General features: G+C 37.0%; 37 protein-coding genes (1 of these 37 running past the window's edge). 16 read left to right on the top strand and 21 right to left on the bottom strand.

All coding sequences use genetic code 11. The features are described from left to right. From MP477_RS16975 to MP477_RS16920, 12 genes are all read right to left on the bottom strand, one after another. Positions 1 to 421, bottom strand: the 5' end (the start) of a protein-coding gene (locus MP477_RS16975; protein WP_257191306.1) for a TIM barrel protein. 860 nt of this gene lie to the left of the window's left edge; only the first 421 of its 1,281 coding nucleotides appear in the window; its start codon is at positions 419 to 421; the stop codon falls past the left edge of the window. A 185-nt stretch (positions 422 to 606) separates the two neighbouring features. Further along, the gene (locus MP477_RS16970) at positions 607 to 2,709 is read right to left on the bottom strand and encodes a bifunctional aldolase/short-chain dehydrogenase (protein WP_257191305.1); all 2,103 of its coding nucleotides are present in this window, start codon (positions 2,707 to 2,709) and stop codon (positions 607 to 609) included. A gap of 309 nt (positions 2,710 to 3,018) precedes the next feature. Then, a complete protein-coding gene (locus MP477_RS16965; RefSeq protein WP_257191304.1) occupies positions 3,019 to 5,097 on the bottom strand; it encodes a RagB/SusD family nutrient uptake outer membrane protein in 2,079 nt (692 codons plus the stop codon). Between the two features lie 13 nt (positions 5,098 to 5,110). Continuing rightward, on the bottom strand, positions 5,111 to 8,149 hold the full coding sequence (locus tag MP477_RS16960; RefSeq protein ID WP_257191303.1) for a TonB-dependent receptor: 3,039 nt from the start codon (positions 8,147 to 8,149) through the stop codon (positions 5,111 to 5,113). Between the two features lie 339 nt (positions 8,150 to 8,488). Continuing rightward, entirely contained in the window at positions 8,489 to 9,577 is a 1,089-nt protein-coding gene (gene rhaT, locus MP477_RS16955; RefSeq protein WP_257191302.1) for an L-rhamnose/proton symporter RhaT, read from the bottom strand. Positions 9,578 to 9,960: 383 nt separating this feature from the next. Next, complete coding sequence (locus MP477_RS16950; protein ID WP_257191301.1) at positions 9,961 to 11,124, bottom strand: glycoside hydrolase family 88 protein; 1,164 nt, start codon at positions 11,122 to 11,124, stop codon at positions 9,961 to 9,963. A gap of 218 nt (positions 11,125 to 11,342) precedes the next feature. Continuing rightward, entirely contained in the window at positions 11,343 to 13,217 is a 1,875-nt protein-coding gene (locus MP477_RS16945) for a rhamnogalacturonan lyase (RefSeq protein WP_257191300.1), read from the bottom strand. Between the two features lie 303 nt (positions 13,218 to 13,520). Further along, on the bottom strand, positions 13,521 to 14,324 hold the full coding sequence (locus MP477_RS16940; RefSeq protein WP_230038341.1) for a hypothetical protein: 804 nt from the start codon (positions 14,322 to 14,324) through the stop codon (positions 13,521 to 13,523). Between the two features lie 11 nt (positions 14,325 to 14,335). Further along, the gene (locus MP477_RS16935) at positions 14,336 to 17,113 is read right to left on the bottom strand and encodes a glycosyl hydrolase (protein ID WP_257191299.1); all 2,778 of its coding nucleotides are present in this window, start codon (positions 17,111 to 17,113) and stop codon (positions 14,336 to 14,338) included. 110 nt (positions 17,114 to 17,223) lie between these two features. Further along, on the bottom strand, positions 17,224 to 18,546 hold the full coding sequence (locus tag MP477_RS16930; RefSeq protein ID WP_257191298.1) for a rhamnogalacturonan acetylesterase: 1,323 nt from the start codon (positions 18,544 to 18,546) through the stop codon (positions 17,224 to 17,226). Between the two features lie 2 nt (positions 18,547 to 18,548). Further along, entirely contained in the window at positions 18,549 to 21,404 is a 2,856-nt protein-coding gene (locus MP477_RS16925) for a glycoside hydrolase family 2 TIM barrel-domain containing protein (RefSeq protein ID WP_257191297.1), read from the bottom strand. Next, a complete protein-coding gene (locus MP477_RS16920) occupies positions 21,401 to 22,780 on the bottom strand; it encodes a glycoside hydrolase family 28 protein (protein ID WP_257191296.1) in 1,380 nt (459 codons plus the stop codon). Before MP477_RS16920 ends, MP477_RS16925 begins: the two co-directional genes overlap by 4 nt. Positions 22,781 to 23,284: 504 nt before the next feature. Here MP477_RS16920 and MP477_RS16915 point away from each other — a divergent pair. From MP477_RS16915 to MP477_RS16900, 4 genes are all read left to right on the top strand, one after another. Beyond that, entirely contained in the window at positions 23,285 to 24,772 is a 1,488-nt protein-coding gene (locus MP477_RS16915) for a xylulokinase (RefSeq protein WP_257191295.1), read from the top strand. Between the two features lie 67 nt (positions 24,773 to 24,839). After that, the gene (gene xylA / locus MP477_RS16910; protein ID WP_257191294.1) at positions 24,840 to 26,168 is read left to right on the top strand and encodes a xylose isomerase; all 1,329 of its coding nucleotides are present in this window, start codon (positions 24,840 to 24,842) and stop codon (positions 26,166 to 26,168) included. A 188-nt stretch (positions 26,169 to 26,356) separates the two neighbouring features. Continuing rightward, positions 26,357 to 27,778 carry a D-xylose transporter XylE gene (gene xylE / locus MP477_RS16905; RefSeq protein ID WP_257191293.1) on the top strand — a complete coding sequence of 474 codons (1,422 nt, stop codon included), beginning with the start codon at positions 26,357 to 26,359 and terminating at the stop codon, positions 27,776 to 27,778. 311 nt (positions 27,779 to 28,089) lie between these two features. Next, positions 28,090 to 29,118 carry a LacI family DNA-binding transcriptional regulator gene (locus tag MP477_RS16900; RefSeq protein ID WP_257191292.1) on the top strand — a complete coding sequence of 343 codons (1,029 nt, stop codon included), beginning with the start codon at positions 28,090 to 28,092 and terminating at the stop codon, positions 29,116 to 29,118. 321 nt (positions 29,119 to 29,439) lie between these two features. On the opposite strand, the gene MP477_RS16895 is transcribed toward MP477_RS16900, so the two are convergent. The 8 genes from MP477_RS16895 to kduI all read right to left on the bottom strand — a co-directional run bounded on the left by MP477_RS16895 (position 29,440) and on the right by kduI (position 39,537). Then, a complete protein-coding gene (locus MP477_RS16895) occupies positions 29,440 to 31,053 on the bottom strand; it encodes a UxaA family hydrolase (protein ID WP_257191416.1) in 1,614 nt (537 codons plus the stop codon). Between the two features lie 5 nt (positions 31,054 to 31,058). After that, positions 31,059 to 32,522 (bottom strand): tagaturonate reductase, encoded by a 1,464-nt coding sequence (locus tag MP477_RS16890; RefSeq protein WP_257191291.1) that lies wholly within the window; start codon positions 32,520 to 32,522, stop codon positions 31,059 to 31,061. Between the two features lie 192 nt (positions 32,523 to 32,714). Then, positions 32,715 to 34,244, bottom strand: a complete 1,530-nt coding sequence (locus MP477_RS16885) for an MFS transporter (protein ID WP_257191290.1) — start codon at positions 34,242 to 34,244, stop codon at positions 32,715 to 32,717. Positions 34,245 to 34,410: 166 nt separating this feature from the next. After that, complete coding sequence (locus MP477_RS16880) at positions 34,411 to 35,070, bottom strand: bifunctional 4-hydroxy-2-oxoglutarate aldolase/2-dehydro-3-deoxy-phosphogluconate aldolase (protein ID WP_257191289.1); 660 nt, start codon at positions 35,068 to 35,070, stop codon at positions 34,411 to 34,413. A 236-nt stretch (positions 35,071 to 35,306) separates the two neighbouring features. Next, a complete protein-coding gene (locus MP477_RS16875; protein WP_257191288.1) occupies positions 35,307 to 36,314 on the bottom strand; it encodes a sugar kinase in 1,008 nt (335 codons plus the stop codon). 179 nt (positions 36,315 to 36,493) lie between these two features. Beyond that, positions 36,494 to 37,891 (bottom strand): glucuronate isomerase, encoded by a 1,398-nt coding sequence (uxaC, locus tag MP477_RS16870; protein WP_257191287.1) that lies wholly within the window; start codon positions 37,889 to 37,891, stop codon positions 36,494 to 36,496. An 18-nt stretch (positions 37,892 to 37,909) separates the two neighbouring features. After that, positions 37,910 to 38,692, bottom strand: a complete 783-nt coding sequence (locus tag MP477_RS16865; RefSeq protein ID WP_257191286.1) for a gluconate 5-dehydrogenase — start codon at positions 38,690 to 38,692, stop codon at positions 37,910 to 37,912. An 8-nt stretch (positions 38,693 to 38,700) separates the two neighbouring features. Beyond that, positions 38,701 to 39,537 carry a 5-dehydro-4-deoxy-D-glucuronate isomerase gene (gene kduI, locus MP477_RS16860; RefSeq protein WP_257191285.1) on the bottom strand — a complete coding sequence of 279 codons (837 nt, stop codon included), beginning with the start codon at positions 39,535 to 39,537 and terminating at the stop codon, positions 38,701 to 38,703. Positions 39,538 to 40,423: 886 nt separating this feature from the next. Between kduI and MP477_RS16855 the strand changes: the two genes are divergently transcribed. The 12 genes from MP477_RS16855 to MP477_RS16800 all read left to right on the top strand — a co-directional run bounded on the left by MP477_RS16855 (position 40,424) and on the right by MP477_RS16800 (position 57,439). Continuing rightward, positions 40,424 to 43,438 carry a TonB-dependent receptor gene (locus tag MP477_RS16855; protein WP_230041309.1) on the top strand — a complete coding sequence of 1,005 codons (3,015 nt, stop codon included), beginning with the start codon at positions 40,424 to 40,426 and terminating at the stop codon, positions 43,436 to 43,438. Between the two features lie 10 nt (positions 43,439 to 43,448). After that, the gene (locus tag MP477_RS16850) at positions 43,449 to 45,272 is read left to right on the top strand and encodes a RagB/SusD family nutrient uptake outer membrane protein (RefSeq protein ID WP_257191284.1); all 1,824 of its coding nucleotides are present in this window, start codon (positions 43,449 to 43,451) and stop codon (positions 45,270 to 45,272) included. An 83-nt stretch (positions 45,273 to 45,355) separates the two neighbouring features. Further along, the gene (locus tag MP477_RS16845; RefSeq protein WP_257191283.1) at positions 45,356 to 46,378 is read left to right on the top strand and encodes a pectinesterase family protein; all 1,023 of its coding nucleotides are present in this window, start codon (positions 45,356 to 45,358) and stop codon (positions 46,376 to 46,378) included. Between the two features lie 39 nt (positions 46,379 to 46,417). Beyond that, positions 46,418 to 47,830 (top strand): polysaccharide lyase family 1 protein, encoded by a 1,413-nt coding sequence (locus MP477_RS16840; protein ID WP_257191282.1) that lies wholly within the window; start codon positions 46,418 to 46,420, stop codon positions 47,828 to 47,830. A gap of 103 nt (positions 47,831 to 47,933) precedes the next feature. Continuing rightward, a complete protein-coding gene (locus MP477_RS16835) occupies positions 47,934 to 49,193 on the top strand; it encodes a glycoside hydrolase family 105 protein (protein WP_257191281.1) in 1,260 nt (419 codons plus the stop codon). A gap of 131 nt (positions 49,194 to 49,324) precedes the next feature. Further along, positions 49,325 to 50,968, top strand: a complete 1,644-nt coding sequence (locus MP477_RS16830; protein ID WP_257191280.1) for a glycoside hydrolase 43 family protein — start codon at positions 49,325 to 49,327, stop codon at positions 50,966 to 50,968. A gap of 189 nt (positions 50,969 to 51,157) precedes the next feature. Beyond that, positions 51,158 to 51,997: a rhamnogalacturonan acetylesterase gene (locus MP477_RS16825; RefSeq protein WP_257191279.1), complete on the top strand. Its 840-nt coding sequence runs from the start codon at positions 51,158 to 51,160 to the stop codon at positions 51,995 to 51,997. 1 nt (position 51,998) lies between these two features. Beyond that, complete coding sequence (locus MP477_RS16820) at positions 51,999 to 53,666, top strand: glycoside hydrolase family 28 protein (protein WP_257191278.1); 1,668 nt, start codon at positions 51,999 to 52,001, stop codon at positions 53,664 to 53,666. A 210-nt stretch (positions 53,667 to 53,876) separates the two neighbouring features. After that, complete coding sequence (locus MP477_RS16815) at positions 53,877 to 54,788, top strand: alpha/beta hydrolase (protein WP_257191277.1); 912 nt, start codon at positions 53,877 to 53,879, stop codon at positions 54,786 to 54,788. A gap of 195 nt (positions 54,789 to 54,983) precedes the next feature. After that, complete coding sequence (locus tag MP477_RS16810; RefSeq protein WP_257191276.1) at positions 54,984 to 55,952, top strand: pectinesterase family protein; 969 nt, start codon at positions 54,984 to 54,986, stop codon at positions 55,950 to 55,952. A 262-nt stretch (positions 55,953 to 56,214) separates the two neighbouring features. Further along, a complete protein-coding gene (locus tag MP477_RS16805) occupies positions 56,215 to 56,949 on the top strand; it encodes a rhamnogalacturonan acetylesterase (RefSeq protein ID WP_257191275.1) in 735 nt (244 codons plus the stop codon). A 148-nt stretch (positions 56,950 to 57,097) separates the two neighbouring features. Next, positions 57,098 to 57,439 carry a cupin domain-containing protein gene (locus tag MP477_RS16800; RefSeq protein ID WP_257191274.1) on the top strand — a complete coding sequence of 114 codons (342 nt, stop codon included), beginning with the start codon at positions 57,098 to 57,100 and terminating at the stop codon, positions 57,437 to 57,439. A gap of 13 nt (positions 57,440 to 57,452) precedes the next feature. Here MP477_RS16800 and MP477_RS16795 read toward each other — a convergent pair. Beyond that, positions 57,453 to 57,671, bottom strand: a 219-nt coding sequence (locus MP477_RS16795) for a hypothetical protein (RefSeq protein WP_257191273.1), incomplete at its 5' end; no start/stop codon positions are given.

Below are 57,671 nucleotides of genomic sequence, written 5' to 3'. Positions count from 1 at the left end.
ATTTATATGAATGTTTTGCCCCCGCCTGATCTTGGAATGTGTTAGAATTCATGGCATCAAAAGTAAGCCCGTGAGAAGCAGCTTTTTCTTTAATGGCTTTCACATCACCCGGAATATCCCAAGGAATATGTAATGAAACAGCTCCCGCAGAATGTGTTAATGCATGAATTAAACCTACATCATCTAATTTTTGTTCTAAAGAAGAAGGTTCGCCACCGTAAGAAAATCTTCCAAAACGGGTTCCTCCCGCTCCTAAAGCCCAGCTCGGAATTGCTACCTGAAAATCAGCAATTTTGTTAACAATTTCAGCAACATTGGCACCTGATTTTGTTAGTTTATTTTGTAGAAAATCGAAATCTGTCGTAAAGTTTTCAATTTCGCTTTTATTGTATTGTTCAATGATATCTTTTCCTATAATCATGATTTGATTTTTAAATTTATTTTACCACAAAAGTCACAAAAGCTTTTATCTAATTTTTAAATACTACGTACAAAAGTTATAAAAAGAACTAGAAAAATAAAATATTACCTAAGCTTTTTGGTCTTTTCTAAAATTCCTTTCAATTACTTATAAACTTTTGTGATTTTTGTGGTTAAATTTTTATATTATCTTGGAAATGCGTTGGCCATTCCTCCATCTACATTGATGATATTTCCAGTTGTTTTATCTAAGATTGCGACACAGGCGAAAACTCCGTTGGCGATGTCTTCAGGAAGAATAATTTCATTTAATAAATTTCTTTTTGCGTAAAATGCTGGGAGTTCTTCAACAGAAATTCCGTTTGCTTTTGCGCGGCCTTCTGCCCAGGCGCCTTCCCAGATTTTGCTTCCAACGATCACTCCGTCAGGATTTACTACATTAACACGGATTTTATCTGCGGCCAATTCAGCGGCCAATAATCTTGTCATGTGCTGTTGAGCTGCTTTTGCAGTTCCATAAGCAACATTGTTTGGTCCGGCAACCAAGCCGTTTTTACTGGCTATATTTACGATATCTCCGCCTAAATTTTGCTTTTTCATGATCTCCACTCCATTTTTCGCGATCAAAAACTGACCTTTTACCAAAACATCCTCTAATAAATCCCAGTCTTTTGTTGTGGTGTCTTCCAATGATTTAGAAATCGCCAAACCTGCAGAATGAACCAGAATATCTACTCCACCAAATGCTAAAACAGTTTCTTTAAAAGCATTTGCAATGGCATCTTCACTGGTCACGTCACAAGTAACGGCTACCGCCTGATCTTTGCTGTATTCTTCCGTGACAGCATCTAAAGCTTCCTGATTTAAATCTGTAAAAACAACAACTGCCCCTTCCTGAACCATTTTATCAGCAATGGCCTGTCCGATTCCACCTCCTGCACCGGTTACAATCGCGATTTTTCTTGAAAGCGGTTTTTCTTTCGGCATTCTCTGCAGCTTTGCTTCTTCAAGCAGCCAATATTCGATGTCAAAAGCTTCCTGTCTTGGTAAAGAAGTGTATTCAGAAATGGCTTCTGCTCCACGCATTACGTTGATTGCATTCACATAAAATTCACTTGCAACACGCGTTGTCTGCTTATCTTTTGAAAAACTGAACATTCCTACCCCCGGATAAATGATGATTACCGGATTCGGATCACGCATTGCGGGACTGTTCGGGTGCTTACAAGTTTCGTAATATTCTCTGTATTCTTGTCTGTACTGTTCGAAAAGAGGGTTTAATTTATCTAAAATAGCTTTAGAATCGTTTAAATCTTCATTTTTATCTAAAGTTAAAACCAAAGGTTGAATCTTAGTTCTTAAAAAGTGATCCGGACAAGAAGTTCCTAATGGCGCTAAACGCTCCAGATCATTGCTGTTGATGTATTCCATCACAACATCGCTATCGGTAAAATGACCGACCATTCTGTTTTCAGAAGATGCTAAACCTCTCAACAAAGGCATCAATTGTGCTGCTTTGTTTTTACGTTCTTCAGCAGGAAGAGATTCCACTTTTTGTCCTCCGAAAACCTGTCCGTTTTCTTCGATTTTTTTTGCGATATATTCAGAGGCTGTTTCGATAACTTCCAAACTGTTGATGTAACATTCGTAAGAAGTATCTCCCCAGGTAAATAGTCCGTGGCTTCCTAAAACAATTCCTCTGATTCCAGGATTATCGTTTAAACATTTTTCCAATTGTAATCCTAAATCAAAGCCCGGACGCTGCCAGGGAACCCAACCCATTGTGTCGCCCCAGATTTCTTTGGTAATTTTTTCACTGTCTTTTGCCGCAGCTACCGCAATTAAGGCATCGGGATGAAGATGATCGATATGTTTGAATGGAAGTAAACCATGTAAAGGCGTATCAATAGAAGGCGCTTTGCTGTCCAGATCAAAAATACAGTGATTGAATAAGCCTACCATTCTGTCTTCATCTGCTAAGCCTTGGTACACATTTTTCAGGTTTCTTAATCTTTGTGTGTATAATCCGGCAATTCCTTTTCTTGTCAGAGTTCCGATGTCGCCACCTGAACCTTTTACCCACATCACCTCAACTTCTTCGTTGGTTAGCGGATCTTTTTCGATGGTTTTGCAACTTGTATTACCTCCTCCATAATTGGTAATTCTTAAATCTGCCCCTAATATATTTGAGCGGTATAGAAATAAGGCCACCTGGTCATTTCCTAAAGATGCCGCTTTGTTTTCGTCCCATAAATAGTCTACGTATTTGAATGTTTTAACTTTTTCCATTTGTTTACTTATATTTCTGAATTTCTATCCAAAATTAGACTGTAATATCTTTTACAGCATCCCGTACTATACTGGTAAATACTGTATTTAAAGATAAATTAACGTTTAAGTATAATTATCTTATATCAATCTGATTCAGATTATTTTGATTAATAATTTTGTGCTAATAGTTGTTTTTATTTTAAACATTAAGAAATTTAAAAGGTTCAGATTTATTAAGGAACATCCAAGATGTTTTTGAAGCATACTATTTTAGCTTAACCTTTAAATCATATCTATTAAATTTCTTAATGGTAAATTTTATTTGAATTAATATCCGGGTAATTGACTCAGATTTGGGTTATCTACTAACGGATGACCTGCTGACTGCGCAGCAAAAGGCAACAATTCTGTTTTATTTGGTACGAATCCATAGAAAAGACCGTCTCCTCCCCCTTCTATCCAATTCGGATATGTTCCTCCGTTTTCTGCTGAACCTGTTGGCTTGGTATAGATGATACTGCCGATCTGAAGCTGGCCTGCAGCACCTCCTAAAAATCCGGCTGTCTTTTTCGCATTGCTGTTAAATGTACTGTTGTAAGCCTGGAACATATTCGTAGGATACCATTTATCATCTATTGCTGTGGCTTGCCCGTGTGCTGCTACAATAGCTCTTAATGCAATCTGATAATTGTCGAAATCTGCAGAACCCGTTGGAACATTAGTAATGACTGCAATTTCTGCGGGGCTCGTTATATCAATATATTTTAATGCCAAAAACGGATCACCATAGATCTGTGCATTTTTTTCGAGTTTATAGAGTCGGTAAACAGGTGTATTTGCATAGGCTCCCGTTTTGTTTGACAAGTTTTTCATCGCCTGTTTTGTTGCCTCAATTTCGCTTGCCAAACGATTCATTCTGATCAAATCTGTACGAAGGTTAAACTCTCCCGCAAATTCCCATTTACGCTCCTGAACAATAGCGGCTTCAAATGCCTGCTGGCCGGAAGGAACCGGTACACTTCCGATTCCGGCACGGTTTCTTACCTGCATAAAAGCAGAAGTTCCCGCAGCAGTAGGGCCTCCGTTTAAGTAATTTTGAGTTTCTGCATACATTAATAAAACATCTGCATATCTTAAAACAGGAATATTTAAATTTCGTGCATCTGCCGCCTGAGGCGCAATACACCATCCCATCCTGAATTTACCTGACAGGATGCAGGAATAGGTAGTTCCGGCATTCACCCAGGTATCACCTGCATTACCATTATTTAAGAAATAGACACTGTACGAAGTACAAGAAACGTCTCTACGGCTATCTCCCTGATTAAAAGATAAATAATAACTTGGAAGAATGAATTGTAATGTCTTTCTCGATCCATATGCTCCTCCACGGGAACCTTCATTGGCATATACTCCAAAAGATGAATTTGTATTTGCTCCGTATTCAGCAACCTGCCAAAGGATTTCTGAGTTTGTCACTGAAAATTTTCTCTGGCAGAAATTGAACCATAACGCTTCGAAACCACTTTTGCCGCCCTGAGCCTGTACCAAAGAGTTTGTTCCTCCGTTAATAATAGCAGCACACGCATTATCCGCAATCTGGTATAACTGCTGAATCCTGCTGTTATCACTGCGGCGCGACATCATCGCCCCACTTCCGGTATTCAGGTCCCAACGAAGGGAATACCCTGCGGCATAGAGAGCGATTCTCGCCAATAAGGCATTAGCTCCCTGTTTTGTTAAACGCTCTGTTGTTGCATAGCCACTTTGACCAAAATTTGGAATGTTACCTACAGATTCCTGAAGATCAGTAATGATGCGATCGTAAATTTCGTCTCTTGAAGTACGTTTTGGATATAATGTATTCGGATCATTAGGATCCATCTCATCCAAAGGTTTAAAAACGGAAGGAACATCTCCGTACACCCGAATTAAATTATAATAACAAAATGCACGAATAGCCTTAACCTCAGCCAGTAAAGCATCACGTTTTGTGCTGGCTTCCATTTTGCTTAACCCGCTCACGGCAATATTTGTTCTTTCAATAACGGCATACATCGCAGCGTAAATTCCTGTTACCGTATTCGGAGTATAGGCATCATACTTGTAGTTGGCAATATTATACTTGGAATTATTGGTAGAGCCATCTTCTGAAGAGTGGGTTACGGTGTCTCCCGCTCCCAGCTGATAATACATTTCAGTTGGAACTATACCTCTGTAACAACCCAGAACAAACATCTCTGCAGTATCTATATTCTTAAATACAGATTCTGTATCCAATGAATTGTAGGCCGGCTGATCCAGAAAATCGTCACTGCATGAATTCATCGCTAAAACGGCGACGAAAATTGAGGGAAGAATGACCAGTTTTCTTAGCAATACGGGAGTTTTATGTATATTTTTCATGATTTAAATAGTATTAGAAAGTTAAGTTAAGACCAAGAACATAGCTTCGTGAACGAGGATATGTAGAGCTGTCATATCCAGGTGTCACAGTCACCCCGCTTGCCGCCGAAACTTCAGGATCATACCCTGAGTACCCTGTAATTGTCGCCAGATTATTAACGGTAAAATAGATACGGGCATTGGTTAGCATCACTTTATTTAAAAATTCTCTAGGAAAAGAGTATCCTAATGTTACCTGGGCAATTCTCAGGTAGGAGCCGTCTTCTACATAATACGATGATGGATAAGCGATATTTGCAGTATTTGTATTGCTTAAGCTCCACAGTCTTGAGCCTTCATCAGGATTCAGCTCTTTAAGCCTAATCAAATTTGTCGTTGCCTGTCCGGTATTAGGATCAATCAAATGATAATAATTGTTCCCGAATTCTGAAGGAGCATTCTGGAACATGGCGTATGGACTTAAACTTTGCTTGGTTGCGTTATAAATATCATTACCAACGCTGAATTTCATAAACACAGCCAGGTCAAAGCCTTTGTAGGAGAAGTTATTGCTGATTCCCCCGATAAAATCCGGAGTACCGTTTCCTATCTTCTGCATTTTTCTTGTAAACTGATCACCCGCCTCATTATCAGCAGCAAACTTCATATCTCCCGGTTTAGGAGTTCCGTTGGCAGGCTTTACAACACCCGGGTTTAAGGTTAATGATCCATCTGGATTTTGGGTAAAATCATCAGTCGTGTAAACTCCCTGATAAACATATCCGTACATATCACCCAATTCTTCTCCCACAGTTGCATAATAGGTTACCATTCCCGTTCTGCTTCCTCCGACACTGAACGTTTTATTCAGTTGTCCGTTTTCAAGAGAAAGAACTTTAGATTTATTGAAAGAAATATTAAGGTCTGTTGTCCATCTGAAATTTTCTGATTTTAAATTGATGGTATTTAATGTGAATTCCATTCCTCTGTTTCTCATAGAACCAATATTCTGATATTGTCTTGAATAGCCTGAGGAAACGGGAAGTACACTTTCAAAAAGCATTTTGCTGACGTTATTATTATACCATTCGGAGGTTAATTTAATTCTGCTATTGAAAAAAGCTAAATCTACCCCAATATTGGTTGTTCTCAGTTCTTCCCACTGAAGATATGGATTTCCCCAGTTTGTGCTTGTAACATAGGCAGGATATCCCTGGGTATTGTTCATCGGATAATCTGTAAGCAGAACATTGGTTCTCCATAAATGATTAGCAACCCCGTTATTACCAGTGGCCCCGTATTCAATTCTTAATTTAAAATCATTAACAAAATTATTAATCTTATGCTCTTTCCAGAAGCTTTCCTGAGAAACGCGCCAAGCACCTGCTATTGATGGAAAATATCCCCAACGAATATCCTTCGCAAATTTTGAAGAACCGTCCGCACGTATTGTCCCTGTAATTAAGTAACGATTATCATAATTGTAATTCACACGGGCAAAATAAGAAAGTAAGCTCATACTTGATCTGTCTGTATTTTTATCAGCTACCGTTGCGTTGGCAATATCATCCAACCCGAAATTAGGATACGGGAATTTCGTAAGTTTCATGCTGCTTCCTTCGGATTCTTCATACCAGATTTCGTTCCCGATTAAAGCACTTACTTTATGTTTTTCACCAAAAGTTTTATTATAATTTAAAGTATTGGTAATCTGATAACGGAATGTTTCCGCATTGGCGATATTTCCGTTAATTCCTGTGTTGATAGGGTCTGTAAGAAAGGCGCGTGAATTCTGATCTGAAAAAGATGTTGATTTACTGTTTGTCCAGCTATATTGTCCGGCAGTTCTCCATGTGAAGTTTTTCAGGAAATCAAATTCGACACCTGCATTGGCTACGAATGTTCTTGTACGTTTGTTGGAAGTAGATGCCTGATTTTCTATGAATGGATTTTCTGTATCGAAACCGGAATCTAACGCTGAAAAATCCGGAAAAGTCTGATTGTTGAACAACTGATCCTGAGTAAACAATGTACCTCCGGTGATAGGCTGAAGAAGAATTTTTTTCATCCCGGAATAGGCTCCTCCCCCATTTACAGAATTGTTCGTAAACATAGTGTTGAAATCTACTCTTACTCCTTTATACAATTCCGAAGTGATATTGGCACGTAATGAATTTCTTGTTTCGTTAAAATTTTGAAGCAGACCCTCCTGCTTATTATAATTATAACTAATGAATGCCTGTGTTTTATCATTTCCTGCAGAAATATTTATGTTGTGGTTCTGAGTTACTCCCGTTCCGCCCAACATTTTCTCCTGCCAGTCTAATGCAGAAGCAGACCCGTAGCGATTGGCAATTCTCTGATAGGCTCCGGAATAAAACCCTGGTGAATCTGTCCCCAAATTATTATCAAAAACATTACTCCACGCTGATGGCTTAGACTGAAGCATTCCTAATTCGTACTGATACTTTACATATTGTTCCGGATTTGAGAGCATATCCAGTTTCTTTGAAAGCATATCAAATGACATGAACGTATTATAGTTGATAACCGTTCTTCCTTTTTTACCACCTTTAGTTTTAATAACAATAATACCATTGGAACCACGGGCTCCGTAAATGGCAATCGCAGAAGCTCCTTTTAGTACGTCGATACTTTCAATATCATTAGGATTAATCACATTCAAAGCGTTATCCATTTGGAAACCGTCTACAATATAAAGTGGATCAGAACTTTGGGTAATGGAAGAACCTCCCCTGATCGTAACATTGGCGCTGGCTCCCGGGGCACCGCCTGCAGTCACAATATTCAGACCTGCAGCTCTTCCCTGCAGTGCCTGTAAAGCGTTCATTGCCGGTGTAGCTGCTAAATCTTTTGCAGAAACTGAAGAAACAGATCCTGTTAAGTCTGACTTCTTAACTTTACCATAACCGATAACAACTACTTCCTCAATATCTTTTGTGTTTTTCACAGTATCGTTTACCGCCTTTTGCCCCCAGACAAAACTTGTTGAAAGCATAAATGCCGGAAAGACTATTCGCTTTATATTTTTGTGTTTAACTATCAAAGACATATGTTAATTTTTATGTTACCAAAATACACCGTTACAAAAATCCAGGCATCCTGCAATATCCTGTATTGCAATATTCATAATTTACCACAATTAACTGCAAATATTTAAGTTATATTTTAAAATACTCAACAAATCACGTGTAAATTATCAATCATTCAATAAAATACTTAACTAAACCGTGAATTATAAATTCCTATTTCAAACAGATCCCCTTTTTTTAGAGTTAATTGCTTTTAAATAAAAAAGACACTGAAACAATCAGTGCCTTATTGAGTTATTTTTTAACTCTGAAACTATATGAATAGATATTGTGAAACCGTCAATGAAACAGGGGGAAGGCTATCTTAAGGAATTGCCATACCCTACCATCAAAATAGAAATAAACATGACGATCATTCCAACAGCAATGGTAGTAATGGTTCTTTTGGAAACTCCTTTCCACTCTTTAATAATGACTCCCCACAAATTAGCAATGAAGATAATAAATGCCATGTGTAAAATCCACGAGCTCGCCCCATTTCCCATTTTACTTTCACCCATACCATAAAAGAAAAACTGTAAAAACCACATGGTTCCGGCAAGCGCACAGAAGATGATATTTTTTGCAACAGGTACATTTCTCTTAGTATAGTCGGTGTAAGATTTATTTTTAAAAGCCAAATACAGACAGCCGATCAGATTGACTGCCATCCCGCCCCAAAGAACAACCACATAGGTTACATTATTTTGAAAAAGAAATTCTCCCTGTCCCGGATTTGCTAGTTTCCAGGCTTCATTGGCTACAATGGCCATTGGCTTTCCTGCCTCCAGTCCGAAATTGAAACATGCACTTAAAACACCGGAAATGATGGAAACTATTATTCCCAACCCGAATTTATATTCCGTTTTTACTTCTACACCATGAGGATCTATTGAACCGGTTTGCAGCTCTTTTTCCTTCATCATCCCTGCTTTTCCGCTGATGACGATTCCAATAACACAAACCAGAAGTCCCAATAACACAAACTGTCCCCAATTGCTGGAAAACAGTAAACCGATATTGTCTTTTCCTGTTTGCGGAGAAAATTCATAATAAATAGAAGGAACCAATGATCCGAATATCATACAAAGTCCCAAAATAATGCTGCTCCCAAGCGCAACACCCAAATATCTGACTCCTAAACCATAAGTAAAACCGCCAATTCCCCACAAAGCACCAAACAAAAACGTCAGTCCCAATATGGAAGAACTTTCACTCTGAATGATTTCCCAAAAATCAGGAATGGTCATAAAAGCAGCCAATGGCGGAACGATGATCCAGGAAAAAACACCTCCTATTAACCAATACGTCTCCCAGGACCAGCCTTTTACTTTTTTATAAGGCAGGTAAAAACTTCCTGAAGAAAAGCCTCCTAAGAAATGAAAAAAAACTCCTAATAATGCATTCATAATTTTATCTTATGGATTGAATTTGAAAATTAATACTATGAAATCGATTGCGCATCTTGTAGTGTCATGTTTACAATAATAATTCTTTTTTTTTAAATCAATGATTCGATGTAGCCAAACAAAGAATTAAAAGTTCAATACTTGAAATCATCTATTAAAATTAATTCAGTTCTCTAAAAAACATCAATAGAAATGGGCTAAAGCCCATTTACTAAGGTACATTCTATTGTTGGTTCTTATTTATAGTCAGCTAAAGTCCGACTTTATTGATTTTCCCACAGATTTCTCAAATCTACACAGATGTTTATGCTATACTTTATTTAAGTTGTCAAATTAGACGCAATCAGTTGTGCAAATCTGCGAAATTTATGGTAATAAAAACGTTACTTCAATTTATACACTTCACTGGCAGCAAGCAACAGGCAGCCTAAACCATAATCTTCAAAATCAGGTTCTTTGTCAACAGCAAGTGGCTGACCGTCTTTAGGTTCTTTTCCTGTTCCCTGTACCCAGCCCAGAAATCCATTAGGCTGAACGGAATCTTTTGCAATTGCATTCCAGGCCTTCACAACAATGGGTAAATACGTTTTCTTATCAATTAAACCTTTATTGATTCCATACGCCATTCCATATACAAACAGAGCGGTTCCCGTCATTTCCTTGCCCCCAAAATTGTTTGGGTCATGTAAACTTGCATTCCAGAAGCCATCTTCTCTTTGGATGGGCAGCAAAGCTGATAACAAATCTTTATAATCCTGCAAATATTCCTGATAATGTGGGTCGGATTTTGGCGTGTCCTCCAGCGTACGTACCAAAGCAGCAACTACCCAACCGTTTCCGCGGCTCCAGTAGCAATCTTCACCGTTAGGTTCTTTATAAGGCGGAACAAAACTCTTGTCTCGCCACCAAAGTTTATCTTTTGGGTTGTACAAACCATTTCCGCCATGCTTATATTTGGTAAAAGCATACATCTCGTAGTTTTTATCGAAATACTTTTGCTCACCCGTAATTCTGCCCAGTTTTGTAAAAATTGGCATTCCCATCTGAAGTGCATCAATCCACCACCAGTCATCTGATTTTTTGGAGGTGATCATACTGTCCATCGAGGCTTTCACTAATTTTATTCTTTCCGGATTTTTCCTTCCGTCAATTTCGTAAAGATCAAGATACGTTTGTCCACAAGCCTGATTGTCGGCATTTCGGGTGTAGGTTCCGCGCATCATGTCCCAATTGTGCTTTTGAGACCAGTCGATGGCGTAATCGTAATATTCTTTTTTAGGATCTACTTTATATAATGCTATTAATCCCTCGTAATAAACAGCCCGCGTCCAAAGATTGCTCGGCCATACTTTTTTGCCGACAACTTCCTTTCCCGGATCCGGCCATTTGTTCATGAAATATTGATTTGCTCTTCGTGAAACTTCCAACACTTCTTTTTTATCCGGGAGATTAACGTTCTTTGCCCTTGTTTCTTTCTGAACTGAACAAGAAGATAAAACTCCAATAATCAACGCATAAAAAGCGCCTTTCATTAATACTTTCTTCATAATTATATATATTTTTTATTGTACAATGTATTAGTTTTAAAAACTTCAACATTAAGAAAATTAAAGGATTAAGATTAATTAAGGAAACATCAAGATATTTTTTAAGCATAACACTTATTATTTTGACTTCGTCAAATCTCTTAATCTTTCTTTTAATTATTAATTATCTATTTTTCTAAACTTCTTAATGTTTAAAATAAATTTAAATTCTATAAATATTAAGGTTTAACGGTATAAATATTTGGCGCAGGAACCTTTGAAACAGATTCATCCAAATAATAATCGGTATGGGGAGGCTGATTGTACCCTACATTTTGCCAGACGATGCTCAACCGGTATTGTGGATTATGCATCAACGTGTACAAACGGTGCTTCGTCGGAATTGTCGAACTGAAAATCCGAAGTTCCTTATTATCTGAGGTTCTGTACATCACTTCTTCCCGCCAATCCCCGAATAAATCGGCGACCAAAGAAGGGTTTTTCTTGGTCCCGTTATTGGATTCACACTGAAAATCTTTAGCATCAAAAATCAAATCCGATTTTTCTTTATTCCAATCCCATTTTGATACGGAGGTCCCGTCTAGAATTTCGCTTAAAAAATCTCCATCCCAATAAATCCCCATATTAACTGACGGATTTTTTTCACTGATTTTTTTTCCTTTCGCATCGTAAATACCTTTAACTCCCGCTCCTGCAGCCCAACATTCTGAACCTTCATACCTTGGGTCTATATTTAAAGATAATCCTCGTCCCGGCCCCTGAAATTTGCCTTGTTTACTATAAATTAAAGATGGTAATTTCCATAAAACTTTCCCGGTAGCTCCATCTCTGAAATGTGCACCTGCATCATCAAATCTTTCCTGAATATCAAAAATCTCCAATCCCGGATTAGATGGGTCTAAATCTCCAACGTGCAGCGCATCACCATGACCAAAGCCTGTACTGTTCAGCACTTTCCCATTGTCATCAACCGTCATAGCACCGAAGATAATTTCATCTTTTCCGTCATTATCAACATCCGCAATACTCAGATTATGGTTTCCCTGACCACGGAATTTCTTATTTTCTTCCGAACTTTCGGTATCAAAAAGCCATCGCAAACTGAGTTTTTTATCTTTATAATCCCATGCCGCGATTGCCGTTCTGGTGTAATATCCCCTCGACATAATTACACTTGGAGTTTTACCGTCCAGGTAAGCAATAGCACCTAAAAATCGGTCTAATCGGTTCCCTTTTGCATCGCCCCACGTTTCTGTCATTTGCTCGTCGGTTGGATTCAGACTGCCTGCAAATCTTGGAACTTCATAGTTCACAGTATTAATTTCTTCTCCGGTTTGTCCGTTAAAAACTGTCAGATATTCCGGTCCGGAAAGGATCATTCCATTTTCATTGACGTAATTTTTTGTTGGGTCTCCAATAAATTTTCCTTTGCTGTCTTTGCTTCCGTCGGCGGTTTTCATTACGATTTCGGCTTTACCGTCCTGATCGAGATCGTATACCAAAAACTGTGTATAATGCGCTCCTTCTCTGATATTTTTTCCCAGATTGATTTCCCATAAAAATGTACCATTCATTTTGTAAGCCTGGATGATGGGTGGATCAGTAATACCTTTCTGACTGTTGTCTTTTGATCTTCCGGTTTGATGCAGAATGATTTCATATTCACCATCACCATCCAAATCTGCCACAGAAGCATCATTCGGGGTATAACCTTGTGGTGTTTTTAAGGGAATGGAAAAATAAGGTTTTTGATTGGCTACATATTTTGCAGAATCATTGTCAACTGATTTATCCTGAGTATTTGACTTAACGAAATAGGTATAATTCTTCGCTTTATCAGCAGTTTTATCTAAGAAATTAGTTCCGTTTAAAAGGAGTTTTTCATTCAGTTTTATGGTTGAATTATTTTCAGTCCGATACAAATCAAAATGGGTATTTTGCTCCTCTGTTCCTAGCAGACGCCAACTCACGAAAACCCCTGATTCTACAGGAATGGCAACAATTCCTCGTTTGAGGTATTCCATTTGTCTCTGTGCAGAAAATAGCTGCGATAGAAAAATGGCAGATGTGATGAGTATATATTTGATTTTCATAAATCTTTGCTTCATAAGTTTCGGCTAAAGCCAATCTATATTTTCACTATTCGTAAACGGCTTCAGCCTGTTCCATTGAATTTTATCCTTGTCAAGGTTTAGAACCTTGACAAGGATGTTAAGTTGAATCGCTTGCAGCCTGACCTGAGCTGAGCTCTTTTTGTCGGAGCAAAGCGGAGGCAAAAAGCAGGAACGAAGGGCATAAGTGAGAAAAAAGTGGATGCTTTTAGCTAAATTTACGAACGAAGTTCAAAGCTGCCCAATTATTCCAATACTCAATTTCAATCGATTGCGCTATTGAAATTATTTTTTAGAAGTCTGCCTCAATAACCACTTTACCCACTCCTCAGTTCCCTGATAATTGGTAAAATCTGCGGGTAGTTTTTTGCCGTCAATGTATTCATTATAACACCACGGATCGCCCAATGCAAAGACAGTTCCTTTGCCAATTTTTGCGATGGCGGCGATGTTTTTGCCTTCCGCAGACAGCAATTCTTTCGCCGGACTTTTCACTGAAATCGTCGCCACTTCTTTCATATATAATTTCTGCTCAGAAAAAACTTCATTTCCTGCCGGAACCATCACTTTTCCCTGCTCGAATTCTCTTTTCTGAACACGGTTGTAACTGTCATCGTTGAAATGAATTCCAAATTCTCCCGCCAGTTTGTTGAAATGTTCAAATTCAGAATTACCACTGTCGTTGCTCATTAAAACCAAAACACCACCATTGTTCACCCATTCCACCAAATTTTTGATGCTTGCTGCATCAATCAGATTTGCCTTTCCACCGTAAGCTTCTTTGTCAGTATCCGCATCGACAATGATATAAATACCGGCATTTTTCAAATCTTTTTTGGTCGGAGCAGTTGTCAGCATACTGATTTCTGCGCCTTGTTTTGTGAAAATTTCTCCCAACAAAGAAAACCCGCCGTTGCTGGTGTCATTCCATGTATAATGCCAGGATTCCAGGACTTTGGTTTCTTTATTTTCCTTTTTTTCGTTGTTGAAAAAATTGTCTAAAACGACTTTTGGTTTCTGCTGAGCATTAGAAAAGCTGAATGTCAGCAAAGTTCCTAATGCGAATGTTTTTACTATTTTGTTATTCATTTCTTTTAATTTTATTTTGAATAATGTATTGGAATCAATTTAATTTCGCCATCCAGACCGGAAGGCTGCACTTTCCAGTTAGATGCATCAAAAGGCTTATAGTTGATATTCACAAAATTGATTTCGTGGTAATTACGCCACTGAATTTTATTTTGATCCATATAACGGATTCTGTTCGCCATTAAACTACAAACTTCAATCTGAATGGTATTTTTTCCTTTTTTAAGGTATTTTCCAATGTTGATTTCAAAAGGAATGCTCCATACAATTCCCGCTTCCTGACCGTTGACAATTACTTTTGCACTTTCATACAGCTTATCAAATTTCAACAGATAATCGTCTGCATTTTTTTTATTCAAATTTAAAGTGGTCGTATACACTCCCGTTCCTGAAAAGCTCTGTGTTGCAATATCTTCTGAGAAATTGGTCCAGGGTTCCAATTTCTTTAATTTTCTTGATTTTGGAAGTTCGGGACCGCCTTCTTTGAAAGTTAATTGCCAGTTTTGATTTAAATTGATAGGAGAATCTGTCTTTTCAACATATTTCCATTTTGAAATTGAACTGTTTATGTTTTCAGAAGCTTTTATAATTAAAGATTCTCCCGATTTCAGTTGTACTCTAACCGAATTATTCTGAATTTCAGCAAGTCCAAAATCTCCGTTTTCAGGATTCATTAGGACAACTTGTTTTCCGACAAAATTTAAAGGAATATTTTGATTAATTTCCTTTGAAGTGTGATTCACGATGTAATAATATTTTCCACCGTCAAACTGTCTTCTCACGAATTTCAATCCGGTGTCAGTCAGTTTTTCTCTTTCTATTTTTAAATATTCCAACGCTTTCGCAATATCCGAACTTAAAATGATTTTACCCTTTCCAAAGCTCGCCGTTTTCAAATTTACAGCCTGGTTTTGAAACTGGATTTGGTTCCATAAAGATTTTAATTGCGCTCTTCTTTTCTCCACTTCAAAATTTCCGGGAATATCTTTCGGCTCATTTTGAAAAATTATTGAAGCTCCGTTTTGAGCCAAATCCAAAATATTTTTTAAAGTAGATTCGGGCAGATAAGTTAATTCGGGAATAATCAAAACCTGATATGTAGAGCCATCTTCCGACACCTGAATCTTCTGGTTTTCAGGCTTCGATTCGCCAATCATTGTGTCCGAAATCATATCTAAGGAATACCCCATTTTACTGAGTTTATTCAGATTTTCATACATCGGAGTGGGCTGTAACCATTTTTCAACATTATGAACTTTGAATGTCACCTCCTTCCCTTTCGGATTGGCCCATTGGTCGTAAATAGGCCAGTACATCAGCAATTCGTTATCCGATTTTCCGCTCTGCAAAACAGATTGCGTACGTTCGATATAAGAATTTAAACCCTTCAAATGGGGCCACAAACTGTTTTCAGGAACAAAATTTACCGAAGCATAAAACAGCCATCCCGGAAACGGAACATCCGCCGGTGTATACGTTGTACCATGATAAAAAACATGATTAATTCCCGATAAAAACACTTGTTCCACTTCTGGTTTTGTCTGTGACCAGGAGGTTTTGAAATGTTCTGTCAGCCATGTAAAAGTTTCGTTTGAAGTTAACTTTTTCCCTGTCACATTCGCTGCCGAAGAAGCAAATTTCAACATATTAAAATCCGGCATATCTGATTTCTGAATATCCGCAGTATCTCTTTTTAATCCAGGGATTCCAAAAATTGAACTTCCGAAAGTTTCAGATTCAGGAATATCAACTGCTGCATACAAATCCAGCAAATTTCCCGGCGAACCGTGCGCCTGATTAGTATTTTTTGAGTTTTTTGAATGCGCCCAATGGGTGAAATCTTTGGTAAAATTGTTTAAAATCAATTCACTCAGCGTTTCTCTGTAATCTGATTTTACCCGTCCTGCAATTTCATTCTCCTCATTGCTGACCAAATATTTAATGTATGGACTTAGATTGTACCCTCTTCTCTTCTTAAATTCATTTAAAAAATCCGGCGTCCAATCCGCGTTGTAAACCTCATAACTGTCATTGAAAAAAGAACGGATTCCGTAGTTTGAATTTCCAAAAGCTTTATCGAAAGTTTTCAGATAATCTTTGGTTGCCTCCGGTGAAAAATGGTCCAACGTATAGCCTTCTCCACCCGGAGCAGCACGTTTTACTTTTTGCAAAGTTTTACCAGCGAAAACTGCGTAGATTATCCATTTTCCTGACGTTGGTTTCCAATTTAAAGCCCCATCAGCATTAACTTTATCTGTTAAAACCACCGGTTCATTTTTTTCATTGTAAGCCGTTACAATATCCAGTTTTATAGTTTTTAAATTCTTCTTTTTTTCATTTTTCAAAATGATTTTTTCTGCAAATTTTTCACCCGATGAAATCATGTACGTCTGAACAATCATTTTTGTGGCCGCATCCTGTTCGTTAACTTGCGGTCCGCCAATTGGCCAACCTGTTCCGACCGACATATCGACGCCCATATTCAGGCTTTTTGCTTTGTTTGTAGTGAACTGAAGCATTTTCATCCACTCCGGAGAAAGATAATTGATATACTGATTTTCAAAGCCTTTTGCTCCATAAATCGGGACGATTTCTACCCCTCCAAAACCCGCTTGATTAAGTGTTATCAGTTGTTTATCTAATCCTTTTTCATCAACTGCATTTCCCATCCACCACCAGCGTGTCCATGGTTTTGCAGTCTCCGTGGGTTTTGGCCACGGATTTTGTGCGGAAAGATTTCCGAACACAAAACAGATGAGACTAAGACTGACTATATTTTTAATTTTCATTTTTAACTTTTAAATTTAGTCACAAAAGATTTTAAACACTTTAGTTACTTTAAGTATGTGATTCTGCTTTTGAGAAGAACACATTAGTTTTAAAAATCATAGATTTTTAATTAATTCCCATCCGGTTTTAAAGCTTCCATAAAGATACTTTCCGTCCAATGGAATTTTCCAACAGGATCAGGTTTATTTAAATCAAAACCTTTATAATTTTTTGAAATAAATTGACTCAAAGGCAGCTTTTGATCAACAATACTTTTAACGACACATTTCGCCAATTCATAAGCACCATACGTATTAAAATGAGTGTCATCTGCCAAAGCATCCGGTTGATTGGGATAAGAATTTGCAGGATAATAGACAAATGCCTTTTTAGAATTTCCCGGTCCCATGGCTTCAAACAGGGTTTTACTCATCACATTTAAATCAATTAAGAAGATATTTTCTTCTTTTGCAATCTCCCGCATCGCATCAGGAAAATCATCCAATGTGTTGACGATTTTATTGTTCTCATCAAAAACACGACGATTCATGGAAGTAATTAAAACAGGAGTTGCTTCCAGTTCTTTGGCTTTTAAAATCCATTCTTTCAACCTTTTCCTGTAACCGGATTTGATGCTGTTCCCTGACTTCTGGTCATTATGTCCAAACTGGATAAACAGATAATCTCCAGGTCTGATTTTATTCCATATTTTATCGATTCTATGGCGGTCTTCAAAGGCTTTCAGCGTTTCCCCGCTTTCGGCGTAATTGGCAATTACAACTTCGTTCGGAACAAAAAAATACGGCAACATTTGTCCCCACGATGCCCAAGGTTCATACTGCGCATCTACAACCGTAGAATCTCCGGTCAGGTAGATTGTTTTGGCGCTTTTATTCGGCTGAATGATTATTGAAGAAACTCCGGGAGCTTTACCATTAAATTCAATCGTCAGCAAGTTGTCCCAATGCAGGTATTTTCTTTCTCTTGGTTTTAATTTTACAATCCCGATTTGAGTTCCGTCCTGATTTCTGATGATGCTGTCTTTTACGTGTACCGTGATGCGTTTCTCAACGATTTCGCCTTGTTTTGTTTTGATTTCATTCAGCATCAGACGGCGGTTTTCGACACGAACTGTTGTTTCAGAAGTTCCTTTAGAATCGCCTAGACTAAACTTAATATCATAATTTCCTTCCGGAATTGCCACAGAAAAATAGAAAGGTTTATCGCTGGTGATATAATCTCCCGTCAAAGCATTTTCTCCATTTTCAACGGATTTCAAGTTGGAAATATCCATAAATCCGTACCCTGTTTTCTTGTCAAACTTTGAAGTTGAAGTAACAGGAATAAAACCATTCTCGGTTCTGCTTCCTCCAAAATCAAATTTGAAAGAGATTTGTTGCGCAAACAAAAACGAACCTAAAAAAAGCGTTAAAATTTTTATCCAGTTTTTCATCTTTAATCCGTTAAAATGTTTTCTTTCGGCATTGTAAATTGTTTATTTTCATCACCCAAATTCGGTAAGCCGAAATAGAAATACAATGTCCTTTTAAAAGTTCCATGGAGATGATTTAATTCACTTTCCGGTCCTAAAGTTTCGGTTTTATCATTAATATTAAACGCCAAAACAGTTCCCAACGGCGGAATTGCATCCAAAAATGAAATGTTTCCTGTTGGCAATTTCGGATAACCTTCTGCTCCGTAAATTCCATAAAAGTCAAAAAGTCTGACAAACATTTTTTCTTCTTTTGTTCCGATAGTGATTTTTCCTTCCGCAGTATCTAACTGCAGCCACGAAATATCGTCAAAATACCCTTTAAATTCAGGATAAATCCACGGTAAAAAACCAGTTCGCGTTGAGCTCTTCAAATTCTGCCAAACATTATGAGTCTGTCCCTGAGTTCTGTTTTTCCAAACGTGATATGGACCTTTACCCAGCCATTTTGCGCTGATGACATAATTTTCAGGGTAATCAAAACTTACCCCTGAAAAAGCATATTCTCCTGAAAGAGAATATTCATAATTTAGTTCTAAAATTCCATTCGGATTAAGTTTCCAAACCGCTTTTTTTCCGTCTCTGTACAAAACTTCAACAATTTGATTTTTCCCTTCTACAAAAGATTTTATCGAAGATAATTCTGATTTTTCACTCACGAAAACCGGTCCGTTTCGGAAGGTCATTTTTTTGCCTTTTTTATCTAAAATGACTGACTTTAATAATCCATCTTTTTTACCGATTGAAAATTCTTTTTCGTCCGATTTTAAAATAAATAAAGAATCATTTTCTACAACTGAAACCGGAAATTCTTTGATTAAAGATTTCGAGAAATGTTTTGAAATTTCATCATTAGACGAAATTTTCCAAGTCCATGTATAAATTTCTTTTCCGAAAGTGTCTGTTGCAGTCAGCAATAAACCTTCATTTTCTTTCCAGTTATTTGGAAGATTTAAAATAATATTTCCTTTTTCAGTTGGTTTAATATTCGGGGACTCTGCATTTCCTTTTTGAATCACATCAAAACCAGATTCTGAAGAAAATGGAGTTTTAAATTTAACCAATTTCCATTCAAAATGACATTCATTTAAATTGGTGAAATGATATCGGTTTTCTACAGGAATAATTCCGTTAAAATCATTTGAAATCGTTTTAAGATTAATTTTTACCGGACTGTATATTTCCCGAATCGCATAAAAACTTCCTTCTTTTTCACGATGCGGACCCACAACTCCATCCGGAGCATTAATGGCATTCACATCAATCTGATTATTGAAATCGGTTCTCACCAAACCTTCATCTGCAAATGCCCAAAGAAAACCTCCTGCGCCTTTTTTGGAATTCCAGTGAAGTTCCCAGTAATCGGCCAAAGAAGTTCCGCCACCGCCATCATTTTGGGCGTGTAGAAATTCGGTCGGCATATAAATATTTTCACCTTCAAGTATTTTTTTGGTGCTGTAATAATCTTCATAATGATTGCAGTCTATACCGTTGAAAGCATTTCCTGGCTTGTGATGTGCGTGAATTACGGAACGGTTTGACAAATCGTATTTTGCATATTCTTCATCCAAATTAAAATTATGTCCGCCCTCATTTCCGTTGCTCCAGAAAATAATGGAAGGACGATTGGCATCTCTTGTAACCATCTCTCTGACGATCTTTCTACCTACTTCGGTGCTGTATTTTTTTTGCCAGCCCGCCAGTTCATCCAAAACATATAAACCCAACGAATCACAAATCTGAAGGAACGATTTATTGGGTGGATAATGAGCACAGCGAACAGCATTCATATTCATTTCTTTGATGAGCTGGACGTCCATCAAATCAATGTTTTTGTTAACAGCACGACCCGATTCCGGCCACCAGACGTGACGGTTGATCCCTTTCATTTTGATTTTGGTTCCGTTGATGTAAATTCCATCGCCTTTTCGGATTTCAATCGTTCGGAAGCCGAATTTTTCTTCGCTTTGGAAGATATTTTTTCTGTTTTTATTTAAACTGAATTTAGCTTTGTATAAATTGGGCGTTTCAGCTGTCCAGAGTTTTGGTTTTTTAACCGAAAATTGAATCTGTTTTAAAGTATCTCCTTTTCGAATGACAATTTGAGATTCCCCAACGAGAATATTTTTAACATCAAAAATTTTTACATTTAAATTGTTGACCGATTGGATTCCTTTTAAATAAATATTTGAACGAAAACTGCCGTCTGCTTTGGCATCAATGGCTGTCCATGAAATATTTTCTTTTGAATTAGCCTCGAGGTAAACAGGCCTGAAAATTCCTCCCAAAACCCAGTAATCGGCAAGACGTTCTGCACTGTTTACAGATTTATCTGCAGACATTTTAGAAACTTTGACTTCAAGAATATTTTCTTTTCCAAAGATTAATTTGTCTGAAATATCATATTTAAATTCGTAAAAAGCACCCTGATGAATTTTTCCGGCTAATTTTCCGTTGATTTTCACTTCGGTATCAGTCATTGAACCTTCAAAAACAATGTTGACCGATTTTCCTTTCCAGGAATGTGGAACTGAAAATTTGTGTTTGTAAAGTCCTACTTCATCATTAAATTTAAAATTCTTTCCGTAGGTAACGTAATCTCGTCCGTAGTTGTAGGAACCAAACCCCTGCTGTTCCCATTGTGACGGAACCTGAATTTTATCCCAGCTTCCTGATTTCCTTCCACCGGTTATCCAAAAGGCCCATTCTTTCGTATGCTCAGAATCTGTCCCGCTCAGGAATTGGATCTCCTTAGATTGAGAATGCAGAAACTGTGAGCAAAAGCATAAAATAACGAATATTTTAGAAAAAAAACTCATTTTGCAGCAATGTCGGAATCATCTTTTTTGTCGTAAGGTTGCGTGATAGAAGCAACTTGCGTAACATTTATATTTTTTTGCTTTAAATTCTGAATGTTCTTCAGGTTTTCCATTTCTGGTTTCAAAGCTTTTATTTTCAAATTTTCAAATGTGAAATCATTCAAACTGTATAAATCTGATTTTTCAATAGAAAAAGCAGTTTCGCAACTGATATTAATGTCTTTTAATGTGATGTTGTTGGCCAATCCTTTTCTCGGTCTTTCTTCACCTTTTAAATCGAAAAACTGATTCCAGCCTTTTACATAGAGGAAGGTTTTTACATTTCCGGTAATATTTTCAACTGTAAGATATTCGTAATGCTGAGGTGTATCGGGACGCATTTTTAAATGTAATAATCTTGAAGCATCTTTCACTTTTGAGTTACGCAAAATCACATTGTAATTGTGAATCGATTCACTGCCGCAGGTCAACACGCTGTGACAAAAACCAAAGCTGTTATCTTCAATAATGATGTTTCTGTTTTCACCATTCTCAGGGGTTTTATCTGCTTTCGGCCCTTTTCCGCCTTTCAAAGCAATTGCATCGTCATTAACTGACATATAGCAGTTTTTAATCAGGAAATTCGTACAAGCATCAATATCAACTGCATCTGTACTTGGTGCTTTTACAGGCTCTTTCGGAGCAAGGATGGTCAGATTTAATAATTTTACAAAATCACATTTATAATAATGCGTGCTCCAGAATGGGGAGTTTTTTATGGTAATCCCTTCAACCTGTACATTTTTAGAATTGGAAACATAGATAATTCTAGGTCTCATTTCATCCATATTAGTACATTTAGGATTCCATTCTCTTCTTTTCCAGAAGGATTTCCAGAAACGAAGTCCGTTTCCGTCAAGCGTTCCCTTTCCTGAAACGGTGAAACCGTTTAATCCGTCAGCGTTAATTAAAGCAGGAAAATATTTTACGGTTTGACCTTCCATTCTTGTGGTAACTACCGGAAAATCATTGATATCATCACTTCCTTTTAATTTTGCACCGCTCTCCAAATGCAAATGTGTTCCCTGCTTAAAGAAAATAGAACTGATAAGGAATGTTCCTTTTGGTACAATGATGACACCGCCACCATTTTTAGCTGCCTGATCAATAACTGCCTGAACCTGTTTTGTCTGCAGAACTGTACTGTCGTTTTTCACGCCGAAATCCGTAAGGATATATTTTTTCCCTAATTTATTAATATCTGTAGGTCTATTTTCTTTAAACCATTTGGGAATTTTGGTTCCGTCAGGGAACTTATCCTGGCTTTTTACTCCTGATGAAAACAAGAAAAGTACAAACAGAGATAATAATAAGTTTAATGTATTTTGAGATTTCATAATTTATTTTTTACTGTATATCCTGATTTCATTAATAAAAATTCGCACTCAAAAGGAAAGCAAAATAAAGGAATATCATTTAAATAAAATTATTCCGTTTTTTTCTAGAAAAAATCAGCAACTATTTTTCAACTGTTTAGCGAAAATTACCTTTTTATTTCATTTTCATAAAAATATACATTTTAGGAGCTGGCGGTATCCTGCTCTTTCATGTTGAATAATTTATTATGCCTTATCCCTACCCTTCAATAGTTAAGTAAATTATTATTTTGCGCAATCGATTGCTCAATATTAGATTATTAAAGCTCATTTTAGTTAAAATTAATTTCTCATTTTGTTTAATTTAATTAGAACTAAAACCTATAAAAACTAACAAATGAGAAATAAACAACTGAATAACAATTATTTAACTTTTAAATATAATTAAAATTTACATATTAACAAAAATCTCTTTTATTATACATAAAATTATTACATTTAAAGCGTTACAATTATTAATAATTAATGAAGTTTATAGGTTATGATGTAGGAAGCTCATCGATAAAGGCTTCCATTGTAGATGATCAGGGTAAATTAATTGCCCATTCCAAATATCCGGAACATGAGATGCCAATAGATTCTCCAAAAGCAGGCTGGGCGGAACAAAATCCTGATGAATGGTGGCAAAATCTCAGGATTCTCACTCAAAAAATAATTGCTGAGAGCAAAACCGACAAAAATGAGATTAAAGGAATCGGAATATCCTATCAGATGCACGGATTAGTATTGATCGGAAAAGACAAACAGGTCCTTTGTCCGTCAATCATATGGTGTGACAGCCGGGCTGTTGAAATTGGCAACCGGACTTTTAATGAGATCGGAGAAGAAAAATGTATGAAAGAACTCCTTAATTCTCCGGGAAATTTCACTGCGTCCAAGCTGAAATGGGTACAGGAAAACGTCCCCGAAATCTATGAAAAGATCTGGAAATTTATGCTTCCGGGAGATTTCATTGCATTTAAGCTAAGTGGAGAGGCAACAACTTCTGTTACAGGACTTTCAGAAGGTGTGCTTTGGGATTTCGAAAAAAATGAAGTTTCAAAAACGATGCTTCAACATCTGAGAATTGATGAATCCCTTGTTTCTGACATTGTGGAAAATTTCACTGAACAATGCTATGTTTCAAAACAGGGAGCAGAGGAATGTGGCCTTCCCGAGGGAATTCCTATTTATTACCGGGCTGGAGATCAGCCTAATAACGCATTATCCCTTAACGTAATAAATCCGGGGGAAATTGCAGCAACAGGCGGAACTTCCGGAGTTGTTTATGGGGTAACCGATGTTATTAAGTCTAAAGAATCTGTAAGGATTAACAATTTTGCACACATCAACCACACAAAAGAACAACCGAGAATCGGTAAGATGCTTTGCCTGAATGGTGCCGGAATTCAATACAGCTGGCTTCGGCATCAGGTTGACCAAAAAAGGCACAGCTATCACGATATTAATGATTTAGCTTCCAGAATACCGATAGGTTCTGATGGGGTTATTGTGCTGCCTTTCGGAAATGGTGCAGAAAGAGTCTTACATAATAAAGATATCGGCTCTTCAATTTTCAACCTGAATTTTAACCGACATAAAAGTGAGCATCTTTTCCGGGCAGGATTAGAAGGTATCGCCCATTCTTTTGTCTATGGAACTGATATTCTAATGTCCGACGGTCTTCAGAAAGGTGTTATAAAAGCAGGTGGTGATAATTTATTCCGCTCTCCTTTATTTACGCAGACTATCACTACTCTATTGGATACCGAAATAAGAATTATAGATTCTACAGGTTCGACAGGTGCTGCAAGAGCCGCAGCCATGGGAGCCGGAGCGTTTGCATCACAAAATGAAATCCTGACTGATAAAGACATTTTAAAAAGCTACTACCCGGATACTGAAAATTATGCACAGTACAAGGAAAGCTATGAAAAATGGAAATTAAAATTATTGCAAAATCTAAACAATTAAGAAATTTTTCAATGTATAATGCAATCGATTGCATGATATATTAATCTAAATTAAAATTAAAAATATAATGGCAATTACAATGGGTAACAAAGAGTATTTTAAAGGAATTGGAAAAATTCAATTTGAAGGAAAAGAATCTGATAATCCTCTGGCTTTTAAATTTTATGACGAGAATAAAATTGTTCGCGGAAAAACAATGAAAGAATATTTCAGGTTTGCGACCGCTTACTGGCATACATTCTGTGCGACAGGAGGAGATCCTTTCGGGGTGGGGACGCAGCATTTTGAGTGGTTAACTGCAACAGACGTTAAGCAAAGAGCAACAGAAAAAATGGATGCTGCTTTTGAATTCTTTACAAAATTAGGTGTTCCTTACTACTGTTTCCACGATTATGATTTAATTGATGAAGCGGATAATTTTAAAGATTCAACAAAAAGAATAGAATTTATAACCGATTATGCCAAAGAAAAACAGGCGGCTTCCGGAATAAAATTACTTTGGGGAACATCAAACTGCTTTTCCAATCCGAGATTCATGAATGGTGCGGCCACGAATCCTTCATTTGATGTGCTGGCTTACGCGGGAGGACAGGTTAAAAATGCTTTAGATGCAACCATTAAGTTAAGCGGAGAAAATTATGTTTTCTGGGGCGGCCGTGAGGGATATATGTCATTGCTGAACACTAATATGAAACGTGAACTTGAGCATATGGCGAAGTTTTTACACATGGCAAAAGATTATGCACGTTCACAAGGCTTCAAAGGGACTTTCTTTATTGAGCCAAAACCTATGGAACCTACAAAACATCAGTATGATTTTGATGCGGCAACCTGCTTAAACTTTCTTCGTCAATATGATTTACTGGATGATTTTAAGCTTAACCTTGAGGTTAACCACGCAACTTTGGCCCAACATACTTTCGAGCATGAATTGCAGGTTGCAGCTGATAACAATGTGTTGGGAAGTATTGATGCCAATCGCGGAGATTACCAGAACGGTTGGGATACAGACCAGTTCCCGGTTGACTTGTATGAAATGACCCAGGCAATGTTAGTGATTATTCAGGCAGGCGGTTTTCAAGGCGGAGGTGTAAATTTTGATGCTAAAATCAGGAGAAATTCTACAGATCTGGAAGATATTTTTATCGCTCATATCAGCGGAATGGACAATTTTGCAAGAGCTTTCATGGCTGCAGATGCTATTTTAGAAAAATCAAAATATTCTGAAATCAGAGCGAACAGATATTCTTCTTTTGATGAAGGGAAAGGTAAAGATTTTGAAGACGGAAAACTATCTCTTATCGACCTGGTTGTTCATACGGAAGGTCTTGGACAAGTGGGCAGAGAGAGTGGTAAACAGGAATATCTGGAAAGCTTGATTAATCAGTATTTATAAATTTTTGAATATTTTGTTGGCTAACTACAAAGACGCAAGAAAATCAAAGGTTTTCAGCAGCTCTTGCATTCTAAAATTTATCAAAGATAAAATCCTGGCGCCTTAAGCTGATTAATTAAAATAAATTGCGCCTTTGCGTTCAGCCAACAAAATAATCCAGCTCATAACAATTAAAATTATATTAAACTATGCAAATAATAGATTCGGGTCCGGAATATTCCTCAGAAACAAAGGCGGAAATAAACATGGTATATGTCACCGTCCTTACATTGGTTGCCACTCTGGGTGGGCTTTTGTTCGGATATGATACGGCTGTAATTTCAGGAGCAGAAAAATCCATTCAGGAATATTTAATTATTCCGCTGGGATTGGGTTCCCTGGCTCATGGAGCAACTATTTCCAGTGCGCTGATCGGGTGCATCATTGGAGGTGCAGTTTCCGGGTATTTTTCAACCAGGTTAGGAAGGAAAAAATCATTAATGCTGGCTGCATTTTTATTTTTCATCAGTGCTTTGGGAGCTGCTTATCCGGAATTTTTGTTTTTTAAGCAAGGGGAACATTCAATGGGAGTTTTATGGGCTTTCAATATTTACAGAATTATAGGGGGCATCGGAGTTGGGCTTGCCTCTGCGGTTTGCCCGATGTATATTGGAGAAATAGCACCAGCCGAAGTTCGCGGAAAATTGGTTTCTCTGAATCAGTTTGCCATCATTTTTGGAATGCTGGTTGTATATTTTGTCAATTGGGGAATTGCCGACGGAAAATCTGTAGAATGGATTAACGATATCGGTTGGCGTTATATGTTTTTATCACTGACGATTCCAGCTGCTTTATTCGGGATTTTGCTATTTTTTGTTCCAGAAACTCCACGATACTTAACCCTTATTAAAAAAGATGATGAAGCGCTTAAAATTTTAACCAAAATTAATGGACACCTTCGGGGACATGAGATTTTTCATGAAATCAAAGGTAGTGTTACCCAGCATAAAAGTGAGATTTTTGCATTCGGAAAAACAGTTATCATCATAGGAATTTTACTTTCCGTTTTTCAGCAGTTTGTGGGAATTAATGTAGCTTTATATTACGCTCCGAGGATTTTTGAGAGTATGGGTGTTCATAAAGATGCTTCCATGCTTCAGACAGTGGTTATGGGATTGGTTAACGTAATTTTTACTGTGGTTGCTATTTTCACGGTTGATAAATGGGGTAGAAAACCTTTATTGATTGTAGGCTCCATAGGAATGGCAATTGGAATGTTTGCTATTGCTATTTTCTCTTATTTACATATTATCGGAATTGCAACCTTAGTTTTTATTATTATTTATACGGCATCTTTTATGATGTCCTGGGGACCGATCTGCTGGGTTTTAATCTCTGAGCTTTTCCCCAATAAAATCAGGGGTTCAGCAATTGCTGTCGCCGTTGCCGCACAATGGGCCGCCAATTACCTGATCTCCTCCACCTATCCTTTTATGATGGAATTCAGTGGAGCTTTTACCTACGGTTTTTATGGAGTAATGAGTGTTTTATCACTGTTTTTCGTCTGGATAATGGTTCCTGAAACGAAAGGTAAATCTTTGGAAGAAATTGAAAAGCTTTGGAAAAAATAGTTTAGTTTTTACAATGAAGACATCGGTTTTTGATGTCTTTTTGCTTTACTTAAAGAATTGTTTATTATATAATCAGATTTTCATTGTTCATAAGCTCAATTTCCAATGAGTCCGGCTTTTATTAACCAAAATTAAACCTTACACCCAAATGAATTAAGTAATTCAATATATTATAAGTTTAATCTGATTTTAATCACTCCATAATCTTGTATAAAATCACAATATTTCCTTTTTGATAGCCATAATTTGATTAAATTTACGTCAATAATGTATATCATTTTAATATACAGAAAACTTCAGAAAAAGCATGTATGAATAAAAAAAATGCCACAATATATGACATCTCGAAAAAGCTTAACGTAAGTGTGGCAACTGTTTCCAGAGCATTGAACGACCATCCGAGAATCAGCCAGGCAACGAAAGATTTGGTGAAGAAAACCGCCAAAGAAATGAACTACAAGCAAAATAACCTTGCCAAAGCTCTGAAAAGCGGGGAAACAAAAAACGTAGGAATTATTGTGCCTTACATTAATACCAATTTCTTTTCATCGGTGATCCGGGGAATTGAAGAAGAGCTTTCTCCACACGGTTATCATGTGATTATCTGCCAGAGCCATGAGGATGTAAATATTGAGAAAAGGCATTTAAACACCCTGCTTAACGCCCAGGTTGACGGAATTTTCATGTCAGTTTCCAAAACGACAATTGATACCGAACATATCCAGAATATTTTGAATACCACCAACACTCCTATTATATTTTTTGACCGTAAAAAAGATATTTCAGGGATCAGTACGGTGACTATCGATGACTACCGGGGTGGTTATATGGCCACTGAACACCTGATTAATGAAGGCTACAGGAATATCTGCCATTTTTCCGGGGACTTAAATCTTGAAATTTACAGAAACCGTCTGAATGGATATAAGCAGGCTTTAATTGATCATAATTTAAGTATAAAAGAGGAAAATATTATCACAACCGGGAGTTCGATTGATGAAGGAATTGATGCGGTTAAGAAACTTTGGGATAAAAAATCCGTTCCGGATGCCATCTTTTCATCCAGTGATTTTGCTGCATTGGGTGCTTGTCAGGAATTGAAAAAACGTAAGATTAAAATTCCACAGGAAGTGGCAATTATAGGCTTTTCCAACGAACCTTTCACCCAATTTATGGAGCTTCCGATGAGTTCTGTGGATCAAACTCCCGTTATCATGGGAAAAATGGCGGGGCAGGTTTTTATTGATAGTGTGAAGGAAAATGGTTCCGGGGTTTCTATTGAGAAGAAGGTGGTGTTGGCACCGCAGCTTTATATTAGGAAATCTTCGAAAAAGAAGTAGTTTTTAACAAAAATAGAACTCGTGCGAATTTGATATTTGTTCGCATTTAAACAGTGGGATTTTCTTAACGTTCACAAAAATATCTTAACACTTCATTTTTCTATGTCGTTATAAAACCACAGCTTTCGGCTTTGTCATCATCTAAACACTTAAGTTTTGGCTAAAGCCAATCTATTGTATATTTATAAAGCGGACTAAAGTCCGCTCCTATTGATCCTGTTTCGTGTTTATTCGTGAAAAATATTGTGTCATTTGTGTTTAATCCAAAAAAAATGCTTTCCACAATGTAGAAAGCATTTTCAATCTAATATATTTAAACAACTATAAAGATACTCCCCGTCTCCAGGGAATAAAATCGTTTTGATTTAAAATTGCGGCTTTTGTTTTTACTTTTCCGCTTGCGACTTCGATGATAAATTCTAAAAGCTCTTCTGCTTTTTCGTCGATTGTTTTTTCGCCTGTAATCACGTCTCCTGTGTTGAAGTCAATGATATCGGGCATTCTTTCTGATAAAGAAGTGTTTGACGAAATTTTTACTACAGGAACAACCGGATTTCCAGTTGGCGTTCCCAAACCTGTCGTAAATAAAACCACATTTGAGCCGGAACCGACCAAAGCGGTTGTACATTCAACGTCATTTCCAGGGGTACACAATAAATTTAAACCAGGTTTTTTGATATATTCTGTAAAATCGAGAACGTCATTTATCGGTGACGAACCACCTTTTTTAGCGGCTCCTGCGGATTTCATGGCATCGGTTATCAGTCCGTCTTTAATATTCCCGGGTGACGGGTTCATATCAAAACCTGAACCTGCAGCAACGACTGATTCTTCAAAATCTTTCATTAACTGTAAAAATCTTTCAGCGTCTTTTTCATTCACACAACGATTTACCAGCTCCTGCTCTACTCCGCATAATTCGGGAAATTCTGAAAGGATGGTCGAGCCACCAATTCCAGCCATTAAATCTGACAATTGGCCTAAAACCGGATTGGCGGAAATTCCTGAAAACCCGTCTGAACCGCCGCATTCCAATCCTAAAACTAACTTAGAAATTGGTGCAGGCTTTCTTTCTATTTCATTGGCTTTTTTGATGGCTTCATAAGAATCTTTGATGATTCCATTCAGCATTTCATCAACTGTTCCCGATTTTTGCTGCTCGTAAACGATGATCGGTTTTTTATTATCAGGACTGATTTTTTCCAACGCATCTTTAAAAATCTGAACCTGTAAATTCTGACAACCCAAGCTCAAAACCGTTGCTCCGGCTACGTTTGGATTATTCACATAACCAGCCAATAACCTTCCCAATGCTTCCGCATCCTGACGAATACCGCCACAACCGCCTTGATGAGTGATGAATTTGACTTCAATATTTTTAAAAACCCGGGAATCCTGTTCTTCTTCAACAACCGTTTCAGTTTCAGAATTATTAATTAATGATCTTAATAAAAGCTGATGTTTTGTTGCTTTTTCAAACAGCAATTCTTTTTCAAAAACATCTTTTAAAATCTCAACATTTCTATTTTCACAAAAAACCAATGGAAAAAATAACCAAACGTTTTCTGTTCCGACCTGCCCGTCTTCTCTGTGATAACCCATGAAAGTTTTATCTTTCCATTTATCAACATTCGGGGCTGTCCAAGCCGTCGTTTCTGTTTTACCTTCCACTTTTGCACTTTGATGCTTAACGTTCTCAGTCGTGATAACCTCTCCTTTCTGGATCGGCTGACTCGCTTTCCCGACTAAAACACCATACATAATAATCTCGTCTCCAATAGCAAGATCTTCGGTCACGAATTTATGTTTCGCTTTTGTGTCTCTTAGAATGTCATACGTAAGATCGCCCAAAGTTACAGTTTCCCCCCGCGTAAGATCAACCAGTGCCACTGCTACATTATCTTTGGGATTTACTTTCAGTACTTTCTTTTGCATCATTTTTAAGAATAAAATTGTATAAAGTTGTGATATGCAGTTACGATATCATTATGGTCAATTTCCCACAATGCTTTTGCTACCGCAGATTTCAAGCCGTTAACCATGGTAAGGTCTGTGTCCCAGAAAGTCGTTTCGCTTAAAGCCAATTCTGCAACTTTTTCATAATCATTATTTGTCCAGATTTCTTTGAATCTGTTTACTATTGCTTCTTCGTCATTTAAAGGCAAAGCTTTTCCACCAAAGTTTCCCTGATAAAATCTGATTAAACTTGCCAGTGAAAAGGTTAAGTTAAGCGGTAATTTTTGATTAATTTCAACATATTTTAACAGGCTCGGAAGAATTCTGACCTTAAATTTAGAGACAAAATATAACGCGATACTTGCCTGATAATGCTTAATAAAAGGATTCCTGAATCGGTCGAAAATCTCTTCGGCAAAATCTTTTAATTCATTTTCATCTAAACCTAAAGTCGGGTTCACTTCATTGAATATCGTTTCACTTAAAAATTTACCTAAAAACGGATCGTCAATAGATTCTTTTACCGTTTCTTTTCCTGATAAAATAGCCGGAGCCAACATCAATGTATGACCGCCATTCAAAATTCTCACTTTTCTCAAACGATACGGCTGAATATCATCAACAACCAAAATCTGCTCGTCAATTTTATCGAAAGGAATTCTTTCTTTTAGATTTGCCAGATCCTCAATCACAAAAAGCAAAAAGACTTCCGAAACCACTATCATCTGATCTTCATAATCCAGCTGATCTTCATAGGTTTCTGCATCATCTTTCGGATAACCCGGAACAATTCTGTCTACCAATGTGTTGTGGAAATAATTGTTTTGTTCAATCCATTGCACAAAGTTAAAATCTAAATTCCAAAGTTGGGCATATTTTAAGATTATTTCTTTTAAAGCAAAAGCATTGTCTTCGATCAATTCACACGGAATAATTCTCAATCCTTTATCTTCTGCTCCATTGAAATATTTGAATCTTTCGTGTAATAAAACCGTTAGTTTTGCAGGAAAATTCTTGTGCGGACCCTCATAATCATTTTCTGATTCATCATAAGCAATTCCTGTTTCTGTTGTATTGGAGAAGATAAATTCTAATTCTTCTTCTTTTGCCAGTGCTAAGAATTCATCGTAATTTGTATAAGGATTAATTGATTTTTGAATTGCAGAAATTACCTGTTTTGTGTCAATGATCTCCCCTTTTCTAATTCCTCTTGAAAAAAGCGTGTATACATTATCCTGCTCTTCCAGTTTATGAACCGAACCGCCCGGAGTCGGCTGTACGTTTACGATTCCTGCATTAAATCCTGCTTCTTTATTTAATTTATCAATCACATAATCTGTGAATCCTCTCATGAAATTTCCGCCTCCAAACTGTACAATTTTGATCGGAAGTTTTTCCTGAAAACCTATTAATTCACGATTTAATTTTTGTTTTATCTGATTTTCCATCTTTTTTAACTCGATGATTTTATTTTTAACGCAAAGAGCGCAAAGTTTTTTTTGACTACTAACTGTTTTTAAGTTCGCAAAGGCGTTTCACTTAACTAAGACTACTATAAAATCTTTGGATCTATTTTCGTTTAATCAAACCTGCAATATTTTTGAAACCTTGAAGGTTTAGGCTGATCTATTTATCTAATATTATTTACTTATCACTTTATATTTTGGCACTAATGCTTTCATTACGGTCCATGCAATTAAATACGCCACTGCACAGATTGAAAAAATAATCATATATCCTTTGTCGATTCCGTCTGAGATTACAGCCCCTGATTTTTCCAATTGTTCAAAAAAACCTTCCGGCAAACGTTCATTAATATATTGCGGATATTTTTCCAATAAAGGAATTCCGTCAACGGTCGTCCATGCTTTATGAGCATGATCAAACAATACACCAGAAGATTTATTGATTAAAAATGATCCGATTCCACCTGCCATTCCGCCAATTCCTGTGATGGTTGCAATCGCTTTTTTAGGAAACATATCGCCAACCGTCGAGAAAATATTTGCCGACCAAGCCTGGTGCGCTGCTCCTGCAATCCCGATAATCAATACCGGAATCCAATAGGTAACCGATCCTAAAGGCTGTGCTAAAAGTGCCAGTAAAGGGAAAAATGCAAAAATCAACATGGCTTTCATTCTTCCTGTATAGGCGTTCATTCCTCTTTTTTCAACGAAATATTTTGGAAGCCAGCCGCCGATAATCGACAATAAAGTGATCATATAAAGGACGAATAATGGTAATGCACTTTGCGTGGAATCCATTTTGTAAACGGAGCTTAAATAAGCCGGTGTCCAGAATAAAAAGAACCACCAAATCCCGTCGGTCATGAATTTTCCGAACGCAAAAGCCCAGGTCTGTCTGTAGCTGAAACATTCTCTGAAAGTAAATTTCTTCTCCGGAATATTTGAATCTTCATTGGGCAGATCATCCTGATCCTGCTGAATATATGTTAATTCATGTTCGTTAACTTTATGATGTTCGTGAGGCTTTTTATAATAGAAAACCCAAAGTCCCATCCATACAAATCCCAGCGCTCCGATGATGATAAATGCCCACTCCCAACCCATTGATTTTGCAATAAAAGGAATGGTAACCGGTGCTGCCAAAGCTCCAACCGTTGCTCCTGCATTAAAAATACTTGTTGCTAAAGCCCTGTCTTTTTTAGGGAAATATTCTGCTGTCGTTTTAATCGCTGCGGGGAAATTTCCTGCTTCACCAACCGCCAACACGAAACGTGCAAAAATAAATAATGTGACACTCGTACTGATGATTGCGCCAACATTGTCAACCCGACTGATAATTTCTTTAGACTCTACAAAACCTACCAGCCAGTTTCCTGTTAAAACTCCTGAAGTTGCAATTCCACAAAAAGCATGTAATACCGCACCAACAGACCAAATGGCAATCGCCCAGAGGAAACCTTTTTTGGTATCCATCCAATCCACAAATTTCCCTGCGAAAAGCATACTTACCGCATAGAAAATAGAAAATAATGCCGTGATATTTCCGTAATCGTTATTGTTCCAGTGAAATTCGGGTGCGATGAAATCTTTCCACGTCAATGACAGCACCTGACGATCCATATAATTGATGGTCGTGGCAATGAACAGCAAAAAGCATATCGTCCATCTGAATGTACTCGGTTTAAGAGACTTAACTGAGCTCATATTAATTTTTTAGAATTAGTTATTTTTTGTTGAATATTAAATAATGATGCTTGTTTTTAACGTAAAGTCCGCAAAGATCTTTTTGCAATAATCCCGTTGATTTTAAGTTCGCAAAGGCGTTCCATTCAGCTAAGATCACAAAGTGTTTCCAGCTTTTTTATCATTATTATTTTAAAGACTGAATAATTTCCAGTACTTTTTTAGTTTCATTTTCTATTGTTGCATAGTCTTTAGCAAGCATTAATTCTTTACTTACCAATTTGCTTCCCATTCCCACGGCAGAAACACCGGCTTTGAACCAGCTTTCAATACTTTCTTTTGTCGTATCAACACCGCCGGTCGGCATAAATTTCAGGTTCGGAAAAACATCTTTGACCGCACTCATAAATCCGGTTCCTAAAACGTTCCCGGGAAATAATTTAATGAAAGTTACTCCTGCGCTTTCGGCTTCGATAATTTCTGTCGGAGTCATACAACCCGGACTGTACAACAAATCTTTTGGAATTAAAAACTCTGCAACTTCCGCCACAAAACCGGGACTGATAAAGAAATCTGCACCTGCTTTATCATATTCTTCAGCTTGCTGTACATTCTTTATTGTTCCGATTCCCAACAGCATCTCCAGCATTTCTGTGTTACGGATTTCTACCATTTTTGTAAAATTACTCAACGCTGCTTCGCCACGGCTTGTATATTCTACAGCGCGGATTCCGGCTTTGTAAAGTGATCTCAGTATTTCTAAAGTTACCGTTTCATCAGCATTATAGTACAGAGGTAAAACTCCCTGATTGATGATGGTATTTGTAACTAATTGAATTTTTGTCATTTTAGTTAATTATTTGTTTGAAAATAATCTTTGATAGAATTAAATCCATCCTTTAGTATGCTGTACCTTCAAGACTTTTATCTTCATTTTTAACGCAAAGGGCGCAAAGGTTTTCTTTTTAAAGCTTGCTGCATATTTTAAGTTCGCAAAGACGTTTGACTACGCCGAATCTTCGATTTCACTCAGCCAAGTCCACAATGTTCTAGTTTAGCTATAAGCAAGTTGCTAAAAGCCATCTATCTTTTTATTCTTCCTCCTGAATTTCCGTTCATTACTTCCAGAATATCTTCTGCACTGCAATAATTGATGTCACCTACAATGGTATGTTTTATGGCACAAGCTGCGTTGGCAAATTTCAGTGCTTTTTCGTCATCAAAATTAATTAAGCCGTAAATCAGACCTGCTGCAAAAGCATCACCTGTTCCTATTCTATCGACCACAGGATTCACTTCCAAAAGTTCTGTTTCAAAATAATTTTCGTTAATCAAAGCTCTTCCCTGCGTTTGCTGGGAACTTGCGGTAACGCCGATTCTTATTTTGTCGAAAATCTTATGAATAGAAGGAATCTGCTGCTTTAATTCTTTGCAGGCTTCGATGAAACCTTCTTTATCTGATGAAAACTGAGTTCCAAGAATTTCATTAATTTCATTTACTCCACCGATGAAAATTGTTGAATATGAAACCAGTTCCTTTAAAACTTCGTTCCCGTTTTTACCGTATTTCCAGAGGTTTGAGCGGTAAGCAGGATCGGTTGTAATTTCGATTCCCATTTCACGGGCTGTTTGTAATCCTTCTTTTAAACTTTTATAAGCCGGTTCTGAAATTCCCGGACTGATTCCTGTCCAGTGGAAATATTTGCAGCCTTCAAGAGCTTTCTTCCAGTCGATTTGTTCAGGTTTAATGTTTGCAAAAGAACCGTTTAATCTGTTGTAAGCAATTCTGCTTGCGCGAACGGACGAACCAACTTCTAAAAAATACAAACCTAAAGGATGTTCATTTTTGTTGATGAAAGTTGTGTCAATTCCGAAACTTTTGATGAAAGAAACCGCCGATTCACCCACAAAATCATCAGAAACGCTGCTGATATGCCTTACATCACAACCCATTGTTGCCAATGAAGAAGCTACATTAAGCTCCGTTCCGCCGAAAAAAAATTCCATTTCATGGCTTTGCTTCATCGTTCTGTTTCCGGGTGGCGACAATCGCATGATGACTTCTCCGAATGTGACTATTTTGTTACTCATATTTTAATAACCCTCTTTTTTTTCACCACAAAAGACACAAAAGTTTTTTGACACTTTAGTTATTTTGAAGTTTAATACATTGAAAATAAAAGACCACATAAGTTAAAAATCTTCGATTTTTATTCTTAATAATTCTTAACTTCTAAATTGATCTTAATGGTTTAAAAATTTAATTTTATTTAAAAATCAAAATAATTTTTAGCATTATGGTAACAAATATTTGAAATTGTATCCCCAATCAACTCAATATCATCTGGTAATTCACCGTTTTTCATCTCTTCACCGAAAAGATTACACAATACTCTTCTGAAATATTCATGTCTCGGGTAAGAAAGAAAACTCCTGGAATCCGTCAGCATTCCCACAAAACAGCTGATTAATCCCATGTTTGAAAGAGCATTCATCTGCTTGATCATTCCGTCTTTTTGATCAAGGAACCACCATCCTGAACCGAACTGTACTTTTCCTTTGATGCTGCCATCGTTGAAATTCCCGATCATTGTCGCGAAAATCTCGTTGTCGGCAGGATTTAAGTTATATAAAATGGTTTTCGTTAATTTATCTTTTCCGTCCAATGTATTTAAAAATTTAGACAACGTTTCAGCCTGAACGAAGTCACCGATAGAATCCCAACCCGTGTCCGGACCAAGAATTCTGTGCATTCTTTCGTTATTATTTCTCAATGCTCCCAAATGGAACTGCTGAACCCATCCGAACTTGTGATAAGCCTCGCCTAAGAATAATAAAACGGCTGTTTTGAATTGGTTAACCTGCTTTTCAGCAATCACTTTCCCTGAAATTTTATCATTGAAAATAGCATTAACCTCCGCTTCTGTAGCATCTTCAAAGGAAATATTATTCAATCCGTGGTCGCACAATCTGCATCCGTTTTCGTGGAAATATTCAATTCTTTTCAATAAAGCATCACACAATGTCTGGTAAGAATTAATTTCAATTCCGGCCGATTCGCCCAGTTTTGATATATAATCTGCAAAGTTGTGGTTTTCAATTAAAATTGCTTTATCAGGACGGAAAGCGGTGCTTACTTTAATGCTGAAATCACTTTTTGCCAAATCCTGATGATAATTCAAAATATCTGTAGGATCTTCTGTTGTGCACAGAGATTCTACATTCATCATTTTCAATAAACCTCTTGTCGATTTTTCAGGCGTCTGAAGCTGAGCAGTAATATTTTCGTAAATTTCTGATGCGTTGCTTCCGTTTAACAATTCATCGATTCCGAAATATCTTTTTAATTCCAGATGCGTCCAGTGATACAAAGGATTTCTCAATGTATAAGGGACAGTTTTTGCCCAAGCTTCAAACTTTTCTTTGTCTGAAGAATTTCCCGTGATGAATTTTTCGTTCACCCCCATTGTACGCATCGCTCTCCATTTATAATGATCGCCTGCAATCCAAACCTTTGAGATATTTTCGAAAACGGTGTCTTCTGCAATATCTTTGGGAATCAAATGATTATGATAATCAATGATGGGTTGTTTTTCCGCGTATCTGAAGTATAATTCTTCAGCGTATTTATTTTGTAGTAAAAAATTATCTGTAATAAAAGGTTTCATTCTAATCTAATTCTGTTGTTATTCATTAGCAGGTTTTCCGATAGTCGCTAAAATTCCCCCGTCAACGTAAATAATCTGTCCGTTGATAAATCTGCTTGCATCCGAAGCCAGAAAAATAGCTGTTCCGGCAAGATCTTCAGGATTTCCCCATCTTCCTTCCGGAGTTCTGCTGATGATAAAATCGTTGAAAGGATGTCCATCCACCCGAATCGGTTCTGTCTGAGAAGTCGCAAAATATCCGGGACCGATTCCGTTCACCTGAATATTATGTTTTGCCCATTCTGTTGCCAGATTTTTGGTAAGCATTTTCAGACCGCCCTTTGCAGAAGCATACGCCACTACATTGTCGCGCCCCAGCTCGCTCATCATCGAGCAGATGTTGATGATCTTTCCGGATTTTCTTTTGATCATATGTTTGCCGACTAATTTCGACATGATAAAAGGTCCTGTAAGATCTACATCAATTACTTTTCTAAAGTCTTCAACTTCCATTTCAATCGCCGGAACACGTTTGATGATTCCTGCGTTGTTGACAAGGATGTCTATTTTTCCATGAGTGGCTTCCATTAAAGCTACTTTCTGAGCGGCTTCCAGTTCGTCCGTCACGTCAAAAAGATAACCGGTTGCTTTGTATCCTTTATTGTGATAATAGTTTAAAGCCTCTTCTAATTTTGACGGTGTCGTACTTGTAATAGCCAGTTCAGCACCTGCGGCGGCAAGACCTTCTGCCATTGCCATTCCTAATCCGTGAGTACCGCCTGTAACAACGGCTACTTTACCGGATAAATCAAATAAATTCATTAGAAAAATTACTTTAGTTCGTTAGTTTTGATTCCGTCCATATCTCCGTAATCCATATTTTCTCCGGCCATACCCCAGATAAAAGTATAATTGGAAGTCCCTACTCCTGAGTGGATTGACCATTCCGGAGACAGCACAGCTTCACGGTTTTGCATGAAAATATGACGCGTTTCCTGAGGCTGTCCCAAGAAATGACTAATGGTCTGCCCTTCTTCCAGATCGAAATAGAAATAAGCTTCCATTCTTCTGGTGTGGGTATGCGAAGGCATGGTATTCCAAACACTTCCGGGATGAAGTTCCGTCATTCCCATTTGTAATTGACACGTTTCAAGCACAGAATTTACAATTAGCTTGTTTATCGTACGCTTGTTGGCGTATTTTTCTTCCCCTAATTCTACAATTTCTGCTTCGCTTTTCGTGATCTTTTTTGTCGGATACGTATGATGTGCCGGAGCTGAATTGATGTAAAAATAAGGTTGTGCATCACCCAATTTTTCAAAAATTACTTCTTTTGCTCCTTTACCGATATATAAAGCCTCTTTGTTGGCGAGGTCATATACTTCACCGTCCACCGTTACTTTTCCTGCACCGCCGACGTTGATGATTCCCAATTCTCTCCTGTCAAGGAAATTCTCGGCTTTCAAATCGTCTGTAGCTTCCAGTTTTAAAGCTTTTGCTGAAGGCATAATACCCCCTACAATAAGCCTGTCGTACATAGAATAGACTAATTTTATCTTATCTTCATTAAATAAATCATTGATTAGAAACTCCCTCCTAAGATCTTCAGTGGTATACTTTTTTGCATCTTCAGGATGATGGGCGTAACGAAATTCTGACTGTGTCATACTGCTTGATTTTTATACTTTTTCTTTTGCGGTTTTATCAAAACCTATTAAACATTGCGTAATCGATTGCATAAAATTACACTAAAATTTGTAGAAATACTTGTCGTTAAATATATAATTATTCTTTAATTAGTTAACAAAAAATTAATTTAAATTAATAAACAACTGATTTACAGACAAATATTTTTTAAAATAATGTATAAAAGATGAAATTATTTAAAGGAATATGAAGATAGCTTTAACCAAAATCAATGCTCAAATCACTGTTGAATATAAAATCATGCCAAATAAAATCAAGAAAACAAATATACTGATTTGATAATAATATATTAAAACTGCTATATATATTATACATAATAAGAATAATTAGTATCAAGTATAAAATTTGATTAAAATTTGAACTCTAAAAAGATGACAAAAGTCAGTAAAATTGTAAAAAGATTAATCCTCAGTATCATTTTTGGGAAATTTTTAAGAGCAAAAAATGATAAATTTTAAGCAAATTTTAAGTTTTAAATTAATAAATAATAAAGAAAACTGATTTTTTTATAAAACTATTTGTGGTAGCATTCAAATTAACAAATTATTAACTTACAGCATTTTATATAAATAATAGCACTAAACATTTTACAACTTCCACCATCCCAAGAGCATCAAATTAATGAAAAAATAATATTTTTTTCTTTGCGTATTGAAAAATAATATTAGTTTAGGAGCCAAGAATATTTATTCTGAAAATTTACGCAATCGATTGCACTCTAAAATGTGTAAATCTTTCAGAAAATATTTACCACTAAAAAGACAGTAGAATACTTACAAATCCACACAAGACAAAACGATTGAAAAAAAAGCTTTCAACCAAAATTAAAACTATAAGGATACAAAAATGGATAAAAGAGTACAATCAATAAAGTGGTTATATCTGTCTTTCTTCTTACTTCCTGTCCTGGCCATGGCTCAAGAAAAGGAGACGCAGAAGGATAAAGGAACCAATATCGATGAAGTGGTTCTGGTAGGTTATACTAAAGTTTCTAAAAAGGACGTTACCAATGCTGTTTCTTCGGTAAAAGCAGAAGCCATAAAAGATATGCCTTCCAATAATGCCGCAGAAGCAATTCAGGGAAGGATGGCCGGAGTTCAGGTTTCTCTGAGTGAAGGCTCCCCCGGAGCGGATGTAGATATTGTCATCAGAGGAGGTAACTCAATTACCGGCAGTAATGCTCCGCTATATATCGTAGACGGTGTTCAGATGGATAATGCACTGTCTATTTTATCACCCAAAGAGATCGAATCCATTGAAGTTTTAAAAGACGCTTCATCCACCAGTATTTACGGAGCGAGAGGCGCCAATGGTGTAGTTCTCATTTCCACAAAAGGAGGCCGTAAGAAAGCCAAAACCTCTATTAATTATAATGGGTTTTTAGGAGTAAGATCAATACAGAACACTATTGATGTGTTGGATCCATATCAATATGTGCTGTACCAGTACGAGCTATACAACAAAGCTGGTATACAGACAGATATTGATGCCTTTAAAACAAGATATGGAACTTTCGAAGACTTAGGAAAATATAAAGATATCAAGAAAAGAGACTGGCAGGATGAAGTTTTTGGCAGAGAAGCTTTTAACTTTACTCATAATCTTTCACTTACAGGAGGAACTGAGAAATCATCTTTCTCATTATCATTAAATAATGTACAGGAAGACGGAATTATGATTGGCTCAGGCTTTAAAAGGAATATGGCCAATTTCAAATATGATTATGATATTTCAAAGAAATTAAGTCTTACTTTAAATGCCAGATACAGCAGACAAACCATTTTCGGGGCCGGAACATCTTCTACAGGGTCGCAGGGTACCAACCGGTTAAGAAATGCCGTAAGATATCAGCCTTTTGAAGGAGGTTCAACAGTGGATGTTGATGAATTTGATCCTTTATTTGCAGATCAGACCAACCTGGTTAATCCTGTTTTGCTGGCAAATAATGAAGTTAAGGAAAACGGCAGAAACGACCTGATGCTAAATGGAACTTTAGAATATAAAATCAATAAGGATTTTACGTTCAGAAGTGTGATAGGATATGTACAGAGAGACGAATTTGTAAATCAGTTTTCAGGCACTGTAACCAGCCTTGCAAGACAGAATAACGATCAGCCTGTGGTATTCCTGAGCAAAGCCCAGACAAGGAGAATTACCAACACCAATACTTTAAATTTCAGAAAAACATTTGGAAAACATAAACTGGACTTATTGGCAGGACAGGAAATTGTAAAAACAGACGGTGAATCATTAGCAATTAATATTAAATGGTTTCCGAAATCCATAAGTGCAGAAGAAGCATTTGCCAATATTCAGTCGGCTTCACCACCCAGCGGACTCGTACAGGATGCTCCAAAAGCAGGAAGAGCTCCGGACAGATTAGCTTCTTTCTTTGGAAGAGCCAACTATATTTTCAATAACAAATACATCCTTACCGCTTCCATGAGGGCAGACGGATCCAGTGTATTCGGACCCGGAAACAGATGGGGATATTTTCCGGCAGCTTCTGCGGCATGGAAAATTACTGAAGAAAATTTCTTAAAAGACAGTAAAACTATCAGTGAATTAAAACTTCGTGTAGGATATGGCTTATCCGGAAACAACAGAATTGGTGCTTTCTTATATGATACATTCTTTATTACTTCTTCAGACTATGGATATGCTTTTGGAACTAATGTGACGCCCGGGGCTACTACAGGTAACATCATGGCCAACAAAAACGTGAAATGGGAAACTGCGACTTCCAAAAATGCAGGGTTGGATTTCGGACTATTTAACGGAAGAATATACGGTACTCTTGATGTTTATCAGACTGATACGAAAGATCTTTTGCTTTTGGCGAAAATTCCCCAGACTACTGGTTATGAATATCAATACCAAAACTCCGGAAGTACTACCAATAAAGGTATTGAATTCTCCGTAGGAAGTACTATTATTAGTAAAGAAAACTTCACATGGAAAATTGATGCTAATATTTCGTCCAATAAAAATACAATCAAAAGCTTAGGAAATAACACTTCTGCAAGTTCTAATTTTTACTATTATCCGTCCGGCTGGCAGAATAACCTGAATGATTTCCTAGTACAGGTTGGTAAGCCGGTAGGTACTTATTGGGGATATGTAACGGCAGGAAGATATGAAATAAACGACTTTGATTATAATTCTACAACACAAGTATATACATTAAAAGCTGGTGTTCCAAATGCTTCTGCCGCTGCCAACGGGGCAAAACCTATACAGCCCGGAGACCTTAAACTTCAGGACCTTAACAATGATGGCATTATTGATAATCAGGACATGACAGATTTGGGAAATGCCCAACCTAAATTCTATGGCGGATTCAATCAGACTTTCCGTTATAAAAACTGGGATATGAGCTTAATGTTCAATTTCTCCGTAGGAAATAAAGTGTATAATGCCAATAAAATAGAATATTCTACGCAATATCTTTACAAAGACAATAACATGCTGGCAGAAGTTGCTAACAGATGGAGATGGTTCGATGATGCGGGTATAAAAGTAAATGATCCGACTGCATTAGCAGCATTAAATGCCAATACTACAGGATGGACTCCTCCTGCAGGCGCTTACTTCTTACACTCTTATGCAATTGAAGACGGATCTTTCTTAAGGTTAAATAACGTAACCCTTGGGTATTCCCTTGGAAAAGAATTCACCAAACAGCTTGGTCTTTCAAATTTCAGATTGTATTTTACCATGAACAATGTATTTACCATCACCGGATATTCCGGGTACGATCCTGAGGCAAACACGAGAAGAAACCCATTGACACCTGGTGTTGATTATGCAGCTTATCCACGTAGCAGATTTATATTATCAGGAGTTGATATCACTTTTTAAACCTAATATTATGAATAAAAATAAATTTTTAACAATTCTATTTTCCGTTGCAGGATTACTGTCCGTCGCTTCATGTGAAGATTATCTGGAAGTAGAAAGTTTATCCAATACCGTAGAAAAACAGCAATTTGATTCTGTTTCAGATACATTCTCTGCATTAGTGGGTGTATACAACAGTACGATGGGTGATAACACTTATGGCCAGAGAATGAACCTTATTTTAGCGCAATCAGGTGATGATTTAAGAACTTCAGGTGATTATAATGCCAACGACAGAAGAGGTGTAAGCTGCTTCGGGGCTATTCCCACAAATACTGAGCTTTTAAGACCTTTTTTAGATACCTATGCCGGTATCGAAAGAGCTAATCTTGTCATTAAAAACATTCCGCTTTCTCCCGTATACCAGACAGGTTCAGAGGCTGATAAAAAATTAATGGACAGATATTTGGGTGAAGCTTTAACACTAAGAGCTCATTTTTATCATGATCTTATAAAAAACTGGGGAGATGTGCCATTTCAGGAGCTTCCATCTGCTGATCTTCCTAATCTATACCTTGCAAAAACAGACAGGGATGTCATTTATGATAAAATACTTGATGATCTATTAAAAGCAGAAAATTTTGTTCCGTGGAAATCAGAAGGTAATACAACCTCGCAAAGAATCTCAAAAGGAGCTGTAAAAGGTCTGAGAGCAAGAATAGCTTTGGCAAGAGCAGGATATTCGTTAAGAAGAAGCCCACAGCAAATGATGCAGGGAACCAATCCTCAAAAATATTATCAGATTGCCTATGATGAATGTAAAGATATCATTAACTCCGGGCAGCATCAGCTCAACCCAAGTTATGAAAACCTGTTCAGATCTTTGCATACCAACAGCCAGGATGCAACAAATGAGGTAATATATGCTATCGGAGCGTTCGGAGGAAATTCCAGAACAGATAGTAAAATTGGTTATTACAACGGTTTACGACACGATGATACAGATTGGAAATCTTCAGGAGGAATCAGTGCAATCCCCGTCTATTTTTATGAATTTACAAAATATGATCTAAGAAGAGACGTTAATATTGCCATATTCAGAGTAAATACTACAAAACAGCAGGAACTTCAGACAGCAATCAACTGGAATGACGGTAAGTTCAGAAAATCATGGACGTCTATTACAGGAACGTCTCAAAACCTGGGGATCGACTGGCCGTTATTAAGATATTCTGATATTTTATTAATGTTTGCAGAAGCAGATAACGAGCTTCACAGCGGACCGTCACAAGATGCAATCAGTGCTGTTTTAGCTGTTAGACAGAGAGCTTATGCCGGTAATTTGGGTCAGGTGGGAACAATCCCAACGACTAAAAACGAATTCTTTAATTTTATTGTTAAAGAAAGACAGTTGGAATTTGGTGGAGAAGGACTTAGAAAATATGACCTGATCCGTTGGAATTTGTTAGAAACCAAAATTAACGAAACCAGAGAGAAGCTTACGCAGTTTATGAACGGTACAGGAGCTTATGCCAATGTCCCTGAATATATTTTCTATAAAAAAGTAGCGTACACACCTACAAAAACAGCACAGCAAAATGTATTGGATATCGACTTTTATACGGCCAATGGAATTACAAAGGCTGATGTTTTCTATAATCCGAATCAAAGTGTGGCAACACCTTCCGGGTACACAAAGGTAAACTGGAGGCTTGCCATGACACAGCCGTATATCAGTGGTGATCCTGTAAAGAGCTATGCCTATTATTTCCAGCCAAACAGAAAAGAATTGCTTCCAATCGCATTAGATGTAGTTAATTCCAACTACAATCTTACACAAGATTATGGGTATTAGATAAAAAATTTCACATTCATATCAAAGAAATACAGGCTTCCTCCCACAAAGAGAAGTCTGTATTTTAACTCAAAATTTATGTAATGAAAACTTCCACTTTTATTAAAAATTTTAAAACATTTTCAATTTTTTCAATCGTATTGTTAAGTCTTCTTTCTTTTAAAACCAAAGATAAAATAATCGTGGTTTCAAAAGACGGAAAAGGCAGCTATACCACAGTACAACAGGCTATCGATGCCATTGAAAATGGTTTTGGAACAAGAACTAAAATTTTAATTAAAGCCGGAGTTTACAAAGAAAAAATCACCGTTCCCGAAACAAAAGGAACCATTTTGATAGAAGGAGAACATCCCGAAAATACAATTATTACTTACGATGATTTCGCATCAAAAAAGAATCCAGAAGGCAAAGATATCGGCACCACAGGTTCTTCAACGGTTTTTATTTACTCAAACGACTTTACGGCAAAAAACATTACGTTTGAAAACAGTTCAGGAAAAGTAGGACAGGCCGTTGCTGTATTGACTTCAGGTGATAGAATCTCTTTTGAAAACTGCAGATTCTTAGGAAATCAGGATACTTTGTATTTAAAAGGAGCTCAGGATTTAACAGATAAAACAAAACCTTCAAGAAATTACTTTAAAAACTGCTATATCGAAGGTACAACCGATTATATTTTCGGAGCCGGAACAGCTGTTTTTGAAAACTGCACGGTCTATTCTAAAGAAAGCGCAAGCTACGTCACAGCCGCTTCTACCCCACAGGAAAGCGAATTTGGCTTCGTCTTTATCAATTCAAAAATCATTGGAAATGCGAAAGAAAATTCAGTCTATTTAGGAAGACCCTGGAGGCCTTTTGCAAAGACAGTGTACATCGATTGCGAAATGAATTCAAGCATAAAACCCGAAGGATGGCACAATTGGAGCAAACCCGATGCTGAAAAGACAACTTTTTATGGAGAATTTAATTCAAAAGGAACAGGCGCGAATACCGTAAAAAGAGTGTCATGGTCACATCAATTAAATAAAGAAGAAAGTAAAAAGTATACCACACAAAATATCCTTAAAGGAAACGACAACTGGAATCCGAAAAAGAGTTTAAAATAATTTAAATCAAAACAGCAAAACGCTAAAGAATTTTCAATCATGATAAAACACTTCACAAAAATAATGACGATAGGGATTTTATGCGGAAGTTTGGCTTTTGTTGAAGCTCAAAACGGTTTAAGTTTTCCCGGTGCTGAAGGCTTCGGAAGATTTACAACAGGCGGTCGTGGCGGAAAGGTTTATTTCGTGACAAAATTAGGCGATGACGGTTCCGAAGGTACTTTAAGATATGCTTTAAATCAGAAAGGACCGAGATATATTATTTTTAAAACCGGTGGAACGATTTACTTAGAATCACCGTTAAGGATAAAAGAAGGCAACGTCACCATTGCCGGACAAACCGCTCCCGGAGACGGAATTACTGTTGCCAATTATGAAACTTTTATAGCAGCAGACAATGTGGTTATACGTTACATGAGATTCAGAATGGGGGATCAGAAAAAATATCAGGGCGATGCTTTGGGCGCAAGATTTATCAAAAATCTGATGGTCGATCATTGCTCGATGAGCTGGTCTACGGACGAGACGGTTTCTATTTATGTTAATGAAAACACAACGCTTCAATGGTGCGTAATTGCAGAAAGTTTGAGAAATTCTTTCCATAAGAAAGGTCCTCACGGTTACGGCGGAATTGCAGGCGGAAAATTTGCGTCTTTTCATCATAATATGTACGCTCACCATGACAGCAGAAATCCCAGATTAGGGGAATATGCAGGAAGTAAATTTGCATTGACCGATCTTACCGATTTCAGGAATAATGTGATCTACAATTGGGGACATAACAATGTGTACGGCGGTGAAGGAATGAACGTGAATATCGTCAATAATTACTACAAACCGGGACCTGCAACCACCACAAAACAGAGAATTGTTGCCATCGATAAAAACGGAAAACCGGAAGCTGAAGTGTATAACATTTGGGGGAAATATTACATCAACGGAAATGTTATAGAAGGAAACCCGGAAATCACGAAGGATAACTGGACGGAAGGTGTTTTCGGTCAGATGAAAGCTTATAATTTGACAGATAAGGATAAAAGTTTCATAAAGCTCAATCAGCCACATGATATTCAGAGCAATGTCATCACCCATTCTGCGAAAGAAGCGTATGAGAAAATTTTACAGATCGGGGGAGCAAGTTTAGTGAGAGATGCTGTTGATCTCCATGTGTTAAAAGATGTCGAAAACGGAAGTTTCACCTACAAAGGTTCAAAAGGAAGCACCAACGGCATCATCGATTCACAAAATGATGTCGGCGGCTTTCCAAACTTAAACCCGGGAAAGCCCCTACCCGATTCAGACAACGACGGAATACCTGATGAATGGGAAATTAAGCATCAATTAAATCCAAAAGTGGCCAACGCCAACGGAAGAGATTTAGACGAAGACTACGACAATATTGAAGTTTATTTTAATGATCTTGTTACCATAATAACTGAAAAACAAAACTAATAACCATGAAATTCTTTATTAAATTCAACGAAAATCATCTACCAAAATTTAGATAAAAACTGAACATTTTAGATAAAAATAATCAACTTTAAAGTTTAAAAAAATGAATTTCATTAATCACAACATAAAATTATTGGCATTTGCAGCTTTAGGTTCAGGAATGTTTTTGGCCTGCGCGCAAACAAAACCTGCAAACACTTCAAAACCTGCAACAGAAACTTCAAAATCCGGAAAAATTGTTCCAACCAATCTGAAATGGTCTGAAAGAATGCTCCTTTCCGAAATGCATCGTTTCCCGGAATCCTGGATGCTTGATTTCAGCAAAAGTCCCAAATGGACCTATCCATCAGCGATTGTATTGGATGCCGCTGAACAATTATACGCGAAAACCGGTAAAAAAGAATATTACAACTACATCAGTGATTTCGGAGAAAAACTGGTAAAAGAAGACGGTACAATCCTTACCTACGACATGGAGAAGTACAATATCGATCTTCTGAACAGCGGAAATGTTCTTTTATACCTTTACGAAAAAGAGAAAAAAGAAAAATACCTGAAAGCTCTTCAAACTCTTCGTTTACAAATTGACGGGCAGCCAAAAACTAAAGAAGGGTCTTTCTGGCATAAAAAAATATATCCGTACCAGGTATGGCTGGATGGCCTCTACATGGGAATGCCGTTCTACACGCATTACACAAAGGATTTTGTAAAAGGTGCAGAAGCTACAAAAGCGTATGATGATATTGTTTTCCAGTTCGATTCGGTTCAAAAAAATCTTTTAGACAAAAAAACGGGCTTGTTATATCACGCCTGGGATGAAAGCAAAGAACAGGCCTGGGCAAATAAAGAAACCGGACTTTCCCCGAATTTCTGGGGGAGAGCAATGGGTTGGTACGGAATGGCAATGGTGGATGTGCTGGATTATTTACCACAAAATCATCCGGGAAGGGCAAGATTAATTTCTTACATAAAATCTTACACCGATGCCATCATCAAGGTTCAGGACAAGAAAAGCGGACTTTGGTATCAGGTTTTGGATAAGCCATTGGCAAATGGTAATTATGAAGAAGCAACTGCTTCAGCAATGTTTGTTTACACAATGATAAAGTCTGTAAACAAAGGATATTTACCAACATCTTATAAAACTGCTGCTAAAAAAGGATACGACGGCATCATCAAAAATTTAATTACCGTTGATGAAAACGGAGTCGTAAACTTAAATAAATGCTGTGCTGTCGCAGGTTTAGGCGGTAAACCTTACAGAGATGGCTCATACGAATATTATGTAAATGAAGAAATTCGTTCCAACGATGCCAAAGGAACAGGACCTTTCATTTTGGCAAGTTTAGAATTTGAAAAATAAAGGATAAAATACTCACCTTTTGCTAAGTAGAACGCCTTTGCGAACTTAAAATCAACAGCATTATTTGCAAAAAAATCTTTGCGCTCTTTGCGTTAAAATTTACTAAAACGAAATAAAATGAATCTGATTTAATGAAGACAAAAAATATTTTAAATATACTTTCAATCACAGTCTTTTCTGTTGCATCAAATTATTTGAATGCACAGGAAAAAAACTATGTTTCTGAAGTATGGACAGCCGATCAGGGAAAAAATTATAGAAACCCTGTGCTATACGCAGATTATTCCGATCCGGACGCGATTCGTGTCGGTGAAGATTATTATATGACCGCTTCAAGTTTCAATGAAGCTCCGGGATTGCCTATTCTTCATTCAAAAGATATGGTCAACTGGAAATTAGTGAATTATGCGCTTCCGGATGTTCTTCCCAACGAACATTTTTCAACGCCAAAAAGAGGTGACGGCGTTTGGGCACCGAGTATCCGATTCCACAAAGGTGAATTTTATATTTATTGGGGTGATCCCGATTTCGGAATTTACATGGTGAAAACCAAAGATCCGCTGGGAACCTGGGAAAAGCCTGTTTTGGTAATGGAAGGAAAAGGGTTGATCGATTCCTGCCCGTTTTGGGACGATGATGGAAATGCGTATTTAGTTCATGGTTGGGCGGGAAGTCGCGCAGGCGTGAAAAGTTTACTTTCGATTAATAAAATGAATCCCGAAGGCACAAAAGTCCTGGATAAAGGAGTTCATGTTTTCGATGGTCATGATGCACATCCAACCGTTGAAGGCCCTAAAATGTATAAAAGAAACGGTTATTACTACATTTTTGCACCTGCAGGCGGAGTCGCTACAGGATGGCAATTGGTGCTGAGATCAAAGAATATTTATGGTCCTTACGAAGAAAAAGTTGTACTCGAGCAAGGTTCGACGAAAATCAACGGACCTCACCAGGGAGCTTGGGTTGATACACCTTCAGGTGAAGATTGGTTTTACCATTTCCAGGATGTTGATGCCTATGGAAGAATCGTTCATCTTCAGCCAATGAAATGGGAAAAAGACTGGCCAATCATAGGAATCGATCTTAATAAAAACGGAATCGGTGAACCGGTTTTAAGCTATAAAAAGCCAAACGTTAGGCAATCCTACCCCATCGTTACTCCGCCAGAAACAGATGAATTTGATGGTGAAAAATTAGGAATTCAGTGGCAATGGAGCGCGAATGAAAATATCGTCTGGTCTTCAAAACTTCCCGGACAGAAATTTTTAAGATTATTCTCGATGAAAGTTCCTGAAGGCGAGAAAAATCTGTGGAATGTCCCGAATTTATTAACTCAAAAATTCCCTGCTCCTAATTTTGCAGCTTCCACAAAGGTTAAATTAATTCCGGAAGATGCCAAAGAAGGAAAAACAGCAGGCCTTTTGGTGATGGGATTAGATCATGAATCCATCGTAATTACCAACAAACCGGACGGATTTTATTTACAGTTAAGAAGAGCCGAAAAAGCGGATAAAGGCGGTGAAGAAAAGGTTTTATCTGAAACAAAATTAAAAGGCAATGAAGCTTATTTAAAAGTAAATGTGAACGAACCGAATGGTTTATGCCAATTCAGCTACAGTGAAAACGGGAAAAATTTCACAAAAGTGGGTGATGTATTTCAGGCAAAACCCGGGAAATGGATCGGTGCTAAAGTTGGCTTATACAGCATAAGCACAGCAAAAGTTCCACGTGGCGGATATGCAGATTTTGATTGGTTTAGAATTACTAAAAACTAGAATTACAGTTGGTGAATCGCAAAGACGCAAAGAAAATTTAAGGCACATGCGTTAAGACGCAAGGATTTTATCTTCGATAAAATTTAACACTGTAAAATTTGCTGAAAATCTCTGATTTTCTTGCGCCTTAAAACATAATTAAGATTAAAAATTTTGCGCCTTTGCGATAACCAACAAGATATATTAATAATGAAAAGAAAATTTAATATTATTTCATTTTACGTCGTTTTGCTGTTGTCTGCATGTCAGGCACAAACTCAGACACAAAAGTCAACGGCAAAACACAATAAAAAAGTCACGCATATTTATCTTATCGGCGACTCTACTATGGCGGATTATACGGGAAATTATGAACCCGGAAAAGATTATATGAAAGTCCGGTATCCAATTACAGGATGGGGACAGGTTTTTCAGCCGTTTTTTGTGAAAGACAGTTTGGCTTCTTTAAAACCTGCAATTACAACAGATTCTGTTGCCATTATCGACAGAGCCCATGGCGGAAGAAGTACGCGAACTTTTTTCCAGGAAGGAAGATGGAGATATGTATATGAACATTTGCAGCCGAATGATTATGTTTTCATGCAGTTTGGTCATAATGACGGCTCTGAAAAACATACGGAGCGATATGTAAACATTGAAGGTTATAAAGAATTTTTAAGGTTATTTGTAACCCAAACAAGGCAAAAAGGTGGAAATCCAATTATTCTGACACCTGTTGCCAGAAATTACCCATGGAAAGACGGAAAACTCGAAAATGTACACGGAGAATATGGGCAAGCTCCAATTGATATTGCTAAAGAAATGAATGTTCCGTACATCGATTTAAACAAATTATCGATGGACTATTTTACGAAAAAAGGACAGGATTTTACTACAAACCATTACTTCATGAATCTTCCGGAGAATGTGTATGAAGCGTATCCGAAAGGTCAAAAAGATAACACTCATTTCCAGCCGGAAGGTGCAAAAGTCGTGGCAGCAATTGTTTATCAGGAATTTAAAAAATTAATTAAAACTCAACAAAAATAAAATGAAGAAGTCACTTAAAGTTATTGGTTTAGTAGCAGTTATGCTGTTTTCAGAACACATATATGCTCAAAATCTGGATATTTATAAAAATATTGAGTTTAAAATGCCCCAGGTTGCGGAAACTTCTTTTCCTGCAAACACGGTTTCTATCACACAATTTGGTGGAGTTGCAGGCGGAAATGTAAAAAATACAGAAGCTTTTAAAAAAGCAATCGATGATCTTTCTAAAAAAGGAGGCGGAAAATTGGTTGTTCCCCGCGGAATGTGGTTAACAGGACCAATCGAGTTGAAAAGCAACATCAATCTCCATGTAGAAGAAGGTGCATTGATCATATTTAGCAAAGACAAAAACGATTATCCTTTGGTTGATGTAAGTTTTGAAGGATTAAATACAATCCGTTGTCAATCACCTATTTCAGCAAGAAACGCAACCAATATTGCGATCACAGGAAAAGGGGTGATTGACGGAAGCGGTGATGCGTGGAGAGCCATCAAGAAAAGCAAAATGGCAGAATCTGAATGGAAAGAGATTGTAAAATCCGGCGGAATTTTATCTTCAGACGGTAAAACCTGGTATCCTTCAGAAAGTTATAAAAAAGGATTTGAAAGCAGTTCGAGTTTCAACGTTCCTGATAAAATTTCTAAGGAAGAGCTAAAATCGGTTAAAGATTTTCTTCGTCCGGTAATGGTAAGTTTGGTGGGTTGTGACAAAGTTCTGTTAGACGGTCCTACTTTTCAGAATTCTCCCGCGTGGAATCTTCACCCACTGATGTGTTCTAATGTTATTTTAAGAAATCTTACCGTTCGAAATCCGTGGTTTTCTCAAAATGGTGACGGTGTAGATCTGGAATCCTGCAAAAATGTTTTGATTTACGATAACACCTTTGACGTTGGTGACGACGCGATTTGCATTAAATCAGGAAAAGATAAAGATGGCAGAAAAAGAAATATGCCGACAGAAAATGTCATCATTAAAAACAATGTTGTCTATCACGGTCACGGAGGTTTTGTCATAGGAAGCGAAATGTCCGGTGGAGCGAGAAATATCCACGTTTCCGATTGTACTTTTATAGGAACAGACATCGGTTTACGTTTCAAAACAACTCGCGGAAGAGGCGGAATCGTTGAAAATATTTACATCAAAAACATCGATATGATTAATATTCCAACACAGGTAATTGGCTTCAATATGTTTTATGAAGGCGCTTCCCCGGTTTTGGAAGACGGACAAAAAAGAGAAGGCAACAAAGCACCGGAAAAGGTTTATCCCATAACAGAGGAAACTCCGATTTTCAGAAATATTTTCTTTAAAAACATCAATGCTGTTAATTCTTATGAAGCGATCACTTTGTTCGGTTTAGCAGAAATGAACCTTAAAAATATTGTGATTGAAGACTCTCAGTTTGACACGAAAAAGGCTCTAACAATCGTAGATGCAGACGGAGTTCAATTAAAAAATGTTAAATTAAAATATGCTGAAGGAACCGGAGCTACGGTTTACAACAGCAAAAACATCAATCTTTCAACGGTGAAATTTGAATCTCAAAATAAGCCACTCGTTAAGATTTTAGGAAATAAATCCGGATCCATATTGTTACCGAAGGAAGTGGCAGATGATAAAGATGCATTTTCTCTTGCAACGGAAGTAGCGAAAAATTCAGTTAAATAGTTGGTATCGCAAAGGCGCAAGGAAGTTTACAAACTTTGCGTTTTTAAGGCGCAAGGATTTTATCTTCGATAAAATTTAACACTTAGAACTTACTGAAAATCTTTGGTTTTCTTGCGCCTTAAAAGCATCTTTATGATTAAAAAACTTTGCGTCTTTGCGATTTTCCAACAACTCAAAATAAAAATAGTATTAAAAAAATTCCACAAGCGAATGATTTTTAACAAAAAGCATACTTATATTTCTATTTTTTTAATGGGAGGAACAATAGCATTCGGCCAGATTCAACGGCCGAATGCAACTCCTTACACCAACGAAGCAACTTACGAGAAACTAAAGAAAAAACACACTTTTATTACTCCGATTGATCGGCCGGTTCCGCAAAATATCAAAATTGATAAAGATGTAGAATATGCAAACATCAACGGAATTTCTTTGAAAGCAGACCTCTATTATCCTCTTGATAAATCCAAAAAGCATCCCGGAATTGCAATGGTTCATGGCGGTGGCTGGATTTCCGGAAGCAAGGAAAATGAAAAATTCATGGCCATGGAATTGGCTTCAAAAGGTTATGTCGCCATCGCAGTTGGGTATCGGTTGGCTGATGTTGCAAAATATCCTGCCGGAGTTGAAGATATTGAAGAAGCTATTAATTGGTTAATGAAAAACAGAAAAAAATATTCTTTAGATCAAAATAAAATGGTGGTTTTAGGAGAATCTGCGGGTGCTCAGATCGCCACTTTGGTTGGCGTAAAGTCAAAGAATAAAATAAAGGCAATCATCAATATTGACGGAATTGTTTCCTTTATTCATCCCGAAGCTGAAGAAAGTACTTACGCTTCCTATTGGCTGGGTGGTGATAGAAATATCAATTTAAAAAACTGGACAGAAGCTTCCCCTTTGGAATATGTGGATAAAAGCACGCCTCCTACCCTTTTCATTAACAGTTCTCAGCCCCGTTTCCATGCAGGTCGGGACGATATGATGAAGAAATTGAAGAGTTATAATATTCCGACTGAATTTCATAAAATTAAAGGTTCTCCGCATTCATTTTGGAGTGCAGAACCCTGGTTTACAGAAACATTGAATTATACTGTTGATTTTTTAAATAAAGTTTTGAAGTAATTTAATTATGATTTAACCCAAAGATTAATTTAATGCAATGAATATTTTAAGGGGCAAAGAAAGCGACAAGTCACTGATGAAGCTTATGGCTAAAACGCCCGCTTAATCAAAATCAATTTATTGATTTCATCTTAGCTCACTAAAAATAAATATAAAGAAAAACAAACTTTGCGTTAAAAAATAATAAATCAGTTTATGAAAAAAATATTCTTAATTCTATTTATTTCGATTGCTAATTTTCTCTTAGCAGGAAATGATCCGTACGTTAGAATTACCGTTGCCAAAGACGGAAGCGGAGATTTTACATCGATTCAGAAAGCGATCAATTCTATAAGAGATTTGGGAGCTGCGGAAGCTTTGGTTTTTATTAAAGCCGGAACCTATAACGAAAAAATCACAATCCCTTCTTCAAAACATAAAATCACGTTAGAAGGCGAAAATAAAGACAATACAATTATCACCAACAACGATTTTTCAGGAAAAATTGATCCGTTTAATGAAAAAATGACAACATTCAATTCTTACACTTTACTGGTAATGGGTGATGATATAAAAATTAGCAATGTAACAATTAAAAACAGCTCGTGCAACGAAGGACAGGCAGTTTCTCTTCATGTGGAAGGTGACCGTTTTGTGATTAAAAATTCGAATATTCTGGGTTGTCAGGACACGATTTATTCTGCAACCAATCACAGCAGGCAATATTTTGAAAACTGTTATATTGAAGGAACGACGGATTTTATTTTCGGTCAGGCAACGGTTGTTTTTAAAAACTGCACCATTAAAAGTTTAGCCGATTCTTATATTACAGCCGCCGCAACGGAAGCCGACAGACTGTACGGCTTTGTCTTTTTCGACTGTACATTAACCGCCAAAGAAGGCATCACAAAGGTCTATTTGGGTAGACCCTGGAGACCTTATGCAAAGACCGTTTTCATCAATACGGAAATGGGAAAGCATATTCTTCCGGAAGGCTGGAATCCGTGGAAAGGCGATAAAATGTTTCCTGATAAAGAAAAAACCGCTTATTATGCAGAATTCGGAAGTAAAGGTGAAGGTGGAAACACTTCAAAACGGGTAAGCTGGTCGCATCAATTGACGAAAAAAGATTTGAAAAATTATACTTTGGAAAAGATTTTTGATGACTGGAATCCAAACAAGTAATAAGTAATCGGTGATAAGTAATTATAACCATAATAAAACCGACATAGGAAAATGGAGCGTTAAGAAAATTAGCTCTGTGAACGTTAAAAAAATTCTACTGTCTGAAGCGCGGGATAACTATTGAAATAAAACAGAAATATTCAACCCGCGCGAGTTTTAGAATTTTTAGAGAACAGAACTCATTTTTAGCGGAAGTTTCCAAGTCTTGAACTTTTGATTCTTTTGTTTTAAGACAAAAGAATTAACAAAAATCAAATTTACAATGAACAAAAAATTAACATTACTATTTTTATTTTTATCAATAATAGTATTTGCACAAAAATCAACATTATTCTTAATCGGCGATTCTACCATGGCCAATAAGGAAAACCCCGATAAAAACCCTGAGCACGGTTGGGGACAGGTTTTATCTCAATTTCTAACAACAGGAATTGAAGTTCAGAATCATGCGATGAACGGCAGAAGCTCAAAAAGTTTCAGGACAGAAGGACGATGGGATAAAGTGGAAAAACAGCTTAAAAAGGGAGATTTTGTGGTTATTCAGTTTGGTCATAACGATCAAAAATTGAAGGATTCTACAAAATTCACCAATCCTTATACTCAATACAGAGCTAATTTAGAAAGATATGTCAATGAAACCAGAGCAAAAGGAGCTATTCCGATTCTGATGACTTCTATTGTAAGAAGAAATTTCACTGAAAACGGTGTTTTGGTTGACACTCATAAAGAATATCCATTAGTGGTGAGAATGGTTGCTACTGATCTGAAAGTTCCGTTTGTGGATATGCAATTGCTAACAGAACAGATGGAAATTTCTTATGGTCCGGAAAATTCAAAAAAACTGCATCTTCATTTTGCAGAGGGTGAAAACCCGTATTATCCGAAAGGAAAAGATGATGATACTCATTTATCAAAACTGGGTGCAGAAACTGTTGCAAAACTGGCTTTGAAGGATTTAAAGAGTTTGAAAATTGGCTTGGAAAAGTATATCAAATAGTTTAAATGAAAAAACATTTAACGGTCTGTTTGTCATTCAGAGCGAAACGAAGTGTAGCGTGGAATCTCAACAGTTAAAAACATAGTTTAGATTCCTACGGAAAATTGGACGTAAAATTTTAATCAAATAATAAATCAAAACATACAAAATGAAATTTAAAAAAGAACCATTCTTCGACGGCAATTCCGAGTGGGAAGATTTAGGAGAAGGAGTTTCCCGACAGTTTGTTGGGTACAATTCCCAGGTGATGATGGTCATTGTAAAGTTTGAAAAAGATGCCATCGGAGCTTTGCATCAGCATTTTCATTCGCAAATCACTTATGTTGCTTCAGGGCAATTTGAAGTAACTGTTGATGGAGAAGTGAAAATTTTACAGAAAGGTGACGGTTTTTTCGCGCAGCCCAATATTTTTCACGGGGTAAAATGTCTGGAAGAAGGACAGCTGATTGATGCTTTTACGCCGTTTAGAGAAGATTTTCTTAATTCTTAATATGGAATGTTGGTTAATCGCAAAGGCGCAAAGTTTTTTTAAATTTTAATAATGCTTTAAGACGCAAAGATTTTATCGAAGATAAAATTAAATTGGTTACCGTTGATGGAGTGGTTAAAACTTTACGGAAAGGTGACGGTTTTTTTGCGCAGCCTGATATTTTTATAGGGTAAAATGTCTGGAAGAGGGACAGTTGAATGAAGCATTTATGCCATTTAGAGAAGATTTTCTT

It is taken from the genome of Chryseobacterium sp. WG23, from assembly GCF_024586575.1.
GTDB lineage: Bacteria > Bacteroidota > Bacteroidia > Flavobacteriales > Weeksellaceae > Chryseobacterium.
The sequence above is the reverse complement of the archived record's forward strand: the minus strand, read 5'-3'. Positions and strand labels throughout refer to the sequence as shown.

Coding starts and splice junctions, on each gene's coding strand:
- MP477_RS16930 (WP_257191298.1), bottom strand. CDS start 18,546: ATGAAAAACTGGATAAAAATTTTAACGCTTTTTTTAGGTTCGTTTTTG.
- MP477_RS16970 (WP_257191305.1), bottom strand. CDS start 2,709: ATGGAAAAAGTTAAAACATTCAAATACGTAGACTATTTATGGGACGAA.
- uxaC (WP_257191287.1), bottom strand. CDS start 37,891: ATGAAACCTTTTATTACAGATAATTTTTTACTACAAAATAAATACGCT.
- MP477_RS16900 (WP_257191292.1), top strand. CDS start 28,090: ATGAATAAAAAAAATGCCACAATATATGACATCTCGAAAAAGCTTAAC.
- MP477_RS16915 (WP_257191295.1), top strand. CDS start 23,285: ATGAAGTTTATAGGTTATGATGTAGGAAGCTCATCGATAAAGGCTTCC.
- MP477_RS16925 (WP_257191297.1), bottom strand. CDS start 21,404: ATGAGTTTTTTTTCTAAAATATTCGTTATTTTATGCTTTTGCTCACAG.
- MP477_RS16840 (WP_257191282.1), top strand. CDS start 46,418: ATGATAAAACACTTCACAAAAATAATGACGATAGGGATTTTATGCGGA.
- MP477_RS16835 (WP_257191281.1), top strand. CDS start 47,934: ATGAATTTCATTAATCACAACATAAAATTATTGGCATTTGCAGCTTTA.
- MP477_RS16935 (WP_257191299.1), bottom strand. CDS start 17,113: ATGAAAATTAAAAATATAGTCAGTCTTAGTCTCATCTGTTTTGTGTTC.
- MP477_RS16920 (WP_257191296.1), bottom strand. CDS start 22,780: ATGAAATCTCAAAATACATTAAACTTATTATTATCTCTGTTTGTACTT.
- xylE (WP_257191293.1), top strand. CDS start 26,357: ATGCAAATAATAGATTCGGGTCCGGAATATTCCTCAGAAACAAAGGCG.
- MP477_RS16865 (WP_257191286.1), bottom strand. CDS start 38,692: ATGAATTTATTTGATTTATCCGGTAAAGTAGCCGTTGTTACAGGCGGT.
- MP477_RS16880 (WP_257191289.1), bottom strand. CDS start 35,070: ATGACAAAAATTCAATTAGTTACAAATACCATCATCAATCAGGGAGTT.
- MP477_RS16960 (WP_257191303.1), bottom strand. CDS start 8,149: ATGTCTTTGATAGTTAAACACAAAAATATAAAGCGAATAGTCTTTCCG.
- MP477_RS16875 (WP_257191288.1), bottom strand. CDS start 36,314: ATGAGTAACAAAATAGTCACATTCGGAGAAGTCATCATGCGATTGTCG.
- MP477_RS16825 (WP_257191279.1), top strand. CDS start 51,158: ATGAAAAGAAAATTTAATATTATTTCATTTTACGTCGTTTTGCTGTTG.
- MP477_RS16845 (WP_257191283.1), top strand. CDS start 45,356: ATGAAAACTTCCACTTTTATTAAAAATTTTAAAACATTTTCAATTTTT.
- MP477_RS16800 (WP_257191274.1), top strand. CDS start 57,098: ATGAAATTTAAAAAAGAACCATTCTTCGACGGCAATTCCGAGTGGGAA.
- MP477_RS16830 (WP_257191280.1), top strand. CDS start 49,325: ATGAAGACAAAAAATATTTTAAATATACTTTCAATCACAGTCTTTTCT.
- MP477_RS16890 (WP_257191291.1), bottom strand. CDS start 32,522: ATGGAAAATCAGATAAAACAAAAATTAAATCGTGAATTAATAGGTTTT.
- MP477_RS16885 (WP_257191290.1), bottom strand. CDS start 34,244: ATGAGCTCAGTTAAGTCTCTTAAACCGAGTACATTCAGATGGACGATA.
- MP477_RS16820 (WP_257191278.1), top strand. CDS start 51,999: ATGAAGAAGTCACTTAAAGTTATTGGTTTAGTAGCAGTTATGCTGTTT.
- kduI (WP_257191285.1), bottom strand. CDS start 39,537: ATGACACAGTCAGAATTTCGTTACGCCCATCATCCTGAAGATGCAAAA.
- MP477_RS16850 (WP_257191284.1), top strand. CDS start 43,449: ATGAATAAAAATAAATTTTTAACAATTCTATTTTCCGTTGCAGGATTA.
- MP477_RS16895 (WP_257191416.1), bottom strand. CDS start 31,053: ATGCAAAAGAAAGTACTGAAAGTAAATCCCAAAGATAATGTAGCAGTG.
- MP477_RS16950 (WP_257191301.1), bottom strand. CDS start 11,124: ATGAAGAAAGTATTAATGAAAGGCGCTTTTTATGCGTTGATTATTGGA.
- MP477_RS16810 (WP_257191276.1), top strand. CDS start 54,984: ATGAAAAAAATATTCTTAATTCTATTTATTTCGATTGCTAATTTTCTC.
- MP477_RS16815 (WP_257191277.1), top strand. CDS start 53,877: ATGATTTTTAACAAAAAGCATACTTATATTTCTATTTTTTTAATGGGA.
- MP477_RS16855 (WP_230041309.1), top strand. CDS start 40,424: ATGGATAAAAGAGTACAATCAATAAAGTGGTTATATCTGTCTTTCTTC.
- xylA (WP_257191294.1), top strand. CDS start 24,840: ATGGCAATTACAATGGGTAACAAAGAGTATTTTAAAGGAATTGGAAAA.
- rhaT (WP_257191302.1), bottom strand. CDS start 9,577: ATGAATGCATTATTAGGAGTTTTTTTTCATTTCTTAGGAGGCTTTTCT.
- MP477_RS16945 (WP_257191300.1), bottom strand. CDS start 13,217: ATGAAAATCAAATATATACTCATCACATCTGCCATTTTTCTATCGCAG.
- MP477_RS16965 (WP_257191304.1), bottom strand. CDS start 5,097: ATGAAAAATATACATAAAACTCCCGTATTGCTAAGAAAACTGGTCATT.
- MP477_RS16940 (WP_230038341.1), bottom strand. CDS start 14,324: ATGAATAACAAAATAGTAAAAACATTCGCATTAGGAACTTTGCTGACA.
- MP477_RS16805 (WP_257191275.1), top strand. CDS start 56,215: ATGAACAAAAAATTAACATTACTATTTTTATTTTTATCAATAATAGTA.